We start from the raw sequence: 57671 nt of genomic DNA, 5'->3' as shown, positions 1-57671 counted from the left end.
CTCGTCATTACCATATGAACACCGGTTTCGCCAGGTGAATGATGGGTTGGAATCCGGTCTAATACCAAATCCCTATCTGAGACGATCCCTGAAAGATGTTTATGTTCATCGACAATTGGAAGATGTCGTATCCGGTGTTTTACCATCAACTTTTTTGCTTCTTCTATGCTGACATTTTCCCGGACAGTTATGACTTCTTTTTTCATTATTGATTCGACTTTCATTTTTGGACCTCCTAATACATGAAACGATTTTGAAAACGGAGCTGGTCGAATTTTTGAATGGATTCTCGATCGACACGACTGCCGATTCTTGCCATCAAACAATTGGCGGGATGGGAGCTGATTTCAGGATCATCGGTTGCATACCATTCAAGTCCGCCGGCATTCATCATTTTTTCCATGACTTTCCGATAGTCCCAAACCGATAGCCCGGTTCCTTTCAAATCCCAATGCCAGTAGTACTCTGTTGTAATGATGATGAAATCTTCCATTGAATCATCCATCATCGAAACCTTCAATAGATTTTTACCAATTTTATAATTGCGGAATTCAGGTATGATTTCAATCGCACCAAGCTCGATCAGATTCTCCATATTCCCTTGTGACCATCGTTCCATAGGGTCAGGATATACATATGTTACGTATCCAACTATCATATTTTGGTGACGCGCGATGATGATCCGCCCCTCTGGTAATCCAGCTATTTCAATCAGTGCTTTATGCTGTTCAGCCGGAGGCCGGAACGCAGTAAGATCTTCATGAAATTCATAGCTTGCAAGAGTTGTAGGCTTGATTGGACCTTCTAGAATCAATTTCCCCTTAGGTGTATTTACTGTTTTTGCGTTATAGATTTTTGTATGCTTCAAACTCGGTTTCACCACCTGTTTCATACTCTAGTTCCTATTATACATGAAATCACAAATGAGTAAGCGGTTTCAAACTAAATAATAGCAACAGTGTTAAAATTGAGAATAATCGAAAATATTGATATACTGAATCTAAATCTTAGACTTTGTAAGTTTATCATTGTTGATTTTCATTCTTCGAAAAGAGCGAAATTTGTGACACTCCTGCGGGAAAAGCGAGCCAAGCGAGACCCCACAGCGAGGAACTCGCGAGGAGGCTTGCGTTTTTAGAGCTAGAGCATGGAAGTGATGTCTAGCTCAGCGACCAATCACTTGGATCACTTCAGACTTCCTGCGGCTGCAACAGCCTCCTCGTCAGTCTTCCAGTGACCTGCGTGACTAAACGGGTCGCTTCCGCTTTTCGTGAGCCCGCGGAAAGGGAGTGAATTTTGCAGAAATCAGCAAATAAGGATAACAAAGTCAAATCTTAAATAAAGGGGAGATACAATAATGAAAGTGGAAGCGCTTCCTGTTATCAATGGCGATTATAACCTACAAGATTATGAAACTACCTATAATTCTTTTGACTGGTCAGAGGTTGAGAAGAATTTCTCCTGGTCTTCTACAGGTCGAGTCAATATGGCCTATGAAGCAATTGACCGGCATGCGGAATCCGTAAAGAAAAATCAGGTAGCCCTTTATTTTTCAGATCCAAAACGTGATGAAAAATATACGTTCAAAGAAATGAAGGATTACTCCAATAAAGCAGGTAATATCCTTAAAGATCTTGATGTAGAAAAAGGGGACCGTGTCTTCATCTTCATGCCGCGTTCACCGGAACTCTATTTCCTATTCCTCGGAGCTTTGAAAGTTGGAGCGATTGTCGGTCCATTGTTTGAAGCATTCATGGAAGGAGCAGTGACCGACCGTCTTGAGGATAGTGAGGCAAAGGTGCTTGTGACAACACCTGACCTTCTTGATCGCGTTCCTGTAGATAAATTACCAGCACTGAAGCATGTCATCCTTGTTGGAGAAAGCGTGCAAGAAGATGACACTTATGCGGATTATCATAAACGTATGGAGAGAGCGAGCAAAGACCTGCAAATCGAATGGGTTGACCGTGAAGACGGCATGATCCTGCACTATACTTCCGGTTCAACTGGAAAACCAAAAGGTGTCCTGCACGTTCATAATGCAATGCTTCAGCATTATCAAACAGGAAAATGGGTCCTTGACTTGAAAGATGATGATGTATACTGGTGTACTGCTGACCCAGGTTGGGTTACCGGTACTTCTTATGGTGTCTTTGCTCCTTGGTTGAATGGTGCATCGAACGTCATTCGTGGAGGGCGATTCAGTCCGGAAGATTGGTACTCGACGATTGAAAAATACGGTGTAACCGTTTGGTATAGTGCTCCAACTGCTTTCCGTATGCTGATGGGTGCAGGTGATGAGGTGATCAAGCAATTTGATCTCTCAAGCTTGCGGCATATCTTGAGTGTAGGAGAGCCGTTGAATCCTGAAGTTGTGCGTTGGGGCTCGAAAGTCTTTGATCTCCGCATCCATGACAACTGGTGGATGACCGAAACAGGTGCACAGTTGATCAGTAATTTCCCAGCCATGGAAATCAAACCTGGTTCAATGGGTAAACCAATTCCAGGAGTGAAGGCTGCGATCATTGATGATCAAGGAAATGAATTGCCGCCATTCAGAATGGGGAACCTGGCAATCAAAAAAGGTTGGCCGTCCATGATGAGAGCTATCTGGAACCGTCCTGAAAAATATGAATCTTATTTCACAGCAGGTGATTGGTACATTTCGGGGGATTCCGCTTACATGGATGAAGACGGATATTTCTGGTTCCAGGGTCGTATCGATGATGTCATCATGACGTCCGGGGAACGTGTCGGTCCGTTTGAAGTCGAAAGTAAGCTGGTCGAGCATCCAGCAATTGCTGAAGCAGGTGTCATCGGGAAGCCAGATCCTGTACGTGGAGAAATCATTAAAGCGTTCATTGCCCTACGTACTGGTTACGAAGCAAATGATGAGCTTAAAGAAGAGATCCGCAGCTTTGTGAAAAAAGGGTTGGCTGCACATGCAGCACCGAAGGAAATTGAATTTAAGGATAAGCTGCCAAAAACAAGAAGTGGTAAGATCATGCGCCGTGTCTTGAAGGCATGGGAACTAAATCTGCCGACAGGCGATTTATCTACAATGGAAGATTAATAGCAACAAGAAAAACCACATAGTATTGTTCGGAAAAATAACGGGCTGTCCCATTCGTAATTCTATCGGGGCAGCCTTTTTTTAGTCTTACATGCAGCAAACAAATGTAAAATTATGTTAAAGTGGTATGTAGGAGTGAATAGGGGGGATACAAATTGACTCAGATCATCGATCAGATCAAAATCGTAGAATATGAACCTAGATATGCTGCTGCCGTTGCTGAAATGTGGAACAATAGCCAGGATGGATGGGGTGGAGGAAATTCTGTACAAACGGAAGAACAAATCCTCAGAGAAGAAGCAAATTCGACAAACCTTCATCTATACCTAGCTTTGGAGGAAGAAAAGGTTGTTGGATATTGCAGTCTTGGTGAATATAAGGAGGATGAAGGTGCACTTTATATTCCACTCCTGAATGTGCGAAGTGATTATCACGGTAAAAAGATTGGAAAGAAGCTGTTACTGAAAGCTTTAGAAAGAGTTATCGAAATGAAATGGCCTCGCCTTGATTTGTATACGTGGCCGGGTAATACAAAGGCCGTGCCTTTATATAAGAAGTGCGGATTTTTCTGGGAAGAAAGGGACGATACCACACATTTAATGAATTTCATGCCTACCGTTTTACATACAGAAGCGGTTCAGGAATTTTTCAAAGATATGAAGTGGTATGAAGCCAGTACCAGACTGATTGAAGTTAAGCCAGACGGTTTAATCGAAAACGATTTCCACTATTATGAGTATTCATGGGACAAACTCGGTGGAATGCTGAAAATGGAATTTGAACGTTTTGGACGAGGGCTTCGTTCGATTGAAACAGATGATTATAAGATTTCTGTCACCGTAGAAGACTTTAACTTAGTTTTCGGTGCTGAGTATAAAGTTCGTTATCATCTTAAAAACAAGACCGGAAAGCCTTTAACTTTGTCCTTGTACGGTTGTGATAATAAGAATATCCAGTTTTCATTTGAAAAGGATCTCATCGAAGTGGAAGATGAAGAAATCATAGAGGCTCCTTTCTTTGTTGATCGGATTGAAGAAGAACAAAGTGTTTGGAGAACGCATCCTACAGTAGATACGAATGTATTGATCAACGGAAAAACAGCACGATTCCAGGTCGGCGTCGCGCCTAAATTTCCGGCGAATGTTCGGTGCCACCTACCTCAAAACTTATCGTTCATTGACCAAACGTCCAGCTTGTATGTGGATATTGAAAACAACTATAAAGAAACCATGACGTTTTCATTCGCCTTGCCAGAGAGTGAATTATTAAGTCTAGAACAAAATAATCTAGAGGTGACGATACAGCCGAAGGCGAGGTGCTCGATTCCACTTACCTATTCTCTTAAGAAACACGGGTTTTATTCTCCAGATGTTGAGATTACAGCGAGAAAAGCTGATGGTTCTCAAGTTTCTTTCACCAGAAGAATCGGTGTTGCCTTTAAGGGAATTGGCACCAGATTTTTTGGCGAGAGCGAAGAGACTTACCACATTTATAATGGTCAATATCATATGTGGCTTCAAAAATTCGATAACTGGTTGATCCCCGGAAGAGAACAAACGAAAGATCAGGATTCTGCATTCATGTTTCCGCGCCTTGGAAAACCATTCTCCGAAGAGTTTTCAAAGGTAAGAGCTGAAAATGTCGAGTTTTTTGAAGACGCTGGTTCTATAGGTTACAAAGCATCGTATTCTTCCAAGGCTTATCCGGGTGTGAAATTACATGCAGTAGCTAAATTATTCTCAGAAGGATTGATAGAACACCACTATGGAGTAGAAAATACGAATTCAAATACACTGGACGACGTTTTATTTCTCAATAATCCAATCTACCATACGCTTGAAAGAGCGGTAATCCCTTATGAAAATAGATTGATTGAAATGAAGGATTCAATCGGTTCGTATCATGAATATTGGAAAGGTGATTCCGTTTCTGAAAATTGGATGTTTTCAAGGGATGATTCCAATCCACGTGGACTTAGCTGGTCCAAGAATGTAAAAATCAACTTTGGAGGTTGGTTCGTCTATTTTGAAAACCGGCTCGGAAAGTTGAAAGCCAATGAAACAGTTAAAACTGAACCTGTATATCTTTCAATCGGCGCTTTTCGAGATTGGCAGTCTTTCAGAGAATTTTCATTACAGAAATCTCTTGATCATGGATTATTGACCGACCATCTTGAAATCAATGTTAATGGATATAATCCGTTCATTACCCAAGAGTCAATCAAGGTTAGAGTATCAGAATACAAAGCTTCTTACCTGAATGGTGCTATTGAAATTCGTTCAAGGGATCAAACGTTAGAGGAGAAAAAGGTACCTTCAGCTGAAGAAATCAAGATGAAAGACTTTGACATTTCTTTAACTGATTTACCTCAAACGGGGATATTGACAGCAAACTTGAAACTGGATGCGATCGAAACGGAAAAATCCTCCATGTATGTCATGATTGGAAGTGAAGGTGTCCGTTTTGAAACAACCGAAGTGGACGGTTTGGAAATCTTCAAATGCAGCAATGGTTTGATGGACATTTCAGTTGCTCCTGACTTCTATCCTGGGTTGTATTCTATCATTTGGAACAATCATGAATGGCTTGATTCTTCATACCCGAGAGTAAAGCCAAAGTCCTGGTGGAATCCCTGGTCTGGCGGAGTGGAGAATAGACTGAGGGATGTCAGTCAAAGGTCTTTATTAAAGGAAAAGCGCCATGCCGAATTCGTTTCAATTGTAGATTCTAAAGAAAACAAATGGGAAGGAATTAAGGTGGTGGTTCGACTTGAGGAAAATGAAACATATAAAGGTTTCGAATATCATCAATACTTCTTACTATTACCTGGGACACCCATTCTTTGTCAAACGACAGAAATCATTCAAAGCACAGGGCACTATCTCGATATGAAAAAATGGGATACCAATTGCTTCTTCAATCCTAGTACAAAAATGGAATATAGCTGGGGGAACTTCCAGAATGGCTCTGGTGACTGGCAGAAAATCTATGGTGGAAAAGGTGAGCAGCAAATGAGGGTGGCCCGGAATGGCGCAATCGGCTCAGATGAGCATGAAGGCATTATGCAGGTCATCGCGGATTTGACTGGTTCTCGAATGAATTCATATATCAATAAGGAAATCATGTTCCTCGAAATTAATACTAAGCTTAATGTAGAGGATGGGAAGAGGATGTTTACTAAACCTGTCTTCTTCCTTGGGAATCAAACGGTTATACCAGACAGTGCTTTAAAAGATTTGAAGTCCATTCGTTTCAAAAGTAAATAGACATGGTAATAAAAAATGGACCTCGCAAGTTACTAACTTTGCTAAGGTCCATTTTGTTTGCAAATTTAATTCTCGGGATCGTCCTCCGTGTCGTCTCCAGGTGGTGGAGGCGGCTTCGGTTTATCATCATCTTTTGGCGGTGGCGGGTCTTTCGGCTTATCCTCTTCAGGTGGTGGAGGATCTTCTCCAACTTTTACTGGATTGCTGTTCGACGATTCCTTTCCAGATATATCAACTGCACGTACGATATACGTAAAGTTTCCTCCTGAAATCTTGAAGCTTTTTGAATCCCCGCCTTTCACCTCACCGACGGCTGAATACGAATCACTACCATTGGCTGCACGATAGATGCGATAACCGATAACATCTTTTTCACCGGATGCATTCCAGGTCAGCGTTGAACCGCTTCGTTTTAACGAAACTGCGCCTGGCGCTTTTCCATTATCCTTCAATTCATCTTCGCCAATGATGTTTTCCCAATCGTCTTTGATAATAGTGTCTAAATTTATATCATCAAAATAATCCTTATTGATCATTACACCCTCTGAAGTGAATCCGCCAGGTGTATTTGCTAAAGCTTTAAATCTTTTGCCTTCTGAATTCACGACGTATTTCACTTGCTGGAGGCTGTCGTCTTCCTCTTTCGGTAAATACTTCACATTGAAGAGGTCTGTTTTTACTAGACCAGCTTCCTTACATAGCTTTGATGGGAGCTTCCCAGAAATTCCACAGAATGATGCTGTCGTAATTCCGCTTGGGCGCTTATGTTTTGCGGTCGTCAACAACTCAGGTTTTACATCATAAGCGGCGTTCATCAGTGCCGCCCAAACCCTTTGGCTACGAGCACCATATCCTTGAGCTACCTTTTTAGGCGTATCATAACCGAGTCTTAAGCCCATCGTTAAAGTAGGATTTGTAGCGATGAACCATGCATCATGGAAATCCTGAGTCGTTCCAGTCTTACCGGCCCAATCGACACCAGGGTGTTTCAACATGCCAGGTAGTCTGCCAGCTGTACCTCCTCTTACGACATCTCGCATCATATCTAGTGTCAGATAAGCAGTTTGTGGAGAGAAAACGTCTGTTTTCTTCGATTTATGTTCATATACGACTTCACCATCTTTAGACTTGATGGATTTGATCATATAAGCGTCCACGAACTTACCTTGATTACTGAAAGTTGTATAAGAATTAGTAGCCTCTTCGACAGTTACCCCCGTTGTCATTCCACCCAGGGAGAGGGAAGGGTAATAGCGTTCTTCTTCACTTAATGTAGTGAAGCCCATTTTATATAAATACTCGGTTGCTTTCAAACGGTCCATCTTTGCATACGTTCGCGCGGCAGGTATATTGTATGAATATTGTAATGCTTTACGTGCTGTGACAAGTCCATGATAACTACCGTCGTAGTTATTTGGAGACCAACCTTTTGCATTTGGAAAAGTGAACTTTGTGTCTGGAATGATGGATCCAGGTTGGACCAGACCCATTTCCATGGCTGGCGCATAGACAAGAATTGGTTTCATCGTCGAACCATTTGGTCGATACGATTGCGTCGCGTGATTTAAGTTTTCTTGTTCATAATCACGCCCGCCGACGAAACTGAGAATTTCCCCAGTGTCATTCTTGATCAGCATTGCACCGACATCTTCCATTTCTTTTTCTCCCGTATCAGGGTTTGTGATGTCAGGACCATATGGAACTTTATTTTTCGCTTCTTGCCATGCATCGTAAATCTTTTTATCAATTGTTATATCAATTTGATAACCGTTTTTACGTAATTCAAGATCAGCAGCTTTTTTATAGCTATCCTTTTCAGTCGGTGTTAATTCTGAATACTTCTTTCCATCTTGCTTGGCTAACTGGACTTTCATCACATCTATAGCCCTTTTCTCAATTTCCATTGTCAAATGTGGGTAATTTTCAAATGGACTCGGTGAGCTTTTTGTAAATTCTTTCGTAACATCTTCGGTCAGAGCTTTGTCATATTGCTCTTTGGTTATGTAGCCACCAGAAAGCATTCTAGATAATACTGTTTTCATTCTGTTGAGCCCTGCATCCAAATTCTCTTTTACCTTCCCATTATTTGTGAAAGGTGTATACCCGAATGGACTTTGCGGCATTCCAGCGATATAGGCGGACTGTGCCAGGCTCAGATCTTTAGCTTCCACTCCAAAGATTCCCTGGGCAGCAGCTTGGATTCCAGCAATATTATGGCCAGATGCATTACGCCCGAAAGGAACGATGTTAAGGTAGGCTTCCAGAATTTCTTCTTTTTCAAAGTATCGTTCAAGTCTCAATGCAAGGAGCATTTCTTTTGCTTTACGATCGAAAGAGACTTCCCTTGTAAGCATCTGATTCTTTACAAGCTGCTGGGTTAAAGTACTTCCACCTGTTTGCACCGCGGCACCAGTAACTTCTTGAAAAATGGCACGTGCAATTGCTTTTGGTACAATCCCTTCATGCTCTTTGAAATATTCATCTTCAGTAGCAATGACAGCATCGACTAAATACGGTGAAACTTCTTTAAGCGGAATTTCTTGTCGAACGATATCAGAACGGAGATTCCCAAGTAAGGTACCATCCGAAAAATAAATTTTACTAGTCTCTGTATAGTTGTATATCTCATTCCTCATGTTATCGTAAGTACGGATTGGCTCATCTTTCACCAGTGAAGCAAAGTAACCTGCCCCAACGCCTGTTGCAAAAAAGCCACCGGCAATCGTTATGACTAATAAAACTAATAACAGGTTCCATACCACTTTCCCGGTGATACGGCTAAATTTAAATACATTTTTATCATCTAAAACCTTCATATAATGTTTCATTTTTTCAATGAAGGTTGATAGGTGATTCATGGTCATACCCCCCTAAATTTCCAACTTTTATTATAGCACATACGCGAGATATGGAATACCTTGTTGTCGATTTATGAGGGCAACTAATTTGACAATGTCTTACGGTATGTGGTACAAAATGATTATACTTTTTTACACTTAAAGAAAGTATAAGTGCAACCATGGCTCAGCCTTTGCTAACACTTGGCTTTGCCAGATTTTCTTTACATATATGTACATAATGATGAAGCGTAGACAGGAATTAGTAGCAGATTCCTCACTGTAAGCAGAGAGCTGGTGGCCGGTGTAAACCAGTACAAAGGAAAACTGTGAATTACCTCCTTGAGCACCTTTTGTGAAAGATATAGTAGCAAAAGGCGGCAACCTAAGCCGTTATCTGAACGAAGTGGAAGCATTTTGCTTCAAGAAGGATGGTACCGCGTATTTAACGTTCCTTTCATTACGAAAGGGACGTTTTTTATATTTAAGGGACCTATTGATGGACCTTGTTGATTTAATAAAAAACGATCGTAGAAGTATAATTAGCAAGATGGAAGGGTGATGGAAAGTGGAAATAGAACATGTACTCACACCAGCACAGCAAGAAGAGGTTGAGAGACAGCTGACAATTTTAAAAAGAGGGACAGTGGAGATTGTACCTGAAGAGGATTTGAAAAAGAAGATTGAGAAATCGATTGCTACAGGTAAGCCGTTAAAGGTGAAGCTTGGACTTGATCCATCAGCACCCGATGTACATGTCGGTCATACAGTTGTGTTGCACAAACTTCGTCAATTCCAGGAATTCGGGCATGAAATCCAGTTATTGATCGGTGATTTCACGGGTCGTATTGGCGATCCAACTGGAAAATCTGAAACAAGAAAACAGCTGACAGACTATGAAATCAAAGAAAATGCGAAAACTTACGTCGAACAATTCGGCAAGATCATTGATATGGAGAAAACGGAAGTCCATTTCAACTCAAAATGGTTGTCAAAGTTGAATTTTGCGGATGTACTTGAGTTAGCTGGAAAAGTTACGGTAGCACGTATGCTTGAGCGTGACGATTTTGAAAAGCGTTATAAAGCGAATCAAGCGATTTCAATCCATGAATTTTTCTACCCATTGATGCAAGGCTATGATTCTGTAGCGCTCGAAAGTGATATCGAGCTCGGGGGGACGGATCAGAAATTCAACCTGTTGATGGGCCGCCAACTTCAAGAGGAATATGGTAAAGAGAAGCAAGTGATGATTACTGTTCCGCTGATTGAAGGGTTGGATGGTGTTCGTAAAATGTCCAAATCACTCAATAACTACATCGGAATCGATGAACATCCGAATGAAATCTTTGGAAAATCAATGTCGATACCGGATGAGCTGATGATTAAATACTTCGAACTTGCAACTCCATTAACTGTAGAAGAAGTACGGGCTATTGAACAAGGAATCCAAAGCAGAGAACTGCATCCAAGAGATATGAAAATCAAACTCGCAAAGACTTTCGTGGAAATGTACCATGGCCAAGATGAAGCAGAGCTTGCTGAAAAACACTTCAGAACCGTTTTCTCAAAAGGGGCATTACCAGATGACATCCCTGTACATGCTTGGGCTGGCGAAGATGAAATCTGGATTGTCGATATGATTGTCAATTTAGGTCTCTTGAATTCCAAAGGGGAAGCACGCCGCATGATCCAAAATGGCGGAGTCAAGATCAATCAGGAGAAAATCGATGACGTCCAACAGCAGGTTCCAGTGGAAGACGGGATGATCGTCCAAGTTGGAAAGCGGAAATTCGTGAAGATCACAAAATAATAACGCACCATTAAAGGTGAAAAAAACCCAAGGATAAGAAAATTGCTCCTTGGGTTTTTGTAACTCATTAGAAAACGCTTCAAAATGAAAAAACGTAAATTTAGAGGACAACTGTTCCGTTATTCGCTTAAATATGAGCCGATTTATCCTCGTTTTATACTGATAAGGTCTCTGGTGTCCTCTAATTTTCTGATGTAAGGCATTTTCATGCAAATAAGGTCTCCTGTGTCCACTAAATCCATGATGATAGAGTATTTTTAAATGGCTCTTTTCTAAAAGATAGTTGCTTTTGAGTCATTTTTAAAAACTCACCTTGTGCAAGGTGATTGGAGAGCAGTGCGAGACTCCTCGAAAATGAAAATCGCATTTTCTTCGTGCGATGTAACGCTGTCGAAGCTTTCCTTGTCCTGCGGGATTAGCGTGCCTACTACCTGAATAATCTCCTCGCAAGGCATGCGACGAGGAAGCTAGCTTCGACAGGACTTTCTTGTAGACGCAGGAGCACAAATGCTTCCTTGAAAAGGAGACTCCTGAGGTCGCAAGGCGACGAGTGGAACAGCCTTTTAAAAAGAAACCATAATAAAACCCCTCTGGGCAAGTTGCCAGAGGGGTTGTGCAAGCTACTATTAACGTGAGTAGAACTCGACGATAAGTGCTTCTGTGATTTCTGCAGGAAGTTCAGAACGCTCAGGGAAACGAGTGTAAGTTCCTTCAAGCTTGTTTTCATCAAAAGTAAGGTACTCAGGTACAAAGTTGTTTACTTCCAACGCTTCCTTAACGATGTCAAGGTTACGGGATTTTTCACGTAAACCGATTACTTGTCCTGGAGCTACACGGTAAGATGGGATATCTACACGCTTACCATCAACAGTAACGTGTCCGTGTCCAACCAATTGACGAGCTTGGCGACGAGTACGCGCAAGTCCTAAACGGTAAACAAGGTTATCTAAACGAGATTCAAGAAGAATCATGAAGTTTTCACCGTGGATACCACTCATATTTCCTGCTTGATCGAACATACGACGGAATTGACGTTCGTTCACACCATACATATGACGAAGCTTTTGCTTTTCTTGAAGTTGCAATCCGAATTCAGAGATTTTCTTACGCTGGTTTGGACCGTGTTGTCCTGGAGCGTACGGACGCTTTTCAAGTTCCTTTCCTGTTCCACTTAGGGAGATTCCCAAGCGACGGGATAATTTCCATTTTGGTCCTGTATAACGAGCCATTAATAGCTCCTCCTTCACTATTTTTTTGTTGTAAAAAAAACAGTGCCGGTGTGATCGTTCATGTGTTCATTATGTTTTCATACATCTTCACTTCGACAGCATGAAGCTACGTGATGCACCTTATAATTTCATTCAGCCGCAATTATAAGGAACATAATGAGAGGGCTCACATGAATTCACATGGCTGTCTTAATTTACACAAAGAACAGTGTATAACGTTTAAGCTTGAATGTCAAGAGGAGTGACTGGACAGATTGAGTCACGAGCTTATGCAAGCTTATTAAATAATGAGGATGATTTCACCTTTAAGACACTCCTGCGTGAGGAGGCTAGCGGTTCGCCCATGGAAAGGGAGTATATTACGAAGAAATCAACATCTTAAGATCATTTATATCCTATCCAAAAGTACCTCCCTTAAGCCCCTCAGAGCTTCCGCATCGGTCTAAAATAATTTAACACAAAATGACAATGGATTGTGATACGATATGAATAGAAAGCGCTTACATGTACATATAGAGAAAAGGAGTGTTCAAGAGTGAGGAAAGATAGCAAGTTCGAAACAAAAGTCATCCATTCAGGGTATTCATCTGATCAGCATCATGGAGCATTGGCACCTCCGATTTTCCCTACTTCCACATTCGTATTTCCGAATGCAGAAACCGGAGAGCAGAGGTTTGCTGGGGAACAAGAAGGTTATATCTATTCAAGACTCGGTAATCCGACGGTAAAAATGCTGGAGGAGCGTATTGCTGTTTTAGAGGGGGGAGAGAAGGGATTGGCCTTTGGCTCTGGGATGGCAGCTGTGTCTGCAGTCCTTATGGGGTTGACGAAATCAGATGACCATATCTTATGCTCCCAGGGTGTATATGGGTGTACGTTCGGGCTCCTTCAAATGCTCAAAGAGAAGTATAATGTGGAACACAATCTGATTGCGATGTCAGACCCAGATGTGATCAAAGCCCACATCCAACCCAATACGAAAATCATATTCTTAGAAACCCCGATCAATCCGACAATGGCTCTAGTTGACCTAGAAATGGTCGGAAAGATTGCGGCTAAGTATAATATCAAGGTTGTTGTCGACAATACATTCTGCACTCCGTACCTGCAAAGGCCGCTTGAACTTGGGTCTCATATCGTGATTCATAGTGCGACGAAATATATCGGCGGTCATGGTGATGTCGTAGCAGGACTCGTTGTCGGTGATAGGGAAACAGTCGATCTAATCGCAGCAACTACTCAAAAGGATATTGGGGGTATCATGTCACCTTTTGATGCATGGCTATTGCTGCGTGGATTGAAAACGCTGCCTGTCCGAATGGACCGACATTGCGATAATGCGATGTATATCGCAGAGAAATTAAAGGAACATCCTGCAGTCGAATCCGTCTATTTTCCAGGGGATCCTGAATTTATTGATTATCCGATCGCACAAAGACAAATGGATCGTTCAGGCGGCTTGATTTCTTTTAAGATAAAAGGCAATAGAAAGGACGCACAGAATTTCATCAATTCCATGAAGCTATTGAAAATCGCAGTAAGCCTTGGTGATGCAGAAACGTTGATCCAGCATCCGGCTACGATGACCCATGCAGTCGTCCCGCATGAAGCGAGAGAGCGTATGGGTATCACTGATAACTTGATCCGATTGTCTGTTGGATTAGAAGCAAAAGAAGATATTTGGGAAGATCTTGAGCAAGCATTGCAAAGTCATATCAGAAAATCAGAAACCGTATAATTGTATAAAAAACGAGGCTGCCATCCGCGTAGCCTCGTTCATGTATACGATGATTTTTAGTTTAATGCTGTTTTCGCAAACTTTGTTGCTCTTGCACTTAAAGAAAGTATAAAATACTTTCTTCAGTATAAGGGCAACTAAGGCTCGACCTACAAAAGGCTTGGTCTCGCCAAGTATTCTTTAAAAGTCGTAGATTTCCGCTCCAGGATGCTCGCTTTCCGCGGGCGTGGGGTGAGCCCACTCGTCGCCTTGCGACCTCAGGAGTCTCCTTTTCAAGGAAGCATTTGTGCTCCTGCGTCTACAAGAAAGTCCTGTCGAAGCGAGCTTCCTCGTCGCATGCCTTGCGAGGAGATTATTCAGGTAGTAGGCACGCTGATCCCGCAGGACAAGGAAAGCTTCGGCAGCGTTACATCGCACGAAGAAAATGCGATTTTCATTTTCGAGGAGTCTCGCACCCTGCTCTCCAATCAACTTGCACAAGGTGAGTTTTTGAAAATGACTCAAAAGCAACTATCTTTTAGAAAAGATCCTAGTTTAAAGATATTCTCTCAATGTTTGCACATATTGTTCAAGGTGCTTTTTGTCAATTTCATCAAAACGTGATGTGACAGGACTATCAATATCGAGAACACCAATCACTTTTTCGTCTTTGACAATCGGTACGACGATTTCGGACCTTGAAGCTGCATCGCAGGCAATGTGTCCAGGGAATTGATGAACATCATCAACAAGCATCGTCTTGTTTTCTTTTACAGCATTTCCACAAACTCCTCTTCCGACAGGAATTCGGACACAGGCAGGTAACCCCTGGAACGGTCCTAACACTAGCTCGTCATCATCCAATAGATAGAACCCGACCCAATTGACTTCGGTAAGAAATTGATTTAATAGTGCTGAGGCATTTGCAAGGTTTGCGATTTGATTTGTTTCACCTTCCAATAATGCTTTCAATTGTTTGTTCAGTAATTCATAATTATCTTCACGATTTCCCGCGTATGATTCGACGTGAAACACGAGCATTCCCTCACAATCCTAAGAAATTAGTCTTATCATATCAGAATTTGTAGAAACATTCACCTCATATGTCGAGGGATTTTCAAAGGATTTCTATAGTAAAAGAAGAAAGGTGTTAGTAATGCTCGTATATTGAGGTGATTTGCCATGAAGAAGGCGTTATCCATCACCAAAGAAAAAGTCGCAGAATCAGCCGCAGCCCTATTTAATAACAATGGTTATGCCGGGACTTCTGTTCGTGATATTGCCAAAAAAGCTGGAGTGAATGTCTCTCTCATCTCCTACTATTTTGGTGGAAAAAGAGGATTGCTTGAATTTTTGATGTCGTCATTCCTGGAAGGGTATCTTCATGTATTGCAAGACGCTTATGAAAGACTGGAAAAGGATTCTGCACGGACATGCCTGATCCGTTTGATTGAAGAGGTCATTATTTATCAACAAGGCCGATCACAGGCTGCAAGGCTTGTTCATCGTGAGATCAGCATCGATACCACACTCGTCCGTGAGATCATGACTACCTATCTCATGAAGGAAAAATTCTACTTGACTACGATCCTTGAACAAGGTGTGAAACAGAAGGAGTTCAAGCCGTGTTCGAAAAACATGGTGACGATGCAGTTGAGAAGCATGCTGTTCATGCCCTTTTTATACCCACAATATGTTAGGGAAATCTACCAGTTCTCGGTGAACGATCGCTATTTCACATCCAAATATTCAAGTGCTCTACAAGATTGGGTGAATGATTCGTTGTGTATCCAATATGATTCTGAATCGATTTCAGGAAAAGATAGAGAAAAATTAACAAATTCAAGTATCGGAGCAGGCTGATTTTGCTCCATTTATGATGAAACATTTAAATAAATTAAAGCACCGCTTCAGCCTCTTAACTAGGATGTGACAGCGGTGCTTCTTTCTGCAATTTATCTAGGCCTTGTCCCAGTTCCTTAGCTCGATGTGCATCTGAGCCATAAACAAGAGGGATATTTCTTTTCAAGGCTTCTGAAATAATCCAATCTGGGGGATAAGGTTCCCGACATAAAGGTTTATTTACACCCGAACCATTATAGTCTAACTGCAATTTTTCTTCTGAAATCAAATCGAGCGTTTCTATGATTTCCTTCTTATAGATAGCGTCGTTCGGATATTTTTTTTGAAACTTCATAACTAGACTGATATGTCCGATTCGTTTTGGTTTATATGCACCTAATTCGGCTTTAACTGATTCTTTCAATGTATCGTAATAGAGTGAGTACAAATTGAGGATGGAGCCTGTTTCTTCTAGTAGCTTACCGTAAACTTCCGGGCTGAAATCCATGCAATGATACCCGTTTTTTGTTTTTAAGAAATGGACAGACAGGATCGAATCATCTAAGTAAGGACCATAATGATCTAAAAATGAGGCGGTTTCTCTTTCGAACCCTTCAATGTAATCAATCTCTAGTCCGGTCTTAATACGGATATCATTCTTATATTCTTTTTTTAGCTGAGAAAGATCTTTAATGTAATTTTCAAGCTTATTAAGCTGCATACAGCTGTCTTGATCTGGGGTAGGGTCACTGAATCCTGATGGCAAGGGGGCATGTTCAGTGAATGTCATACCCTTGTATCCAAGTTCAATTGCACGTTCGATGTACTGATTGAACGTGTCTTTAGTGCCATGCGGGCAGTATGGTGTATGGATATGACCGTCAAAAATATTCATGATCACCCTCCTGAATTGGTACTTTTGTAAGAAAAAAGCAATTTTTTATCAAATTTTCGAAAAAATGTAGTTATAAAAGTAGCATACATGGTATTATAGGAGTTACGATGAACGCCGAATCTGAGTGAAATTTGGCGATAAACGCACAAATATGTCGATATTTATATAAGTCTAATATACATAATTGAAAAAGGGAAGAAAGGATGGTCCCTGTGATATATATTTTTATAGCACTGATCGTGTTGGTTTCAGTATTTATAACAATCGGTACATACACTCGAAAGAAAATTTATGATCAAATCGATCACCTGGAAACACAGAAAGTCAATATCATGAATAAGCCTTTGTCTGATGAGATCGCGAAAGTGAAAGCATTAGAGATGATTGGGGAAACCGAAAAGAAATTCGAGGTTTGGCGTGAAGAATGGGACGACATCGTTACCGTCCAACTTCCTAGACTTGAAGAGAATCTATTCGATGCTGAAGATGCCGCGGATAAATATCGATTCAAAAAGGCAAGAGGCATTCTGAGTGACACCAGGAAATCACTTTTCAGTATAGAAGAGAAGATAGATGAGATTTCATCTGAAATCAATGATTTCGTTGAAAGTGAAGAATTGAACCGAAAAGAAATCGGTGAGCTTAAAGAGAGTTATAAAGAATTAAGGAAGCATCTGCTCACCCATTATCGAGCACTTGGTCCATTGGTTGAGACATTTGAAAAGCGACTGGAGAATATTTCGGCAGATTTCACTAGTTATGATGAAGAGACTGAAAATGGAAATCACATTGCAGCACGTACCTACATCATTCAGCTTGATGAAAAGATTCGTCGCTTGAAATATGAATTAGAAGTCGTGCCAGAGTTGTTGTATCAACTGCAGTCTGAGATTCCTGAAACGATTAAACAGTTGAAAGACGGCCTGAAGGAAATGTCAGATCAGGGATTCCGTGTCGAGCAGCTCGGTGTTGAAAAAGAACTTGAAGTCATCGATTATGCTTATCAGATCGTCACAGAAAAAGTGAATGACGTCGATATAGAGGATGCTCAGGAAGAGATTGCTCAAATGAATAAGAAAATCGAAGAACTGTATGATCGTCTTGAAGCAGAAGTTCTAGCAAAGCAATATGTGATGACAGATGGCAAACAAGTACAAGCTGATGTCGAGGAACTTGGGACAGAAATCAACAAGATGAAAGAAGAGACGAATGTGGTTCGATTAAGTTATCAGATCGAACAAGAAAACATCGATCTCCAAGAACGCCTGGAAACATCATTTGAGAAATTGGAAAAAAGAGTCGGGGTGATTTTTCATTCTGTTGATGAAAATAACCAGTCCTATACATCACTGAAAGAGATGCTCGAAAGTGTAACAAAACAACTTGAGGATCTTCGGGAAATGACAGAGATCTATCAAGAAAAGCTGCAAAATCTTCGTAAAGATGAATTGGAAGCTGTGGAAAAAATCCATGAGTTCCGGAAAAAACTGATTGATGCTAAAAAGGAAATCCATCGTAATAATTTACCGGGCTTACCCGAGCAGTATTATGGGTCACTTCATGATGCTGAAACCAAATTACAAACCGTTTCAATGAAGCTGAATGATAAACCATTGCAAATGGCTGAAGTTCTTCATAGGTTGATTGAAGCCGAAGAAGCCATTGATGAGGTACATGCTAAAACGTATAAACTGATAGATCGAGCGATTTGGGCAGAGCGGTTGATCCAACACGGAAACCGTTATCGCAGACAGTATGTAGCAGTTGCTGTTAAGCTTTCCGAGGCTGAACAATCGTTCCGTACCTATGATTATGAAGAAGCCATGGAACATGCTGCAGAAGCCCTTCAGACTGTGGATCCTCAAATCATTAGAGATCTTGAAGACAATTATCAACAAGAGCTTGAAAAAGTATATTGAGTTTAAACGGACCTTTCCAAACATTCAAATTGGAGCGGGTCCGTTTTTTTTATATATAAGCCTTACATACACAGACACGATTATGTATTATGCTGTTATCGCAAACTTTGTTGCTCTTGCACTTAAAGAAAGTATTAAATACTTTCTTCAGTATAAGGGCAGCTAAGGCTCGACCTACAAAAGGCTTGGTCTCGCCAAGTTTTCTTTAAAAGGCGTTGATTTTCGCTCCAGGATGCCCGCTTTCCGCGGGGCGTGCGGTGAGCCCACTCGTCGCCTAGCGACCTCAGGAGTCTCCTTTTCAAGGAAACATTTGTGCTCCTGCGTCTACAAGAAAGTCCTGTCGAAGCGAGCTTCCTCGTCGCATGCCTTGCGAGGAGATTATTCAGGTAGTAGGCACGCTGATCCCGCAGGACAAGGAAAGCTTCGGCAGCGATACATCGCACGAAGAAAATGCGATTTTCATTTTCGAGGAGTCTCGCACCTTGCTCTCCAATCAACTTGCACAAGGTGGTTTTTTAAAAATGACTCAAAAGCAACAATCTTTTAGAAAAGGGCCATGTATTAAAGCTTATAAGAAAGTATTGCAATAAGACTTTATCGTATGAAAAAGAACCAGCCATTGGCTGGTTCTTATAAAGTACATTTATTTATGCTTTATTCAAGTCTGCCCTATCTGCAAGTTGTGATTTTGAGCGTCCGATGATGTATCCGATTATTGCACCGATTAAAGAAGGTGTGATCCAACCGACACCTTGTTCAAATAAAGGTAGATATGCATTCAATATGTCGGTAATAGCTGTAATGTTCACGTTCAATTCATTCAATGAATCGAATATACTGACTGCCCCGGCTCCTAGTAATCCACCGATATATACTTCGCGATAGCCACCGAATTGCCGATGAAAGAAGGAGTATACGACAAGCGCAATGGCAAGCGGATAGATTCCTATCAATACTGGTAAAGTCATGTTGATCAATTGTGTAAGTCCGACATTAGCGACAGCAGCACTGAATACACATATTATGCCGATAATCAGTTTGTACGAAACGTTCGGCATGATTCCATTGAAATACTCTCCACAAGCTGTCACCAGTCCAATTGATGTAGTTAGGCAGGCGAATGTAATCGCGACAGCTAGCAGGACGATTCCGAACTGACCGAATAACACATCCGCTGCTCCGGTAAGAATTGTTCCACCATTATCACTTTCTCCGAGAACATTCCTGCTCGTTGCTCCGATATAGGCTAGTGACAAATAGACTAACGCGAGTCCACTTACAGCAATGATTCCTGCCTTCGTTGTTGCTTTTGCAATTTCTTTCTTGTCAGAAACCCCTCTGGATTTTACAGCATTGATGACTACAATTCCGAAGACTAGTGCTGCAATCGCATCCATCGTCAAATAGCCATTGATGAAACCGTTGAATAACGGATTCGATGTATATTCACCTGATGGAGTTGAAAAACTGCCAATAGGATTAACGATGCCTTTTATTGCAATCAGTCCAATAACACCGATGAGTATCGGCGTCAAGATTTTACCAATCCGATCAACAAGCTTAGTCGGATTCAAAGCGAACCAAAATGTAATCCCGAAAAAGATGACTGTGTAGAGGAATAAAGGCATCCCATTGGGATTGACTGTTTCAGGCAAGAACGGAACAGCGCCGATTTCAAATGCAACTGTGCCTGTTCTCGGAATTCCGAAAAATGGACCAATCGCTAAATAGATTAATGTGGAAAAAATAATTGCAAAAGATGGGTGCACACGACCAGCCAGATCTCTTAATGTTCCGCCTGTCAGACCAATTGCCACAATACCCAAAAGTGGCAGACCGACACCTGTGATAAGAAAGCCCAAGATAGCCGTCCATACGTTGGTTCCTGCAGTTTGACCAAGTAAAGGAGGGAATATCATATTTCCAGCCCCGAGGAATAAAGCGAACATCATAAGTCCAATCGTAAATGTATCCTTAAAAGAAAGTGATTTTGTAGATTTCATGCTGTAAAACCTCCGTGACAATTATCGACTGAAATCATTAAGTTTTCTAAAATCGGTTAAAGCTTAACATAATCTTTACGAAAAATAGATACTTTAGTAAAAAGTTGAAAGATTGTTTTGATTTGAAATATTTGTACATCTCTTATTTACTAAAGAATGTTTAAGTTTTCTTTTAAAAATAGTATTTTGAACTGGGTTAGGAAAAGATGTTGCCATTAAAAATTTTGTCAAAACATGTCGAGTAACGGTGATTAAATCCTCATGTTTGGAATCCAATCTAGATATGATATTATTAAGTGATGCAATGATATGATTTTTAAAGGGGTAAAGGAAATAATGATTTATTTCGATAATAGTGCCACAACCAAACCTTATCCTGAAGCGATGAAGACATATATGACTGTGGCTGAGAACTATTTCGCCAATCCTTCTTCAATCCATCGTCTAGGAGGCGAAGTGGAAAAGCTGATCAGTACAGCCCGGAATCAAATCGCAGGTCTTATTCGTGTCAATCCTTCAGAGATTGTATTTACATCTGGAGGTACGGAAGCGAACAACCTGGCGATCAAAGGGATAGCACTTCGTCATCAGAAACGGGGCCAACATTTGATTACCACAGAAATTGAGCATGCTTCCTGTTATGAATCATTCAGGCAGCTTCAGCAGTTGGGATTCGATGTCACTTTTTTACCGGTGGATCGAAAAGGTTGCGTCTCTGTTCAAGATCTGCAAAACGAAATCAGGGATGATACGATTCTCGTTTCTGTCATGCATGTAAACAATGAACTTGGAACGGTTCAACCTATACAAGATATCGGCAAGTTATTGAAAGAACATCCGAAGATCTTTTTCCATGTCGATCATGTTCAAGGGATAGGGAAAGTTCCTATTCAGTATGAACAATCTAGTATTGATTTATGTTCCTTTTCGAGCCACAAATTCCACGGGCCAAAAGGTGTGGGGTTCTTATATGTCCGGAGCGGTGTGACATTATCCCCACTTCTTCACGGAGGATCACAGGAATTCAAACATCGAGCAGGGACAGAAAATATACCTGGAATCATCGCAATGGCAAAAGCGCTTCGTCTAACATTGGGAAAATCAAAAAATGAGATGGACAACCTTGTTCAATTAAAGGATTATATACGAAAACAGCTATCTGAGATAGAAGGCGTATTCCTTAACACGCCAGAGGATTATAGTGCACCTCATATTATTAATTTTTCTGTTCCTGGTATCAAGCCAGAAGTGTTGATCCATGCTTTAGAAGAAAGAGAAGTATTTGTCTCGACGAAATCTGCATGTTCTTCCAAATCGACTGACGTCAGTAGAATATTGGAAGCGACTGGACATGAATTTGAACGAGCCAGCAGTGCGATCCGTGTAAGTTTCAGCTTTGATAATACACGTAACGAAGGAGAAAGATTCATCCAAATCCTTCAAGAAGTCATTTATAACTTAAAGAAAGTAATGAGGGAATAATATGATTTACGACCACATCATCGTCAAATATGGAGAATTGTCATTAAAAGGGAAAAATAGACATCACTTTGTAAATCAATTAAGGGATACAATCAAAAGGAAGTTGAAGCCATATGAAGGTGTTACCGTGAAAAAAGCCTTCGATCGTATGGTTATTGAACTGCATGGGGCTGATCACGAACCGATTGTGGAGAAATTACAAGAAATTTTCGGGATCCAAGGTTTGACTCTTGCTGTAAAGTGCGATCTAGAATTGGAAACTATACAAAAAACAGCACTTGAGGCTTTGAGACAAGCTGGCCCTACTGTCAAGACGTTCAAAGTTTCAACAAAAAGGAATTACAAGCAATATCCACATGATTCCCAGGAATTGAACCATTTGATTGGTGGATACGTACTAAAGAATTCTGAAGACATTAAAGTGGACGTCCATCATCCAGATGTAGAAATCAAAGTGGAAATCAAACCCGAAGCGACTTATATCAGTTGTATCGACTATCCTGGTGCTGGGGGATTACCGATCGGCAGCAGTGGAAAAGTCATGTTGATGTTATCTGGCGGGATCGATAGTCCCGTAGCAGGGTACTTGACAATGAAACGTGGTATCCGTGTTGAAATGGTTCACTTCCACAGCCCTCCATTCACAAGTGATCGGGCAAGACAAAAGGTTGAGGATCTAACACAAGTTCTTACGAAATATGGCGGAACAATCAAGATGCATGTTGTGCCATTTACGGATGTGCAAAAAGCGATTAAAAAACAAATTCCAGATAACTACAGCATGACGATCATGCGACGTTACATGCTTCGTATTACAGAAAAACTTGCTGCTCAAAATGATGCGCTGGCAATAGCAACAGGTGAAAGTTTAGGACAGGTAGCCAGTCAAACCTTGTCAAGCATGAATACGATTAACGAGGTGACGAACCTTCCGATCATCAGACCATTGATTACAATGGATAAAATTGAAATCATGGAAATATCGAGGAAGATCGGCACGTATGATATCTCCATCCGTCCTTATGAGGATTGTTGTACAGTGTTCTTGCCATCTGCACCGAAAACGAAACCAAGACGAGAAAAAGCGAATCGATTTGAGCAATATATGGAAATCGATACACTAGTCGAAGAAGCTGTAAACAATACGGAAACTGTTCACTTCAAAGAGGTAACAGAAGCCCGTGACAATGCGTTCGAAGACTTATTTTAACCGATGATATTCTTATCAAGATTTACCACTTAGAAGCGAGTATGAATTCGCCTCTGCCTCCGTAACCTATGGGTACAAAGGAGGTGAATATCATGGCTCGTCAATCAAACAAATTAGTAGTACCTGGAGCTCAACAAGCTCTTAACGCTATGAAGACTGAAATTGCTTCTGAATTCGGAGTACAACTTGGTCCTGATTCTTCAGCTCGCGCTAACGGATCTGTTGGTGGTGAAATCACTAAGCGTCTAGTTGCTATGGCTCAAGGTCAACAACCTCAAAAGTAACACACACCTTCTACAACATAATACTGATGGAAAACAGGTCAGCATCTGATGCTGGCCTTTCTTGTTGTCCGGATTGTTTTTAGCGAAATCCACTTCTTATCAGGGGGAGTTGCTACCTTTACGCGAAGTGAACAGAATACATTGGAATGTGAACAGATTAACCTGTGAAGTGAACAGATTACCTTGAGAGTGAACAGAAAAACCTAAGAAGTGAACAGAATATCTCGAAAAGTGAACAGATTAATCCTCAAAGTGAACAGATTTAGCCAATATGCTCTCCTTAATCAAATCAAAAATGAAAATATTCCAAAAATTATGTATAATAGAAGATGAATTAATACATAAGGAGGCGTCAGCTTTGAACAATCAAACCTTAATAGCTCCTCAACAGTACAATGCAGCTGAAGAAATGGAAAAGTATGCGAAAGACCCTTCACGTGTCGCGATCAAGTGGCTCAACGAACAGGGTGCAGTAGATGAGATCACGTACAAAGAATTATTTAATCAAGCAAATGACCTTGCAAAAGCCTTACTTACTTTAGGGTTGAACAAAGGTGATCGTGTTCTCGTCATGATGCCGCGTCTGATTGATACGTATAAAGTTTACCTGGCTATTTTGAAAGCAGGTCTTGTTGTCATCCCTTGTTCTGAGATGCTCAGACCAAAAGATTTAAGCTATCGAATCAATCATGGTGAAGTGAAAGCGGTCCTAGCTTATGAACCATTGACTTCACTTATTGATGACATTGAAGATCCTGTTGAAAGTTTGGAATATAAAATTACGGTTGGAGGAAAAGCTGAGGGATGGTCCACGATTGAAGAAGTGGCAGGATCCTTTAACCCATCCATAGAACTTCCGACTACAAACAGCGATGATATGGCATTCCTCTCTTATACCTCTGGAACGACTGGCCAGCCTAAAGGAGTCGTTCATACACATGGATGGGCCTATGCTCATATCCGGACCGCTGCAACATCGTGGCTGAACATTAAAGAAAATGATATCGTATGGGCCACTGCTGGACCAGGATGGCAGAAATGGATTTGGAGTCCATTCGTATCTGTCCTAGGTACAGGAGCGACTGGATTTGTCTACAACGGAAAATTCGATCCGAACACATATTTAGATTTGTTGGAGAAAAATCAAATCAGCGTGCTTTGCTGTACACCAACGGAATATAGATTGATGGCGAAAGTGGATAACTTAAAGGAGTATGACCTTTCAAGCTTACGGAGTGCTGTTTCTGCCGGTGAACCGTTAAACCGGGAAGTCATCGATATTTTCCGTAACTATTTCAACGTGACTGTACGTGATGGATACGGACAGACAGAAAACACGTTGCTTGTAGGTATAGTTGAAGGAATGGAAGTACGCCCTGGTTCAATGGGAAAACCTACACCTGGCAACCATGTCGAAATCATCAACGAGGAAGGGCAACCTGCTCAGGTCGGCGAAGTTGGAGATATTGCCGTTCATCGAGATGTGCCTGCACTTTTCAAGGAATATTATAAAGATCAAGAACGGACAAAAATGGCATTCCGAGGGGATTATTATCTTACGGGTGACAAAGCGAAAAAAGATGAAGATGGGTACTTCTGGTTTGAGGGTAGAGGCGATGACATCATCATCAGTTCTGGTTATACGATTGGACCGTTTGAAGTCGAAGACGCCCTCGTCAAACATCCATCAGTCAAAGAATGCGCTGTAGTAGGAACTCCTGATGAGGTACGCGGACATGTCGTCAAAGCTTTTATCGTGTTGAAAAATCCATCAGAAGCCTCGTCCGACGACTTGATATCAGCTCTACAGGATCATGTTAAAAAGCTGACAGCACCTTACAAATATCCGCGTAAGATCGAATTCGTCGATGAACTTCCGAAGACAACTTCTGGTAAAATACGACGGATCGAATTGAGAATGAAAGAAAACAAAACAACGGTAAATTAGAACAAAGGACCGCATTAGCCGGTCCTTTTTTAGGTGGGCAAACTGCTCGTTTTGGTCGCAATACTCCGCACGAAGGAAACGCATTTTGCTTTTTCGAGGAATTAAGCCCTCATCTGCACTGAAGGATTGGCTTTGCCAACTTTATTTATGGATTTACAATCGAATCTTAGGTATGCTGAAACAAATAGGGATAGTAATCGAGGTGTGATTATGAAAACATTATGGACAAATGGCACCATCTATACAATGAAACATGAATTCGATAAAGTCGAAGCTGTTTTAGTTGAAGACGATACAATCATCGACTGCGGTGACCGTACACGCATTGAAAAGGATCATAAAATTGATCATATAGAGGATTTAGAAGGGGCAGTCATGTATCCGGGATTTGTCGATAGTCATCTACATATGATTGGGCATGGAGAAAAACTGTTACGATTTGATCTTTCGGAAGTGATGTCTGCTGAAGAAATGAAGACGACCTTAAAAGAGAAGGTCTATTCTACCTCTGTCGGTGATTGGATCATTGGCGAAGGATGGAACGAAAACAATTTCATGGATCGAAAGATATTTCATCGCTTCGAGCTTGATGAAATTGCACCACATCATCCGATGATGCTGACCCGAATCTGCCGGCATGCTTTGCTTGCCAACTCTAAGGCTTTGGAGCTTGCGGGAATAACGAAAGATACAGAGGATCCACCAGGAGGAGTCATTGTAAGGGATACAAATGGTGAACCTACCGGATATCTGCTGGATAAAGCTCAAGAATTAGTAAAGGATGCCCTTCCAAAAGTGACCGAGGATTATCTTCATCGTGCGTTGACTACGTCTGTTCAGGATCTTACGAGTCTAGGACTTGTCGGTGGACACAGTGAGGACCTCAATTATTATGGGGGATTCAAACGGACGTACGAAACTTTTAAGGAAGTCATCAATCCGGATCAACTTCAGTTCAAAGCGAATCTTTTGGTCCATCATGAAGTTGTTTCAGACATGCATGAGGAAGGTTTGAAGTTTGGCGAATCGAACGGGTTTGTCGAACTCGGTGCGATGAAGATTTTTGCTGATGGGGCTTTAGGCGGCAGGACAGCCTACTTGAGTAAACCTTATAATGATATGCCTGAAACGTATGGGGTGGCGATCCACTCATTGACAGACCTTAAAGAACACGTTAAAAAGGCGCGTCATTATCAGATGCCAGTTGCAATCCATACGATTGGCGACCTTGCGTTGGAATTTGCTCTTTATGCAGTTGAAGAGAACCCACCTCCTGCAGGTTTAAGAGATCGTTTCGTCCACGGACAGGTTGTACGGCCAGACCTCATCGAGCGTTTGAAGAAGGTTCCTGTAATCATTGATATACAGCCACATTTCGTTGCATCCGATTTCCCGTGGGTTATAGAACGTCTTGGGGAAGGCAGGATGAAATATAGTTTTGCATGGAAAACGTTATTAAAAGAAGGAATTGCATGTGCTGCTGGTTCCGATGCACCAATCGAAACTGCAGATCCTCTACTGACAATCTATGCTGCAGTCATGCGTAAAAAGCATGGGGATAAACATGAAGGATTTTATCCAGATCAAAAATTATCAGTATATGAAGCGGTTGAATTATACACGAAAGGAAGCGCATATGCTATTGGAAAAGAAAATGAAACAGGCATGATCGATAAAGCGTTCAGTGCAGATTTCACAATTTTGACTGAAGACCTGTTCCATATTGATCCAGAAGCGATTCCGAATATCAAAGTAGCGAAAACAGTTGTTAACAATAACATTGTTTATCAAGGATAAAAAACTCCCCTCGCAGGGAGTTTTTTTTACGAGACTTATAAGAAACTACGCTTGACCTTATGCCAGAAGGAATTATCCTTCAGCTTAACAGTCTTGATCCTTTTATCGGAAAGGCGAATGTTGATGGAACCGGGTTCTCGTATACTAAGGGCTTCGTTATCCATCGCTATGATCGGGAAGTTGTTTCCTTCATTTACAAGTCGGATATCGAGTGATCTTGTATCACTTAAAATGAAAGAACTCCCAAGGGTACGATAATGATTATTGTTGATTGACGCTACTTCGCTGATTTGCATACATGGAAGTTTCGGGTCCACGATCGCCCCGTCTAATGACTTGTTGTATGCTGTACTTCCAGTCGGTGTCGAGATGATCATACCATCACCTTTAAACCGTTCAAAAAATAAATCATCAATATACAAATCTAGTGACAGAGTTTTGATGATGCCGGATCGAATCGAACATTCATTCAAGCAATAAAATGAAGCATCGTTTTCCATGTTAACTTTTATAGTCGGATATCTGCGGACCTCTACCTGTTCATTCAACATTGCATCTATCATTCCTGAAAGGTCTTCGATGTCGAAGTCACAGTAGAATCCTAATTGACCGGTACTTACACCGACATAGAGTGCATCTTCACGAAATCCAGTTTGCCTGACAGCTTGAAGGAATGTTCCATCTCCCCCGATACTAGCGATGATGTTAGCATCGTCCGCTTGCTCCACCAATGTAAATCCATTATCAATGGCGAGGTTCTTCAATCGTATAATCTGTTCTTCAAATTGGCTGCCTTTCTTATAGAAAAAATGGATATTCTTTCGTTCTGACATCATAAACCTCCTATGAGTTCCTGTAATATCTAATGTTACCCGATTCTTCTTATTGTTAGGCTGTTTTCGCAAACTTTGTTGCTCTTGCACTTAAAGAAAGTATAAAATACTTTCTTCAGTATAAGGGCAACTAAGGCTCGACCTACAAAAGGCATGGTCTCGCCAAGTTTTCTTTAAAAGTCGTTGATTTCCGCTTCAGGTGCTCGCTTTCCGCGGGGCGTGCGGTTAGCCCACTTGTCGCTTTGCGACCTCAGGAGTCTCCTTTTCAAGGAAGCATTTGTGCTCCTGCGTCTACAAGAAAGTCCTGTCGAAGCCAGCTTCCTCGTCGCATGCCTTGCGAGGAGATTATTCAGGTAGTAGGCACTCTGATCCCGGAGGACAAGGAAAGCTTCGGCAGCGTTACATCGCACGAAGAAAATACGATTTTCATTTTCGAGGAGTCTCGCACCTTACTCTCCAATCAACTTGCACAAGGCGAGTTTTTTTAAATGACTCAAAAGCAACAATTTTTTAGAAAAGAGCCTATCTTTAAAAATTACATATGGTATTTTTATCTTCGTTTTTTAAAAAGTTTTTGTCAAATCATCATCATTCAAATTGAAAATATGATATTCTAACAAGGATTGGTCATTCTTACCAAATGGATAATGCTAGGAGGCTTCTTATGAACGGAAAACGTTGGGCAGCACTAGGGATTGCAGCAATACTTTTCATAGGATCCATCATCATGAATGGATTATCATCCGCTGCATCTGATAACTTGACGAATTTACAAGGCGGAGGATTTTTAGAAGATGATCCATTTGTCGAAAAGGTCGTCGAGAAAGGAAGCGATAAGCGGAACATTGTTCTCTTGAACGTCGAGGGTGTCATTCAAGACACTGGTGATGCGACATCATTCTTCCAATCACCAGGATATAATCACCAGAGGTTTCTTGATATGCTCGAGCATGCAGGAGAGGATAAAAATGTAGAAGGAATCATCATTCGGGTTAATAGTCCAGGTGGCGGCGTGGTTGAAAGCGCAGAAATCCATGATGCGATCACTACTGTGCAAAAGGAACATAAAAAACCGGTTTACATATCGATGGGGAATATGGCTGCGTCAGGGGGCTACTACATTTCAGCTCCTGCGGATAAGATCTTTGCCCATCCCTCAACATTGACAGGTTCACTAGGTGTCATTATTCAATCGATGAATTATGGAGAATTAGCTGATAAACTTGGGGTGAAATGGGAGACGATCAAGAGCGGCGCCCATAAAGATATCCTATCCCCCACACGTGAAATGACAGATGAAGAAAGGGAAATCTTACAATCCATCGTCGATAATTCCTATAATCAATTTGTCGATGTCATCGCTACAGGCCGTGACCTCTCTGAAAATAACGTAAGAAAATTAGCAGACGGTCGGGTATACGATGGACAACAAGCAAAGAAAGCAGATCTAGTCGATGAACTTGGTAATTTAGATGATACGATCAAAGCAATGAAAAAAGATCTTGGGAATTCCCATTTGAATGTCATCAAGTATGAAAATCGCCTTGGTTGGAATTCTTTCCTGAACATGACTGCACAAAAATTGTTCCAGCCTAATGGAGATCTGTTAGGGATACAAGAATTGATGAGTCAAACCAATACACCGCAAATCAAATATTTATATACGGAATAGGAGGGATTGGATTGGACCAAACATTATCAGGTGAAGGACATTTGCCAGAGCCCTCCCAGACCTTGAACTCGGGAAAAACAAACACTGTATATGCTGGTTTTTGGATCCGGTTCTGGGCGTACCTCTTAGACTTGCTTGTCATTTGGAGTCTGAACAGTCTGATTGTTAAGCCGGTATGGGTATTACTTGATTTGCCTTTATCCGATGGAGGGATGTTTTCATTAAAGGCAGTAATAGCTGCAATCATCTTCTACAGCTATTTTGTATTGATGACTCGTTTCTTCGCTCAGACATTAGGAAAAATGCTTTTTGCAATAAAAGTAGTACCAAAAGATTTGAATGAAAATATACCATGGATCACTCTGCTTTTTCGAGAAGTTATTGGTCGATTTATCAGTAAAACCATCTTCTTGATCGGATATATCATCACTGGTTTTACAAATGAAAAACAATCATTGCATGATATATTCGCAGATACCAGAGTCGTCCACACTCGAAAATAGGTATTGTTGAAGACCTGTCAGTACATAATGCTGATAGGTCTTATTTTTTTATAAAGGCAGTTTTCGCAAACTTTGTTGCTCTTGCACTTAAAGAAATATAAAATACTTTCTTCAGTATAAGGGCAACTAAGACTCGACCTACAAAAGGCTTGGTCTCGCCAAGTTTTCTTTAAAAGTCGTTGATTTCCGCTCAAGGATACTCGCTTTCCGCGGGGCGTGCGGTGAGCCGACTCGTCGTCTTGCGACATTGAATGGTCTCACCTGTCCCGCTGATCCCGCTGGAGTCTCGCACCTTGCTCTCCAATCAACTTGCACAAGGTGATTTATTAAAAATAGCTCAAAAGCAAAAATCTTTTAGAAAAGAGCCTTTACAAATGATTTTGCGAAATTCACTCTACGCTGTGGGTTTTTCCTGGCTTGCTGGTCCCGCAGGAGTGTCGCGAATTTCGCTTGGTTAAAAGAAAACAACATGTTCATTTTACAAAGTCAAATTAACAAGAGAAACAGTCTGTTCAGAGACTTCGGGGTGATCCTCATGTGGTATTGGATTATAGGAATCATACTCGTTATCAGTTTGATGATAGGTATCCTTATGATCAGCCGGGTACGGGTAACCATTAAATATGTCCATCAAGGAAACGATGATACGTGTCTCATACAAGCCCACTTTTTAAAAGGGTTATTTGATTATTCATGGGAAATTCCATTGAATAACATAGACCTCGAAAAAGATGGACTTATGCACATGAAATACGATACTGAAGCAGAAATCGGCAATAAAAAGCTTCACGATACGAAAGAGAAGACATTCGAAGCTGAATCCTTGATTGATCGAGCGCGTGAAACGAAAGCGCTTCTGGATTCTGTCTATCAACTTGGTAGCATCGTCCGTAAATTTTTGAAAAAAGTAACGATTGAAGAATATCAATGGATCAGTACAATTGGTACCGGGGATGCTGCTTCAACTGGAATTTTTGCAGGGGTGTTGTGGACGATCAAGGGTAGTGTGGCAGGCTTTCTAAGCTTTGCAACACGAATGGAAAAACCGCCTGTCCTTGAGGTTTCGCCTTCTTTTCAAGCCCCTGTTGTGCACACGAATTTATTATGTATGTTTTCTTTTCGAATCGGGCAAGCTATGCTCGCAGCATATCTGATCGTAAAAAATTGGAAGGGAAGGAAACAGCATGTCAGAACATCCAATTCAGGGCTTGATGCAGACAGCAATGGAAAATATTAAAGAAATGATTGACGTGAATACAATTATCGGTGATCCAGTGGAAACACCGGATGGAAGTGTGATTCTAACAGTTTCAAAGGTAGGTTTCGGATTTGCAGCTGGAGGAAGCCAGTTCAGTGCTTTAGGTAATTCAGGTCAATCAAGAAGAGATTCTCAAGAAGGGGAGTCCCATCCTTTTGGCGGTGGTAGCGGAGGCGGTGTTTCAATCACGCCAATCGCATTTTTGATTGTGAATTCTTCTGGTGTGAAGACAATCCATCTCGATAATAGTACACATTTGTACGAACGTCTTCTTGACTTAGCACCTCAGGTAGTAGATCGAGTTCAAAAGATGATGAACAATAGCGGCTTTCAGATGAAATCTGATTCGAATAGAAAGCAACAATCGAACAACAATAATCAGACACAGCAACAGTCTGAAAGACGCCAAAAGCAAGATTTAGATTTTTAAATCGTATATGATGAAGGGCAGCTCAAAACCAGAGCAGCCCTTTTTTAATCTGGGTGTATTGTACTCGAAAAGGCTTTATAAGACTCTTCCTCGTGATGCATGACTACATATTACTTGAAACTAAATTTCAGAAAGTTTACCATTAACGTGTTAGAATACCTTTTTAAAATAAGGAGTTGTTAATGATGGCTAATGTAACATTTAAACAAAACCCAGTAACTCTATTAGGAAATGAAGTGAAAGTAGGGGATACAGCTCCTGACTTCAAAGTATTGGCAAACGACATGTCTCCTGTAACGTTGGATGATACCAAAGGTTCTGTAAGATTAATCAGTGTCGTTCCATCTGTCGATACTGGTGTATGTGATCAGCAAACGCGCCGATTTAACGAAGAAGCGGCAAAGCTTGATAATGTAAAAGTATTGACTGTAAGTGTTGACCTGCCGATGGCTCAAAAGAGATGGTGTGCTGCTGCTGGTGTAGAAAACCTTCAAACTCTCTCAGATCACCGTGACCTTTCATTCGGAAAAGCTTATGGAGTAGCAATTGAAGAACTACGTCTTTTGACTCGTGCTGTCTTCGTGATCGACTCTAACGATAAAGTGACATATGTGGAGTATGTGAGTGAAGCGACGAATCATCCGGATTATGAGGCGGCGATTGAGGCTGCTAAGTCTGCCCAATAATTAGCAACAGTAAGAATAAGAGAAAAAAAGGGGTTAACCTCCAGAGTTTGGCCATCTGTCCGAACCCTTGGTTGGTTAACCTCTTTTTACATTTGGTTCTTTTCTAAAAGATTGTTGCTTTTGAGTCATTTTTAAAAACTCACCTTTTACAAGTTGATTGGAGAGCAAGGTGCGAGACTCCTCGAAAATGAAAATCGCATTTTCTTCGTGCGATGTAACGCTGCCGAGCTTTCCTTGTCCTGCGGGATCAGCGTGCCTACTACCTGAATAATCTCCTCGCAAGGCATGCGACGAGGAAGCTCGCTTCGACAGGACTTTCTTGTAGACGCAGGAGCACAAATGCTTCCTTGAAAAGGAGACTCCTGAGGTTGCAAGGCGACGAGTGAGCTCACCGCACGCCCCGCGGAAAGCGAGCATCCTGGAGCGGAAATCAACGACTTTTAAAGAAAACTTGGCGAGACCAAGCCTTTTGTAGGTCGAGTCTTAGTTGCCCTTATACTGAAGAAAGTATTTTATACTTTCTTTAAGTGCAAGAGCTACAAAGTTTGCGAAAACAGCCTAACATATAAACAGCCTGCGCTAACGCTTGGCTTTCCCAAGTTTTCTTTGAGGTGACATCATGTTTTCATTATTTCTTGGTAGTTTGTTACAATAGTACTAGTTGTAAGATAGGAGGAATTTTGCATGGCTGATTTTAAAAAAGTCGAATCATTTTATAGATTATTACACGAAACAGCAACGATCCTTTCTGAGAAAGAACAGACTACATATCTTGATGGTCTGATCATGACTGGAGAAAACCTGGTACAGGGTGGTATGCCTGATAGGTTTGATGAGCAAACGAAGAATGATCTCATCTACAAATATGAATCGATTACATTAGATGAATTATCCAAGGAAGAAATCCGTAAAGGATACCAATTGGCGATCTTGCAAGGAATGCAAAAGGGTGTGCAGTCCCAACATGCGATGACACCTGATGCCGTTGCCCTCTTCGTTGGCTACCTAGTCGAAAAGGCTATGTACAAAAAAGAAAGAATTACACTTTTGGACCCAGCAATCGGGACTGGAAATCTTGTATCAGCATTCCTAAACCAAACAAAAAAGAAAGTCTTCAGCTATGGTTCTGAGGTTGATGAAACGTTGATCAAGCTTGCTTATATCAATCTGAATGCGCAGGAGCATGATATTCAGCTTTATCATCAGGACAGCTTACAATCTTTGATGATCGATCCAGTTGATCTTGTCATCACAGATCTGCCAGTCGGATATTATCCAAACGACGAGATGGCATCCAAATACCGCTTGAAGACTGATGAGGGTCACTCATTTGCCCATCACTTGATGATTGAACAAGCGCTTAACCATACAAAAGAAGGAGGATTCCTCTTCTTCTTGATCCCAAACTTCTTATTTGCAGGCGATGAAGCCCAGAAGTTGAACAAGTACCTTAAAGAACATGCAGTCATCCACGGGCTTCTCCAATTACCGTTGACGATGTTTAAAAAGGAAGAACAAGCGAAAAGTATCTTTTTCATCCAGAAAAGAGGTCAAGGTGTAGCGGCACCTAAGGAAGCATTGATGGCAGAGCTTCCAAGCTTTTCTGATCCAAAGGCATTGCAATCGATCATGACAAAAATCGAGGCCTGGTTTAAGACTTCATTTACTGGTTAACTTAAACATACAAGGTTTTATTAAATACTGATGGTGATTTAAGGCTAAGTTTGATTGAAGCGAAATTTGCGACACTCTTGCCTGAACAGCGAACCAGGAGAGACCCCGCAGCCATGTTTTCAGTTAACGGACACCAGAGCCGTTATTTGTAGGTAAAATCGGTATTTCTGAATGTTAACGGACACCACAGCCGTTATTTGTGAAAAAAGCAGCTGATTTTCTATGATATTTGCAAAATAAGGTCCCTGGTGTCCGTTAAGTTTGTAAATTTCGATCATTTTGGCAAAATAAGGTCTCCTGTGTCCGTTAACGGGTTCGTGCAACTTGGTTTCAGCGAGGAGAGTGTGCGGAGTATCCGCTTTTCGTTTGCCCGCGGATAGGTAGTGAATTTCGCGAAAATCAACAATAACCTTCAACAAATCGAAAAGAGAGAATGAAATCGGATTCAAATCTGAAAATAACGAATATTAATGGAAAACGTTTTCCTTCCTTGCAGGAAACCATCCACCGGTGGTTTAATGGTAATTGGTTTTTGGGAATGAACTTGAACAACGAAGGAGTTGTCTATATATGAGAAAGGTACTCGCCATTAATGCCGGAAGTTCATCACTGAAATTTCAATTATTGAAAATGCCTGAGGAAGAAGTAGTTACAAAAGGGCTTGTCGAACGTATCGGGATTCCTGATAGTATTTTTACAATTGAAGTGAAGGGTGAAAAGGTAAAAGAAGTGTCAGATATCGATAACCATGCAGTTGCGGTTAAGATGCTGTTAGATAAACTTATGTCTCATAAAATCATCGATTCTTACGATGAAATTGAAGGGATTGGACACCGAGTCGTACATGGAGGTGAAAAATTCAATGATTCTGTGTTGATCACAGAAGAAATCATCAAGGAAATTGAAGAGGTGTCCGACTTAGCACCGCTTCATAATCCTGCCAACATCGTGGGTATTCGGGCATTTAAAGAAATCCTGCCCGATGTGCCTTCTGTAGCGGTGTTTGATACTGCGTTCCATCAAACGATGCCAGAGCAATCCTATTTGTATAGCCTTCCTTATGATTACTATAAGGAATATGGTATCCGTAAATATGGTTTTCATGGGACGAGCCATAAATATGTTTCTCAACGTTGTGCCGAATTATTAGGAAGACCGATTGAACAGTTACGGTTGATTTCTTGTCACCTTGGAAATGGTGCAAGTATCGCTGCGATAGAAGGTGGGAAATCAATCGATACTTCTATGGGCTTCACACCGCTTGCTGGTGTAACGATGGGAACCCGTTCAGGGAACATTGACCCTGCACTCATCCCATACATCATGGAGAAAACAGGCAAAACAGCTGAAGAAGTGATGAATGTCCTCAATAAAGAAAGTGGACTGCTGGGAGTATCCGGTTTTTCCAGTGATTTAAGAGATATTGAACAGGAAGCTGCAGCTGGGAACGAAAGAGCTGAACTGGCGCTTGAGGTTTTCGGAGGAAGAATTCATAAATATATCGGCTCTTACGCTTCAAAGATGCATGGAATCGATGCAATCATTTTCACAGCAGGAATCGGTGAAAACAGTGATGTCATCCGCGAGCGAGTCCTTAAAGGCCTTGAGTTCATGGGTGTTTACTGGGATCCAGCTTTAAACAAGGTTCGTGGGAAGGAAGCATTCTTGAACTATCCGCACTCCCCAGTAAAAGTGCTGATCATCCCTACGAACGAAGAAGTGATGATTGCAAGGGACACTGTACGACTCTCCCAATAGAATATTTTTAGATAAAGAACTTCACTGTGTTAGTGGAGTTCTTTTTTTTACAGCTCTAATGAGCAGGGGCTCCCACAAGTACTTGACTCAATCGTTTTCTTCATACGTATTATTGTCTTCGGTCTAATTTTGGTATAATGAATGAAAAGTTCTTAGTGGAGGTGTTCGGTATGGAATGGTCGCAGAACGAGAAGCAAGTTTGGTCTTCAATCGAAAAATGGGAGCAAGAATATTTTACATATGTTCCAACTGACTTCAACAGGACTTACGAAAAAACCTTTGAAGATGCTTTTAACAGGATTAGTCCTAAAATTCGTGACAAAGTCCTTCAAACCATTGATAACCTGCTTTTTCATTTGCATTCCATCATCTTGAACTCACAATTTCAGCAAGATACGAAGCAAAGGGTATTATTAGCAGCACAATCGATGAACAAAGATGTTGAAGTTTGGGAAGATGTACAGGATTGCAAAATCGAACAACTTCGATACATAGCTCAACATCAAGTAGCGAAACATAGACTGCTTTCTTTTGCTCAGGGAGGCCTTTCTGGAGCTGGAGGTATTTTATTTTTAGGAATCGATATCCCGGCAAGCATCGCTGCACACTTGAGATCGATTCAAGTACTTGCTCTTTCATACGGTTATTCAATCAACCAACCTTATGAAACAATGCTGTCCTTGAAGTTATTCCATGCTGCCACTTTACCTAAACAGCATCAGCAAGAAGCCTGGGAGCAGCTGATGAGTGAGGTATTGGATCAGGAAATCAATCCCTATTTCTTTGAGTCGGATGAACTGGTCGCTGACAGCCAATGGATGCGACATCTGGTTGGTTTGGTTGGTAAAGGAATGATCCTGTTCATGTTAAGAAAACGCTTGATTCAGGGTATTCCGCTAATGGGGATGGTATATGGCGCAACAGCAAATTACCAGCTTTCAAGGCAGATCACAGACTTTGCGAATCAGTTTTATCAGAAACGTTGGTTATTAGAGAAACATAACTAAGGGTGATATGTGATGAGTGTAGATGAACATAAACAGGAAGCACCAGATCATGTGCGTGTGATGGTCATTACCGTAAGTGATACCAGAACAGAAGAAACGGATAAGAGCGGGAAGTATATTTTAAATGCTCTTGAGGAGTATGGCCACGTAATTTCCTCTTATAAAATCGTAAAAGATGAGTCAATGGTTCTTCATGAGGTATTGAAGAGCGGAACAAGTGATTCCGAAACGGATGTTATCATCATGAATGGAGGTACCGGTATAGCGAAGCGGGATATTTCTGTTGAGGTTGTCTCAGAACTTCTTGATAAAGAAATTCCTGGTTTCGGTGAACTCTTCAGGATGTTGAGTTACACAGAGGATATCGGTTCAGCAGCAATCTTAAGCAGGGCCATTGCCGGGGTCTCGAATAACACGGCGATCTTTTCAGTACCGGGTTCAAGTGGTGCAGTAAAGCTTGCTATGAATAAATTGATTCTTCCTGAAATAAATCATGTGGTTCGTGAAATAAGGAAAGATTTAGGGAGAGGATGACTCGATCAGGGTCATTCTTTTGACTTTATACTGTTAAAAGACTTTGTTGATTTTAAGAGAAATTGACAACACTCCTGCGGGAAGGCAGCGAGCCGGGCGAGACTCATCGTGGACACGAAAATGATTTCATTTTTGTGTTGAGATCCTGTGAGGAGGCTCTCGGGTCGCCCGCGGAATATGTCTATTAGCAAGTGCAAGCCTGTTTAAAAATGACTTTTTTTCGTGATACGATTATCAGCCCGATACCAAATCCAGAGATCATTGATGATAGAAGCCAATTCAGATATCTCAGAATTCAGCTCACAAGAACGTTCAAAGTCTTCTTCCCGGTAAAGTTGGCTTTGTCTATCGTTGATTTCATTTTCGAGTTCCTTGATCCTATCAGGAATTTTACCCCGGATCGTCTCCCATTCAGCTAAGATCAATTCTTGCGTTACTTTAGAATAGTTTTCCCAAGAGTGCTCAAGCAATGGTAATCTGATTCCTAAACGTTCATCTATAGTAAATGTATAAGTCATTAGTCATTCCCCCTGCATACACACATTGTACATAATATGGTGATATTCGGCTATCCTCAACAAATGACTTTCCCTCATATTGGTTCAAATAACAACTGAGTGCCTTTCACATACTATACACGAAGTCCGTATGAGAAGGAGGCGACTCAACATGGATAAACGACCGGGTAAAAACCGACAGTACCAATTTGAAACCGATGGCGAAATGGAAGTTCAACAACAGATCATGCAATCCTATCAAAGTGGTGTCATCGACCAGACAAGCCCCCAAAACGTTGAAAAACAACATAAAGAAGATGAAAACCAATTGAGATGAATCTTATAAAGGTTGACCTATATGGTGTCTGACTCTTTTCGTCAGGCACTAACATATGGTTTCTAAGCTCTTTATGAAAACATTCGAAAACCATACGTTAATTATTAATTTGTGTTATGATGGCAACGTATGGAAAAGGCGTGAAAAATGCGCTTATTACAGTCATTCAAACGATATTTCCCCTTTTTCTTTTTGGCATTTGGTGTTATCTTTAAATGGCAGTCATCTTGAACTGGATTCAAGCGTTATTTTATTGAAGATTTGTTGATTTAGGAGGTCGCAAAAAATGCGTATTGGTGTACCAAGAGAAATTAAAAATAATGAAAACCGTGTGGCAATGACACCTGCTGGAGTAGTCAATCTGACAACATCCGGGCATGAGGTTTTCATTGAAAAAGATGCAGGACTTGGATCAGGTTTTACAAATGAACAGTACCTCGAAGCTGGAGCAGTGATCGTAGATACTGCAACAGAAGCTTGGAGTATGGAAATGGTGATGAAGGTTAAAGAACCATTACAGGAAGAATACCAATATTTCCGCGAAGGACTTATTTTATTTACATATTTACATTTAGCTGCTGAACCTGAATTGACAAAAGCGCTGATTGAAAATAAAGTGGTTGGTATTGCGTATGAAACGGTACAGCTTCCAAACCGGAGTCTCCCATTGTTGACACCAATGAGTGAGGTAGCTGGAAGAATGGCTACACAAATCGGTGCCTCTTTTCTGGAAAAACCTCATGGGGGAATGGGGATCCTGCTTGGGGGAGTCCCTGGAGTGCGCAGAGGAAAGGTAACGGTCATTGGTGGAGGAGTTGCAGGGACGAATGCAGCAAAGATTGCTGTAGGTCTAGGTGCTAGTGTAACTGTCATCGACTTGAATCCAGAGCGTCTTCGCCAGTTGGATGATATTTTCGGCTCTGATATCAATACCTTGATGTCTAACCCATTGAACATCGCCGAGGCAGTAGTGGATTCAGATCTTGTCATTGGTGCTGTGCTGATTCCTGGTGCTAAAGCGCCTAAACTGGTTACAGAAGAAATGATCCAGTCAATGAGAAAGGGATCGGTTCTTGTAGATGTGGCAATCGACCAGGGCGGTATTTTTGAAACAACAGATCGCATTACAACACATGATAATCCAACGTATGAAAAACACGGAGTTGTCCATTATGCTGTTGCAAACATGCCAGGTGCGGTTCCGCGTACTTCTACAATTGCATTGACGAACGTCACAGTCCCATATGCATTACAAATTGCAGATAAGGGCTATGTGAAAGCATGCAGTGATAATGAAGCGCTCCTTAAAGGAATTAACACACTCGACGGTTATGTTACTTATGAGGCAGTATCACAAGCACACGGATTGGAATATAACGATGTAAGAGAAATGCTCACAAATAAAAGATAGATCGAAATGACCTGAGACTGGCACTGTTGTGTCAGTCTTTTTGAGTTTACCTTTCATTAATTTTGTTATCTGTTTGGTTGCAAAATTCACTTCCTTTCTGTGGGCGCCCCGCGAGCCTCTTTACTTGCACAGGATCTCAACACAAAAATGAAGTCATTTTCGTGTCTACGATGAGAATTCTTAGAAGCTTTCCTTCTGCTGACTTCGACGTTCACCATAGGTGTGGTGGTATTTAGTCGAAGTTCATTATTATAGTCGAAGATCCTTTTAAAACAGCGGGGTCTCGCCAGGCTCGATTTTCCCGCAGGAGTGTTGCGAATTTCGCTCAATACCATCCTCTATAAGAAATCAAACATTTACAATGCCAAATCCTTTTAATTCGAATTCGGATGTGTAAAATGAAGGGTGAAACGGGTACAAAATTGATAGGATCCTTGTCTTTTGGTTTCTGTTAGAAGGAAACGGAAAGACTGAAGGAGAAGGAATTAAACAGATACTAAAATATGAAAGAGGAGAGATCTTGAATGAAAGTAACGTATTATGGACATTCAGTAGTCGCTATTGAAACAAACGGAAAATCGATTTGGATTGATCCTTTCATTACAGGCAATGATCAATGTCATATCACAGCGGATGAGGTAAAAGCTGATGTGATCTTACTTACTCATGGTCACAACGATCATGTAGGAGATACAGTAGATATTGCAAAGCGGAACAATGCTTTGGTCGTAGCGCCATTTGAATTGGCGAATTATCTAGGTACAAAAGATGTGGAAACCCATCCGATGCATATCGGCGGGGCCTATCAATTTGATTTCGGAAAAGTGAAGTTAACGCAAGCTTTTCATGGTTCAAGCTATGCCGAAGAGGATGGTACGGTCATTTATACAGGAATGCCAGCAGGAATCCTCTTTACTGCAGAAGATAAAACAGTTTACCATGCCGGTGATACAGCACTGTTTTCAGATATGAAATTAATTGGTGATCAGAACTACATCAATCTAGCTTTCTTGCCAATCGGGGACAATTTCACGATGGGACCAGAAGATGCTTCCATTGCTGCAAGCTGGTTGAAGGCGAATTATGTCGTACCGGTTCATTACAATACGTTCCCTGTGATTGAACAAGATCCTGAAGCGTTTGTAAATGAGTTGGAAGGTAAAAAAGGACAAGTACTTAAATCAGGAGAATCCATCGAACTTTAATACACGTCTTCTTCTTTCTTAAAAGGGGGCTGCATAGGTTAAATATAAGGACATCCCTCATGTAAAGGAAGGAGAACGATTAATGAAGAATAGGCTGATTTTATCGTTGTTGAGTGCCCTTGCACTTGTTTACTTTGCTGTGCCTTATCTACCTGAGATCGGGACAGGATTAGGCGGATGGTTTTCTGGGGTTTGGTTATTCTTTGCTTTGCTCGTAATCGGCGGAAATTTTTCTGCATTGCTGTTCCAAAAATATCCGCAGGAATCAAAACAAACGATAACACTAAGGCGCCCGATAAAAGAACGTAAGAGAATCAGGCAGCATTGATGTAAAGGAATCCCCTTAGTATAATAGGAAAGACTTAGCAATTTGCAGAGATCGGTTTTTAGAAAGATTGGTGAAATGATGTCAACAAAACATGAACAAATATTAGAGTATATTGAAACACTGGAAATCGGCAGTAAAATTTCTGTCAGACAAATTGCAAAAGCTCTTTCTGTTAGTGAGGGTACTGCCTACAGGGCAATAAAAGATGCAGAAAACCAGGGGACGGTCAGCACGATAGAGCGTGTCGGCACGATCCGTATTGAAAAAAAACGAAAAGAAAATATCGAGAAGCTGACCTATGCAGAAGTCGTCAATGTTGTCGATGGACAAGTTCTTGGCGGGAAAAAGGGTCTGCATAAGACGCTGAACAAATTCGTCATCGGTGCGATGAAGCTTGAGGCGATGATGCGTTATGTAGACCCTGACAGCTTGCTGATCGTTGGAAACCGTACAAAAGCTCATGCGCTTGGTTTGAAAGCGGGAGCGGCTGTCCTGATTACAGGTGGCTTTGATACTGATGAAACGGTTATGAAACTGGCGGATGAATTAGAACTTCCCGTCATTTCAACGAGTTATGACACATTTACGGTAGCGACGATGATCAATCGTGCTATTTATGACCAATTAATCAAAAAGGAGATCGTCCTCGTCAGTGACATTACCATTCCGGTTGAACAGACCAATTATCTGGTCAATGATGAGAAGGTTACGAAATGGTATGAGTTAAATAAAGAAACAAACCACAGCCGATATCCTGTAGTGGATAAGAAGAATCGGATCGTGGGTATCGTGACTTCCAAAGATATCATTGGTAAGAACAACGATTTGCCGATTGAAAAGGTGATGACAAAAAATCCGATCACTGTCAGTGCGACGACATCTGTTGCAAACGCAGCCCATATGATGATTTGGGAAGGCATCGAGCTTTTGCCGGTTGTGGATTCCCAACAAACGCTGCAAGGGATCATCAGCAGGCAGGATGTGTTGAAGGCGTTGCAAATGATTCAAAAACAACCGCAGATCGGGGAAACATTTGATGACTTGATTACAAGTAATGTCCGTGATAATGAAAATGAACAAGATGTGTTTTTTACCTGTGAAGTCACTCCACAAATGACGAATTATTTAGGGACATTATCTTATGGCGTGATGACAACATTGGTTTCCGAGGTTGGGAGCCGGGCTTTGCGAAAGAAGAAGAAGGGTGACCTTGTTGTAGAAAATATCACTTTGTACTTCTTAAAGCCTGTACAAATCGATAGTAAGATTACGATCCGGCCAAAGATCCTTGAACTAAGCAGACGATACGGGAAAGTCGACGTCGAAATCTACCATGAAGGGGAAGTAGTTGGAAAAGCTCTCATGATGGCACAACTTATCGAACGCCACCTTTAATGAACCTCACTATTTTATAATCAAAGAGTAAATATGAATAAAATGAGGCTGTCCAATAGGTGTAAAACACCTATTGGACAGCCTCCAAATAATCGATTAATTGGATTGTTCTCTTTCCTCTACAGCAAGAGGAAGGAAGTACTTATATGCTTTATATCCCATGAATGCATTGATCAAACCTAAAACCAAAAACACACCGCCGATGACCAGATCATATGTAGATTCATTGATGAACAAACGGTTTAGTCCGAATATTCCTATGAAAACACCAAGAGCGATGTTTGCCTTCGATTTTGTCCATTTCTTCTCATAAGGAGCCTTTACGCGGAACTCTTTGATTTTATAGAATATATAAAGGCTGATTGATAAAACGATAATGATGATGAATACAGGCATGATAATCCTCCAATACAGTTGAATCATTCGAGTACCATTGTATAGAAAAAAGGATATAAAATCTATACTTTGTAGTTATCTAAAGTGAACATTAGGTTACAGTTAAAGGAGTCCGTAATGAAAGAACAAATCATACAGAAGATCAAAGAATATGAAAAAATCATCATCCACCGTCATGTGCGTCCAGATCCGGATGCTCTTGGTTCACAAGGTGGATTATCTGAAGTTCTAAAATCTACCTTCCCAGACAAATCGATATCTGTCGTAGGCGAAGAAGAAGAATCCCTGAAATTCATGATTGAAATGGACACTATTCCAGATAGCGTTTATGAAGGTGCACTCGTCATCATTTGTGACACTGCGAATCAAGCGCGGATAAGTGATCAACGATACTCTTCCGGAGATTTCATCATTAAAATCGATCACCACCCAAATGAAGATCGGTATGGCGATCTGATCTGGGTCGATACAGATGCAAGCAGTGTAAGTGAAATGATTTATGAGTTTTACTTATATGGTAAGGAGAAACACCAGTTCAAGATATCTGATGAAGGTGCTGGACTGCTTTATGCAGGAATCGTAGGAGATACGGGGCGTTTCTTGTTCCCGAATACGACTGAGAAAACGATGAAATATGCCGGGGAATTAAGGAATTATGAATTCGATATCTCTGCAGTCTACGATGAGATGTATAAAGTGAAATTGAGTTTAGCACGATTAAATGGTCATGTCTTATCCAATTTTAAATATATCGATCCTGGTGTAGGTTACATGTACTTGACGCGAGAAGTGATGGAGAAATTCAATACGACCCCGAATGAATCATCTTTACTTGTTAATTCATTCTCAAATGTTGAGGGGCTTATGACCTGGGTGTTCTTTGTGGAGGAACCTGATCAATTTCGTGTTAGACTTCGCTCAAAGGGCCCCATCGTCAACACGATTGCAGCCAAATATAATGGCGGAGGGCATCCAATGGCTTCGGGAGCTACCGTCTACACAATCGAAGAAACTGAACAGATCATCCAGGATCTCGTTGAAGCTTGTCGTGCATTTAAATCAAAATAGGCTTTATTCCCTTTTTCCGAAATTCACTCCCTTTTCGCGGGCAAACGAAAAGCGGAAGCAACCCGATTAGTCACGAAGGTTACTTGATGACTGACGAGGAGACTATACTCAAATACTCGGTTCTGAGTAGGCGTACACATCGAACAGCAGAAAGTTTGATATGATTCCAATTGGTTGGTCGGGTGAACTGGACAACACTTGCTGCAATCACTTACTTCTGGAAAGTTATACGATCCCTTAACGGACACAGGAGACCTTATTTGACCAAAACAGTAGGGTTTTAATAACCTAACGGACACCAGGTACCTTATTTGGTAAATATTATAGAAAATCAGCTGTTTTGTTCACAAATAACGGCTGTGGTGTCCGTTAAAATTCAAAAACAGCGAATTTGTCCCAAATAACGGCTCTGATGTCCGTTAACCGGAAGCTTGGCTGTTAGTTTCACTTGGCTCGCTTATCCCGCAGGAGGGTAGCGAAATTAGTTTTAATAAGATTTTCTTTCTCACATTAATTGTAATCACCCCTCACACAAAAAATAATAGCCCCAGTTCCTTTATTGAAAAAGGTGGGGCTATGTTTTCATTACATTATGATTGTTGTTGTTTGGCTGGGATGAACCAGGAACCAATTTCTGTCACGTCCTCTACAAATTCGATATTGAGCTCTGTCGCTTGCTTTTTGATCAGTTCTGCAACTTCTTTCGTTTCAGCAAATGCTGAATATCCGTTTTTCAACTTTTCGACTTTCGCTTTCGCCATTTCTTTTCGATTGATGATCATACACAATCCCCCTAAACACGTTTATTCCTATTTATATTGTATACGATGTGCATGTACTTTGCTAATGATGAAACTCAAATGTCTCACAATTGTCAAAAAACAAGCCTATTTTACCTGTTCGATTTTCAAATATAAACGTAATGTTGTATAAAGATGCATTTGATAGACTTTTACATTATACTCTTCTTTTCCAATCAGAAAGTTTTTGTTTTCAAGCGTCCGGATCAATAAATTAGCGTTTTGACCGACTGATTCAATATCTTTTGTCAACACGTCATGGAGCTCTGTTTTCACCGCATTTTCAAGCTCGATTAAATGTAGTCCTTTCAATCCTGCTTGTTCCCGGTTTAAAAAACTGACTTTGATTTCTTGAATCCGAAGCTTTTTTTCATTTTCTTTATTTTTTTCTTCATAATCTTGCTTGAAATGTTTAAATTCATCGTTCAAGCCTCTAATCTCTTCATCCCTTCGATCGATCTCAGTCATGTAAAAATCCTGCAATCCCCCGTAACTCAAAAGAAAAAAGAACCATCCAATGATAAAACCGATCACAATGCCGGCAAAAAAACGTTGGTAACCTTTACGACGATGGAGGGGAGGAATTCTCATCTTCTAATCCTCCTGTGTAATCCATTGAATAATCACTCCGCCTGAATTTGCTCCAAGAAGAGCGGAGACGATATAGAGGATTTGCTTGATGACTTCTATCCAAGCTTCACTTTCAAACCCTCTTTCAAAATTATCAATTGTATCGAAAGTCCCGCCGATTGCAGCGACGATCGCCCATATTTTCAAGCTTTTGGATAATTGTGTCATAGAAAGAAACGGTGGTTTTCCTGTCAACATCATTCCGATCGCCCCGACCAAGCACCCACCTAATATGATTCCAAAGGCTATACAGTAATAAATGATAGTCGTTGAAACAAACTCTCTAACCAAGCAGACCCCACCTTTAACTTGTGAATCTGATATACCCTCTCAATTTATAAGTATGGACAACCACAAATAAGTATGCTTCATTTCATGTTGTTACTGTCTTGTATATAATGAAAATAGGAAAAGGAAGAAGGGAGTGACTTAAATGGGATTTGTTCATTTGCATGTACATAGTGAATACTCATTGTTAGAAAGTGCATGCAGGATCGACAGGTTGACTGACCGTGCAAAAGAATATTCGATGCCTGCGTTAGCACTTACTGATCGAAATGTCATGTATGGCATACTCCCGTTCTATAAATCTTGTAAGGAAAAAGGAATAAAACCGATTCTTGGCCTGGAAGTCGATATTCATTATGCTGCCGACGAGAATTCATCTCCAGCCAAGCTTCTGTTATATGCAAAAGATGATATCGGTTATCGTCAATTGATCAAAATAAGTTCCATGCTCCAGACATATAAGGGGAAAGAGCAGTCAGCACTTGGACTGTCTGATATCCATAGGTTCAGGGATGGGCTTCTTGCTATATCAACCGGGGTGAACGGGATTATCCAGCGCTTTCTCCAGACTGACATGCAGATCGCTGAACAGATGTGCAACAAAATGAAGAAGTCCTTCGCTGATGATTTTTATTTAGGGATAGAAGATCACGGAATTGGAAGGGAAAAAGAGCTCAATCTGAATGTCAATCAACTTTCAAAGCGAACTGATACTCCGATTGTTGCAACGAATAATATTCATTACATAAACCAGGTCGATGCGAATGCGTTTGAGGCATTGCGCGCCATAAAGCTTGGTACGAAATTGACCGATGGAGAGCATGAACGATATCCGACGAATGAGCACTATTTCAAATCCAGCTCGGAGATGGAAGCACATTTTGCTCATATCCAGGAAGCGATTCAAAACACAGAAGAGATTGCTTCCAAATGTAATGTTACCCTGGAATTTGGGAATCCGATCCTACCGCATTATCCATTGCCTTCAGATGAGACAAGCAGTTCCTATTTGAGAAAACTTTGTGAAGATGGTGTCAGAGAACGGTATGGTACCAATCTATCTTCTGAAGTGAACAACCGCCTGGATTACGAATTGAACATTATTGAGGAAATGGGTTTCAATGATTATTTCTTGATCGTATGGGATTTCATGAAGTTTGCCAGGGAAAATGGAATTATGACAGGACCTGGACGGGGTTCGGCAGCGGGCTCACTTGTGTCTTACGTGTTATATATTACCCAAGTCGACCCGATCGACCAGGAACTCCTTTTTGAGCGTTTTTTGAATCCCGAACGAGTGACAATGCCTGATATTGACATTGACTTTCCTGATACACGTAGAGACGAAGTCATCGAATATGTTTCGAATAAATATGGGAAAGAGCGCGTGGCGCAGATCATTACGTTCGGTACCTTGGCTGCAAAAGCAGCTGTAAGGGATGTCGGGCGTGTATTGAATCTCGATAATCGCCTCGTCGATAAGGTTGCTAAACAAATCCCTTCAAGACCGGGAATTACATTGGAAAAAGCGGTCAACGAGTCTCCATTGCTTAAAAAGACGCTTGATCAATCTGAAGAAGCTCGGACTTTATGGAATATCTCAAAGACGATTGAAGGACTTCCGAGACACTCATCAACACATGCAGCAGGAATCATCATCAGCAGAGATCCTCTCAATGAGGTGGTGCCCACACAGACAGGAAGCGAATTCCTCGATCTAACACAATATACGATGGATGGTTTGGAAGAAATCGGACTCCTTAAAATGGACTTTCTAGGTCTTCGTAATTTGACTTTGTTAGAAAATATCAGAACCTCGATTAAGAGAAGTATTGGAGAGGAAGTGTTACTCCATGACCTTCCGTTTGATGACGACAGGACATATCAGCTATTAAGCAAAGGTGATACAACAGGAATTTTCCAGTTGGAATCTGACGGAATGAGGAAGGTTTTACGAAAGCTGAAGCCAACAGAATTTGAGGACATCGTCGCAGTCAATGCTTTATATAGACCAGGTCCGATGGAAAACATCCCTGCCTACATCGAGCGTAAGCATAAAAAGACTAAGGTAAACTACCCGCATCCTGATCTGGAGCAGATTTTAGGCAAAACTTACGGAGTCATTGTTTATCAGGAACAAATCATGCAGATTGCTTCGACTATGGCAGGATTTTCTCTAGGTGAAGCTGATTTGTTAAGAAGGGCAGTAAGTAAGAAAAAAGCAGAAGTGCTCCATGAACAGAGGAAGCATTTCGTAACTGGGGCGATTCGTAAAGGGTATGACGCAGATACCGCAAATGACATTTACGATTTGATCGTCAGGTTTGCTAATTATGGGTTCAACCGTTCCCATGCTGTGGCGTACAGTGTTATCGCTTATCAATTGGCTTATTTGAAAGCGAATTATCCGTTGCACTTCCTTGCTGAACTGTTGAGTAGTTCTGTTGGAAATCATGGGAAAACAGCAGCTTATCTAAGTGAGGCACGCCAAAAAGGGATCCAGGTATATCCGCCTTCAATCAATGCAAGTGATGCAGGCTTCAAGGTCGAGGACAATGGCTTACGGATGGGTTTCCTTGTTATTAAAAATGTGGGTATCAGAGCAATCGAAGCGATATTGAATGAACGGCATAAAGGACCTTACCTAGATATTTTCGACTTGTGTAAAAGGGTATCTCTGAAAACAATGAATAAACGATCGTTGGAATCACTGATCCTTGCGGGGTGTTTCGATGGGTTTTCAACCAATCGGGCTCAGCTACTGGCAAACCTGGATGCTGCCATCGATTATGGTGCAAAAATCCAAAAGGCGAAGGATGAAGGTCAAATCGATCTATTCGAAAATGATCAAAGTTCTGATAAACCTGTGATGGAAGACGTTCCACCGTTTCAAGATAAGGAAACCCTGCAGTTCGAGTTTGAAGTGCTAGGCTTTTATTTGACTGGACATCCTTTAGAAGAGTTTAATCAGGTCCTCGACGTTTACAAACGCAGTAAAATTGGCGACATTGATAACAAGGAGCAGCAGATTCGATTAGGTGTCTTGATCACAAAAGCAAAATTGATCAAAACCAAAAAAGGAGATTGGATGGCGTTTGTCCAGTTGAGTGACGAAACAGGAGAAATCGAAGGGATCGTTTTCCCGAAAGCTTATCAGCAAAATGCTGATTTATATCAAGAGGGAAGACTTCTTCTAGTCGAAGGGAAAGTAGAACCGTCTGATGGGTTGAAGATCATCATTGACAAAGCAGCTGATCTTCAAACACTCTCGAAATCAAATGATAAGAAAACTCAGAGTCTATTCCTTAAGGTTGAACCATCCCAACAAGAACAAGGGGTACTCCATGATATTAAAAAAATCGTACTCCAATATCCGGGAAACACCGATGTTATTTTGTATTACGGACAGGACAGAAAAACTGTAAAATTATCCAAGGAGTTCAGTGTTGACCCTATTCGGGAATGTGTTGTAAAGTTTGAAGCGTTGCTTGGAACGAAAAATGTTGTTTTAAAATAACCCGTTAATTCTTTACAGCTTGACCAGGTTTGTTATAATGAATAGGTCAATAGGTGGTCTGACCACTTCGGTTTATATGATTATACAAATGTTTAGCAGTGTAAAAACAACTTTGTTCTGTTTATTTTTCACTTAAAGAAAGAATAAAATACTTTCTTCAGTATAAGAGAAACTAAGGCTCAGCCTGCACCAAGGCTTGGCTTTACCAAGTTTTCTTTAAGGCGCATTTTATGCTTCAATAGACGTAGCTATTATTTAAAAATAAGGCTTTGTTATACTTAATTGTTAATATCGGGAGTTACAAATTTCGCTTCAATCAAACTTAGTCAGAAATCACCAGTATTATTTAACAAAGCTAAAGAATAAGGGAGATGAACTTATGTCTGTTTCTCGAGAAGAAGCACTGCATATGCACAGAATCAACCAAGGTAAACTAGAATCCAAAGCAAAAGTACCAGTGAGAAATGCGACTGATTTGAGTCTTGCTTATTCTCCTGGTGTCGCAGAACCTTGCAAGGATATTTATGAAGATAAAAACAGAGTCTATGAATATACGATGAAAGGGAATACTGTTGCTGTGGTTTCTGATGGAACAGCAGTATTGGGACTCGGCAATATCGGTCCCGAAGCAGCACTCCCTGTCATGGAAGGTAAGGCTGTTCTATTCAAAAGCTTCGCTGGGGTAGACGCTTTCCCGATTTGTCTTAATACGAATGATGTCGATCAGATTGTACAGACAGTCAAATTGCTTGAACCGACTTTCGGTGGGGTCAATCTGGAAGATATCGCTGCGCCAAACTGTTTCATAATTGAAGAACGTTTGAAAAAAGAAACGAACATTCCGATTTTCCATGATGATCAACACGGTACCGCAATCGTAACGCTGGCTGGGTTGGTGAATGCCCTTAAATTGACTGGAAAGTCGATGTCTTCAATCAAAGTCGTAGTAAATGGTGCTGGTTCTGCTGGAATCGCCATCATCAAGCTTCTGAATAGATTCGGTGTCAAAGACATCATCATGTGCGACTCTAAAGGTGCGATTTATGAAGGACGTCCTTATGGGATGAACCGGGTCAAAGCAGAGGTTGCTCACTTTACGAACCGACAGCAAGTAGAAGGATCGTTAGAAGAAGCGGTCAAAGGAATGGACGTCTTTATCGGTGTATCTGTTGAAGGTGCATTGACGCCTGACATGGTGAAAACCATGAACGATGATCCGATCATCTTTGCTATGGCGAACCCGGTCCCTGAAATCATGCCGGGTGAAGCGAAGGAAGCCGGTGCAAAAGTGATTGGAACAGGCCGCTCTGACTTTGCCAACCAGGTAAATAACGTTCTTGCTTTCCCTGGGATTTTCCGTGGAGCCCTTGATACCCGTGCTACACATATCAACGAAGAAATGAAGATCGCAGCCGTTTATGCCATTGCTGATCTTATTCAACCGACTGAGTTAGCAGATGATTATGTCATTCCGGCACCTTTCGATCCGAGAGTTGCCCCTGCGGTGGCGGCTTCAGTGGCAAAAGCCGCAATGGAAACAGGTGTTGCCCGAATCGAGGTCGATCCTGAGGAAATTGCAGCAAAGACCCGCCGTTTAGCTCTGATCGATGAAAAATAAACCAGCCTCTGTAAAGTAGGTGCCTTATTAATGACCAAACCTCGTGAAAAGATGTTCGTAGAGATTTTAAATAAGCTGAAAACGATCATGTTTGATGACCGGCTTCAACCAGGGGACAAGCTGCCTTCAGAAAGAGAATTGTCAGAAAGGCTCAACGTTGGGAGATCCTCTGTCCGTGAAGCATTGAGGGCGATGGAATTATTAGGGTTGATTGAAACACGTAGAGGTGAAGGGACATTTATTAAAGAACCAAGGAAGCATCGCCTTGTCGAGGTGCTTGCTTCCTTTATCTTGAATGATAAGACAGCAAGGAAGGAACTCGCAGAAACAAGAAACCTCATCGAGAAAAATGCAATCGTACTTGCTGCTGAGCGAAGGACGAATGAACAAGTTTTGAAATTACAGGCTCAGCTTGAACGTATGGAGAAATACGATACAAAAGAAGTCCCTTCTCCCATGGATTGGGACTTCTTCAAAATTATTTTTGATGCAGCGCAAAATTTTTTGCTGTACCGGCTATGGGTAGAATTAAATGAATACGATGATACAGGTTCTACTCGGGATCACACCTATTGTTTAACCGACTACCGGTACATTACTTCGTTGATCCAGGCCGGGGTGGAAGAAACGCAGTTAGCTTCCATTCAAAGATTTCAGCAGTGATAAATAAGAATACTTAGTTCTTGTACCATAGCCACCCAGCGCGTTTTGATATTACTTCACGCTAGAACGGCTGTAATGGTGCTTGTGATTTTTTACATTTAAAGAAAGTATGCAAATACTTTCTTCAATATAAGTGCTACTAAGGCTCAGCCATCGCCAAAGGCTTGGCTTTGTCAAGTTTTCTTTATATAGCGTTTTATGGAGGTGCAACAACTTGTTAAAAGACTTGTTTGCCAAAAAAAGAAAATATGCAACGATCCCATCTGATCGAGTAAAGCAAGATGTTCCTGAAGGATTGATGACCAAATGTCCGGTTTGTAAATCCATTATGACGACAAAGGAACTTAATAAAGCTCATAAAGTGTGTGTATCATGTGATCATCATTTCCGGATGACTGCAAAAGAACGCATCAACCTGATCATTGATCAAGGTACGTTTAAAGAAATCAATCAAGAAATGCAAACAGAAAACCCGTTGAACTTTCCGAACTATTTGGAAACGATTGAAAAAGACCAGAAGAAAACAGGAATCAATGAAGCGGTTGTGACCGGAAAAGGGGACATAGATGGTCATTCCATCGTTTTCGCGGTGATGGACGCACACTTCAGGATGGGAAGCATGGGTTCAGTTGTAGGTGAAAAAATTACAAGGGCAATTGAAGTAGCTACTGATGAGCAAAAGCCTTTCATTATTTTTACCGCATCTGGTGGAGCTAGAATGCAAGAAGGTGTCCTAAGCCTAATGCAAATGGCAAAAACAAGTGTTGCATTGAAACGTCATCATGAAGAAGGGTTATTATTTATTTCTGTTATGACTCACCCTACTACAGGGGGCGTTTCTGCAAGTTTTGCATCTGTAGGGGATTATAATTTCGCTGAACCCCAAGCATTGATAGGATTCGCCGGCCGTAGGATCATTGAGCAGACAATCAGGCAAGAGCTGCCGGAGGATTTCCAAACAGCTGAATTTCTAATGAAACACGGTCAGTTGGATGCCGTAATACATCGAACAAAAATGAAAGCGACACTTGCAAATGTATTAGATATTCACGAAGGAGGTGAAGAGTGATGGTAGGAGAATTAGAGTTTGAACGTCCAGCAAAGGAATTGCGGAGTAAAATAGCTGAACTGAAGAGGTTCATGGATGAAAAAGGCATTGATCTCAGTGATGAACTTCAACGATTGGAAGAACGGCTGGAGAAAGTGGAGAAGGAAATATATGGTAACATGACCCCTTGGGATCGCGTCCAGTTGGCACGTCATCCGGAAAGACCGACAACATTAGATTACATCACCACTCTCTTCACGGATTTTCTTGAGCTTCATGGTGATCGGTTATACGGTGATGATGAAGCAATTGTAGGAGGGATTGCGAAATTCCATGGTAATCCTGTGACTGTAATTGGTCATCAGCGTGGAAAGGATACGAAAGAGAACCTTCGCAGGAATTTTGGAATGCCTCATCCGGAGGGATATCGAAAAGCATTACGTTTGATGAAACAGGCAGAGAAATTTAACCGTCCGATTGTTTGTCTTCTTGATACAAAAGGTGCATACCCAGGTATGTCAGCAGAGGAACGAGGACAAAGTGAAGCGATTGCCCGCAACCTTGTGGAAATGGCAGGATTGAAGGTGCCTGTCGTTTGCATCGTTATTGGTGAAGGTGCTAGCGGTGGAGCGCTTGCGATTGGGGTAGGAAATCATGTGCACATGCTCGAAAACTCATGGTACTCTGTGATTTCACCTGAAGGAGCAGCAGCTTTATTGTGGAAAGATTCCACCCAAGCCAAAAGGGCTGCTGACGCGATGAAAATCACGGCACCTGACCTGCTTGACATGGGTATCATCGATGAAATGATTCCTGAGGTTGAAGGAGGAGCTCATCGAGATCTAGACACACAGGCTTCACACATAGAAGAAGTACTTAAAGCGTCACTCGATGAATTATCCAACATGACCAGTGAGGAACTAGTCGCTCATCGTTATGAAAAATACAAAAAAATCGGACAATATACCTTTGAAAGCGATTCCATCAGCGTAAAATAAAGAAAGTGCTTTTCCTGTAACGGGGAAGCACTTTTTCTGTTGGATGCTTGTCTATTGTCTTCCATTTTGGAACATGATATTTTAAGAACACAACAAACACAACTATTGGTCGAGGTGAAAGATATGAAGCGGATTGGAGTATTGACAAGCGGAGGAGACAGCCCAGGTATGAATGCAGCTGTACGAGCTGTTGTACGGGAAGCAATATATCAAAAAATAGAAGTGTATGGGATTTATCATGGTTATGCCGGATTGATCGAAGGCAATATCGAAAAGATGGAGCTTGGCTCTGTTGGTGATATCATTCATAGAGGCGGAACGATGCTTTATTCCGCAAGATGTGAAGAATTCAAGACGCACGAAGGGCAAATGAAAGGTGTCAAACAACTTGAGAAATTCGGGATTGATGGTCTTGTCGTTATCGGTGGTGACGGCTCCTATCGTGGTGCCCAAAAATTGACGGAGCATGGTTTCCCGACAATTACATTACCAGGAACGATCGATAATGATATCCCAGGGACGGATTATACGATCGGTTTTGATACTGCGTTGAACACTGCTATTGATGCGATTGATAAAATTCGTGATACCGCTACGTCCCATGAGAGGACTTATGTCATCGAGGTAATGGGACGTAACGCTGGAGATATCGCTCTTTGGTCAGGACTTGCTGGTGGAGCTGAATCAATTTTGATTCCTGAGGAAGACTTTAAAATGGAAGAGATCACTGACAGGTTACGCCGAGGACATGACCGTGGGAAAAAGCATAGCATCATTGTCGTTGCAGAGGGTGTAGGCAGTGGTGTCGATATTGCCAATCAAATCAAGGAAGCTACGAACTATGAGACTAGAGTCACCGTTTTAGGTCATATCCAACGGGGAGGTTCTCCAACTGCCTTCGATCGTGTGTTAGCCAGCAGGCTTGGAGCTAAAGCGGTCCAGATGCTAATTGACGGGGAAGCTGGAAAAGCAGTTGGGATTCAAAAGAATAAAATCGTTGCACATGACATAAATGATGTTCTGTCTCAATCCCACAAAATCGATAACGAGATGTACCAGCTCTCTCAAGAGCTTTCGATATAAAGGTTTCCGGAAAAAGATTTGCCCTTTCTTACATTTAAAGAAAGTATAAATACTTTCTTCAATATAAGGGCAACTAAGGCTCGGCCTGCGCTAAAGCTTGGCTGTGCCAAGTTTTCCTTAGAACCTTATAGAAGAGTTAATTTCAAGGAGGAACATGATGAGAAATACCAAGATTGTTTGTACCATAGGACCAGCAAGTGAAACGATAGAAACATTGACATCACTGATCAATGCAGGGATGAACGTAGCACGACTGAATTTTTCACATGGGGATTTTGACGAACACGGTGCTCGTATCAAAAATATCCGTCAGGCAGCTGAAAAGACTGGTAAAACAGTAGCAATTCTACTTGATACAAAAGGACCGGAAATTCGAACGGGCACATTGGAAAATGGAGAAGTTGATTTGAAAGCTGGACAAGACCTTATCGTATCCATGGAAGAGGTTTCTGGAGATGATACGAAGATTTCAGTCACTTATCCAGGCTTAGTGGATGATGTCAAGGTTGGTTCAACGATTCTGCTTGATGATGGTCTTATTGAACTTGAAGTCACAAAAGTAGAAAACAACCAGCTCCAAACGCGTGTATTGAACAGCGGTACATTGAAAAACAAAAAAGGTGTCAATGTCCCGAACGTTTCCGTCAATCTACCTGGTATCACAGATAAGGATGCACGTGATATCGAGTTTGGAATCCGTCAAGGAGTCGATTTCATCGCGGCATCTTTCGTACGACGGGCATCGGACGTATTAGAAATCCGTGAAATCCTTGAACGTCATAATGCCGAGCATATCCAGATCATCCCAAAAATCGAAAACCAAGAAGGCGTCGATAATATCAACGAAATTCTTGAAGTTTCTGATGGTTTGATGGTAGCTCGTGGAGATCTAGGTGTTGAAATCCCTGCAGAGGAAGTCCCTCTCGTCCAAAAAGAGCTGATTCGTAAGTGCAACGATAAAGGGAAGCCTGTTATTACAGCAACTCAAATGCTTGACTCCATGCAGCGAAATCCGCGTCCTACACGTGCTGAAGCGAGTGACGTCGCGAATGCGATCTTTGATGGAACAGATGCGATCATGCTATCAGGTGAAACAGCTGCAGGCCTTTATCCGATTGAATCTGTTCAAACGATGCATAAGATTGCAATGAAAGCAGAAACTGCGATGAATCATGCAGATATTCTTCATTCTAGAAGCAAATCAAGCAAGTTGACTATTACGGATGCGATCAGTCAATCTGTTTCTCACACAGCCTACAATCTGAATATCTCTGCGATCATTGCTCCGACTGAAAGTGGCCATACTGCACGTATGATTTCAAAATACCGTCCTGAAGCTGCGATCATTGCGGTGACGAGCTCAGAAGTGGTATGCCGAAGAATGTCCCTCGTATGGGGAATTACACCTCAGCTTAGCGAGGAAGCGAGATCGACAGACGAACTATTGGAAATTGCAGTCAACGCTTCACTCAAATCCGGCATTGTCAATCACGGGGACCTTGTCCTTATCACAGCAGGTGTTCCTGTTGGAGAAACAGGGACAACCAATTTGATGAAGGTCCATGTAGTTGGAGATGTCATTGCAAAAGGGCAAGGGATCGGACAAAGTTCTGTTGCAGGGAAGGTTGTAGTCGCAAACAATGCAGAAGATGCATCTGCAAAAATCAATGATGGGGATATCCTTGTCACAATCGGTACGGATCGTGAAATGATGCCGGCATTGAAAAAAGCTGCTGCAATCATAACCGAAGAAGGTGGATTGACAAGCCATGCGGCTGTAGTTGGATTAAGTCTTGGAGTTCCTGTCATCGTAGGAGTCGAGAACGCAACTAAAATGCTAAAGGATGGCCAGGATATAACAGTGGATGGCTCACGCGGTGTAGTCTACAGCGGTAAGACAAGTGTGCTATAAGTCGTAATTTCCGATATAATGGAAGTAACACCGTTCTGAAGGGGCGAGCCTATGTTTCGAATTCTCATATTATTGCTCATCATCGTACCTGCAATGGAAATAGGTATTTTGATCTGGTCTGGAAATACAATTGGGGTACCGATTACGATCCTACTCATTATCGCGACAGGTATCATTGGTGCATGGCTGGCCAAAAAAGAAGGCATGCAAACGCTGAGATTGGCACAAATCCAATTGCAGAATGCGCAAATACCGAATGACGTCATTTTAGATGGCATCTGTATCCTGGTAGGGGGCTCCTTGTTGTTGACCCCGGGTTTCATTACGGATACTGTAGGATTTTTATTGTTGATCCCTTATACCCGAACGTTCGTTAAAATCGGGATGAGACGATTCATTCAAAAGAAAATTGACTCAGGTCAATTTACCTTCACTATCCGGCGATAACTAAAAAAACTGGGCTGACTAAATGTGAAGTCAGTCCAGTTTTTTAAATTACGCTGTTTTCGCAAACTTTGATGCTCTTGCACTTAAAGAAAGTATAAAATACTTTCTTCAGTATAAGGGCAACTAAGGCTCGACCTACAAAAGGCTTGGTCTCGCCAAGTTTTCTTTAAAAGTGGTTGATTTCCGCTCCAGGATGCTCGCTTTCCGCGGGGCGTGCGGTGAGCCCACTCGTCGCCTTGCGACCTCAGGAGTCTCCTTTTCAAGGAAGCATTTGTGCTCCTACGTCTACAAGAAAGTCCTGTCGAAGCGAGCTTCCTCGTCGCATGCCTTGCGAGGAGATTATTCAGGTAGTAGGCACGCTGA

53 protein-coding genes and 1 other annotated feature (1 of these 54 running past the window's edge) are annotated in these 57671 nt (G+C 41.4%); of the genes, 38 read left to right on the top strand and 15 right to left on the bottom strand.

Annotation, left to right across the window (positions count from 1 at the left end; translation table 11 throughout):
• Positions 1-224, bottom strand: the beginning of a protein-coding gene (locus ACTWQL_RS00265) for an acetoin utilization AcuB family protein (protein WP_443140454.1). Its footprint begins 406 nt before the window's first position; the window shows 224 of its 630 coding nt (coding positions 1-224); it begins with the start codon at positions 222-224; its stop codon lies beyond the left edge, outside the window.
• Positions 225-235: 11 nt separating this feature from the next.
• Positions 236-868 (bottom strand): GNAT family N-acetyltransferase, encoded by a 633-nt coding sequence (locus ACTWQL_RS00260; protein ID WP_443140453.1) that lies wholly within the window; start codon positions 866-868, stop codon positions 236-238.
• Positions 869-1357: 489 nt separating this feature from the next.
• On the opposite strand from ACTWQL_RS00260, the gene acsA reads away from it, so the two are divergent.
• Together acsA and ACTWQL_RS00250 are read left to right on the top strand one after the other, a co-directional pair.
• On the top strand, positions 1358-3073 hold the full coding sequence (gene acsA, locus ACTWQL_RS00255) for an acetate--CoA ligase (protein WP_443140452.1): 1716 nt from the start codon (positions 1358-1360) through the stop codon (positions 3071-3073).
• Between the two features lie 155 nt (positions 3074-3228).
• Positions 3229-6339, top strand: coding sequence for a GNAT family N-acetyltransferase (locus tag ACTWQL_RS00250; protein WP_443140451.1), 3111 nt, complete (start codon positions 3229-3231; stop codon positions 6337-6339).
• 65 nt (positions 6340-6404) lie between these two features.
• On the opposite strand, the gene ACTWQL_RS00245 is transcribed toward ACTWQL_RS00250, so the two are convergent.
• The gene (locus ACTWQL_RS00245) at positions 6405-9197 is read right to left on the bottom strand and encodes a transglycosylase domain-containing protein (RefSeq protein ID WP_443140450.1); all 2793 of its coding nucleotides are present in this window, start codon (positions 9195-9197) and stop codon (positions 6405-6407) included.
• Positions 9198-9419: 222 nt separating this feature from the next.
• Positions 9420-9635 (top strand) — a binding site (T-box leader).
• 109 nt (positions 9636-9744) lie between these two features.
• Between ACTWQL_RS00245 and tyrS the strand changes: the two genes are divergently transcribed.
• Positions 9745-10986: a tyrosine--tRNA ligase gene (tyrS, locus tag ACTWQL_RS00240; protein ID WP_443140449.1), complete on the top strand. Its 1242-nt coding sequence runs from the start codon at positions 9745-9747 to the stop codon at positions 10984-10986.
• Positions 10987-11294: 308 nt separating this feature from the next.
• Here the strand turns inward: tyrS and ACTWQL_RS00235 are convergent, their stop codons facing one another.
• Entirely contained in the window at positions 11295-11441 is a 147-nt protein-coding gene (locus ACTWQL_RS00235) for a hypothetical protein (protein WP_443140448.1), read from the bottom strand.
• A gap of 171 nt (positions 11442-11612) precedes the next feature.
• Positions 11613-12215 carry a 30S ribosomal protein S4 gene (rpsD, locus tag ACTWQL_RS00230; protein ID WP_443140447.1) on the bottom strand — a complete coding sequence of 201 codons (603 nt, stop codon included), beginning with the start codon at positions 12213-12215 and terminating at the stop codon, positions 11613-11615.
• Between the two features lie 535 nt (positions 12216-12750).
• Between rpsD and megL the strand changes: the two genes are divergently transcribed.
• A complete protein-coding gene (gene megL / locus ACTWQL_RS00225) occupies positions 12751-13953 on the top strand; it encodes a methionine gamma-lyase (protein ID WP_443140446.1) in 1203 nt (400 codons plus the stop codon).
• 336 nt (positions 13954-14289) lie between these two features.
• A complete protein-coding gene (locus tag ACTWQL_RS00220) occupies positions 14290-14556 on the top strand; it encodes a hypothetical protein (RefSeq protein WP_443140445.1) in 267 nt (88 codons plus the stop codon).
• Here the strand turns inward: ACTWQL_RS00220 and ACTWQL_RS00215 are convergent.
• Entirely contained in the window at positions 14488-14967 is a 480-nt protein-coding gene (locus ACTWQL_RS00215; protein ID WP_443141427.1) for a GAF domain-containing protein, read from the bottom strand. The two genes, ACTWQL_RS00220 and ACTWQL_RS00215, sit on opposite strands and share 69 nt — an antisense overlap.
• A gap of 147 nt (positions 14968-15114) precedes the next feature.
• Here ACTWQL_RS00215 and refZ point away from each other — a divergent pair, with 147 nt between their 5' ends.
• Positions 15115-15795, top strand: coding sequence for a forespore capture DNA-binding protein RefZ (gene refZ / locus ACTWQL_RS00210; protein WP_443140444.1), 681 nt, complete (start codon positions 15115-15117; stop codon positions 15793-15795).
• A 55-nt stretch (positions 15796-15850) separates the two neighbouring features.
• On the opposite strand, the gene hisJ is transcribed toward refZ, so the two are convergent.
• Positions 15851-16669 carry a histidinol-phosphatase HisJ gene (gene hisJ, locus ACTWQL_RS00205; protein WP_443140443.1) on the bottom strand — a complete coding sequence of 273 codons (819 nt, stop codon included), beginning with the start codon at positions 16667-16669 and terminating at the stop codon, positions 15851-15853.
• A 212-nt stretch (positions 16670-16881) separates the two neighbouring features.
• On the opposite strand from hisJ, the gene ezrA reads away from it, so the two are divergent.
• Together ezrA and ACTWQL_RS00195 are read left to right on the top strand one after the other, a co-directional pair.
• Entirely contained in the window at positions 16882-18588 is a 1707-nt protein-coding gene (gene ezrA, locus ACTWQL_RS00200; RefSeq protein ID WP_443140442.1) for a septation ring formation regulator EzrA, read from the top strand.
• Between the two features lie 362 nt (positions 18589-18950).
• A complete protein-coding gene (locus ACTWQL_RS00195; protein WP_443140441.1) occupies positions 18951-19178 on the top strand; it encodes a hypothetical protein in 228 nt (75 codons plus the stop codon).
• A 57-nt stretch (positions 19179-19235) separates the two neighbouring features.
• Here ACTWQL_RS00195 and brnQ read toward each other — a convergent pair whose 3' ends face one another.
• A complete protein-coding gene (gene brnQ, locus ACTWQL_RS00190) occupies positions 19236-20591 on the bottom strand; it encodes a branched-chain amino acid transport system II carrier protein (RefSeq protein WP_443140440.1) in 1356 nt (451 codons plus the stop codon).
• A 336-nt stretch (positions 20592-20927) separates the two neighbouring features.
• On the opposite strand from brnQ, the gene ACTWQL_RS00185 reads away from it, so the two are divergent.
• From ACTWQL_RS00185 to ACTWQL_RS00165, 5 genes are all read left to right on the top strand, one after another.
• Entirely contained in the window at positions 20928-22073 is a 1146-nt protein-coding gene (locus ACTWQL_RS00185; RefSeq protein ID WP_443140439.1) for a cysteine desulfurase family protein, read from the top strand.
• 1 nt (position 22074) lies between these two features.
• Entirely contained in the window at positions 22075-23283 is a 1209-nt protein-coding gene (gene thiI, locus ACTWQL_RS00180) for a tRNA uracil 4-sulfurtransferase ThiI (RefSeq protein WP_443140438.1), read from the top strand.
• A gap of 92 nt (positions 23284-23375) precedes the next feature.
• Positions 23376-23567, top strand: a complete 192-nt coding sequence (locus ACTWQL_RS00175; protein WP_221566401.1) for an alpha/beta-type small acid-soluble spore protein — start codon at positions 23376-23378, stop codon at positions 23565-23567.
• A gap of 358 nt (positions 23568-23925) precedes the next feature.
• Positions 23926-25515: an acyl-CoA synthetase MbcS gene (mbcS, locus tag ACTWQL_RS00170; RefSeq protein ID WP_443140437.1), complete on the top strand. Its 1590-nt coding sequence runs from the start codon at positions 23926-23928 to the stop codon at positions 25513-25515.
• A 210-nt stretch (positions 25516-25725) separates the two neighbouring features.
• Positions 25726-27312 carry an amidohydrolase gene (locus tag ACTWQL_RS00165; protein ID WP_443140436.1) on the top strand — a complete coding sequence of 529 codons (1587 nt, stop codon included), beginning with the start codon at positions 25726-25728 and terminating at the stop codon, positions 27310-27312.
• Between the two features lie 35 nt (positions 27313-27347).
• Here ACTWQL_RS00165 and ACTWQL_RS00160 read toward each other — a convergent pair whose 3' ends face one another.
• Positions 27348-28148 carry an NAD kinase gene (locus ACTWQL_RS00160; RefSeq protein ID WP_443140435.1) on the bottom strand — a complete coding sequence of 267 codons (801 nt, stop codon included), beginning with the start codon at positions 28146-28148 and terminating at the stop codon, positions 27348-27350.
• 326 nt (positions 28149-28474) lie between these two features.
• On the opposite strand from ACTWQL_RS00160, the gene ACTWQL_RS00155 reads away from it, so the two are divergent.
• The 7 genes from ACTWQL_RS00155 to tpx all read left to right on the top strand — a co-directional run bounded on the left by ACTWQL_RS00155 (position 28475) and on the right by tpx (position 32694).
• The gene (locus ACTWQL_RS00155) at positions 28475-28633 is read left to right on the top strand and encodes a hypothetical protein (protein ID WP_443140434.1); all 159 of its coding nucleotides are present in this window, start codon (positions 28475-28477) and stop codon (positions 28631-28633) included.
• 176 nt (positions 28634-28809) lie between these two features.
• Positions 28810-29817, top strand: coding sequence for a signal peptide peptidase SppA (sppA, locus tag ACTWQL_RS00150; protein WP_443140433.1), 1008 nt, complete (start codon positions 28810-28812; stop codon positions 29815-29817).
• Positions 29818-29828: 11 nt separating this feature from the next.
• Positions 29829-30320 carry an RDD family protein gene (locus ACTWQL_RS00145; protein WP_443140432.1) on the top strand — a complete coding sequence of 164 codons (492 nt, stop codon included), beginning with the start codon at positions 29829-29831 and terminating at the stop codon, positions 30318-30320.
• A gap of 251 nt (positions 30321-30571) precedes the next feature.
• Positions 30572-30778: a hypothetical protein gene (locus ACTWQL_RS00140; RefSeq protein ID WP_443140431.1), complete on the top strand. Its 207-nt coding sequence runs from the start codon at positions 30572-30574 to the stop codon at positions 30776-30778.
• 77 nt (positions 30779-30855) lie between these two features.
• Positions 30856-31557, top strand: a complete 702-nt coding sequence (locus tag ACTWQL_RS00135; RefSeq protein WP_443140430.1) for a DUF2953 domain-containing protein — start codon at positions 30856-30858, stop codon at positions 31555-31557.
• Positions 31505-32008, top strand: coding sequence for a GerW family sporulation protein (ytfJ, locus tag ACTWQL_RS00130; RefSeq protein WP_443140429.1), 504 nt, complete (start codon positions 31505-31507; stop codon positions 32006-32008). The genes ACTWQL_RS00135 and ytfJ overlap by 53 nt, the downstream gene beginning before the upstream one ends.
• Positions 32009-32193: 185 nt before the next feature.
• Positions 32194-32694, top strand: coding sequence for a thiol peroxidase (tpx, locus tag ACTWQL_RS00125; protein WP_221566394.1), 501 nt, complete (start codon positions 32194-32196; stop codon positions 32692-32694).
• Between the two features lie 75 nt (positions 32695-32769).
• On the opposite strand, the gene ACTWQL_RS00120 is transcribed toward tpx, so the two are convergent.
• On the bottom strand, positions 32770-32976 hold the full coding sequence (locus ACTWQL_RS00120; RefSeq protein ID WP_443140428.1) for a hypothetical protein: 207 nt from the start codon (positions 32974-32976) through the stop codon (positions 32770-32772).
• A gap of 402 nt (positions 32977-33378) precedes the next feature.
• Between ACTWQL_RS00120 and ACTWQL_RS00115 the strand changes: the two genes are divergently transcribed.
• The 4 genes from ACTWQL_RS00115 (at position 33379) to ACTWQL_RS00100 (ending at position 37667) form a co-directional block, all read left to right on the top strand.
• Positions 33379-34368 (top strand): class I SAM-dependent methyltransferase, encoded by a 990-nt coding sequence (locus tag ACTWQL_RS00115; RefSeq protein ID WP_443140427.1) that lies wholly within the window; start codon positions 33379-33381, stop codon positions 34366-34368.
• A gap of 570 nt (positions 34369-34938) precedes the next feature.
• The gene (locus tag ACTWQL_RS00110) at positions 34939-36126 is read left to right on the top strand and encodes an acetate kinase (RefSeq protein WP_443140426.1); all 1188 of its coding nucleotides are present in this window, start codon (positions 34939-34941) and stop codon (positions 36124-36126) included.
• A gap of 170 nt (positions 36127-36296) precedes the next feature.
• Positions 36297-37133, top strand: a complete 837-nt coding sequence (locus ACTWQL_RS00105) for an EcsC family protein (RefSeq protein WP_443140425.1) — start codon at positions 36297-36299, stop codon at positions 37131-37133.
• A gap of 12 nt (positions 37134-37145) precedes the next feature.
• A complete protein-coding gene (locus ACTWQL_RS00100) occupies positions 37146-37667 on the top strand; it encodes a MogA/MoaB family molybdenum cofactor biosynthesis protein (RefSeq protein WP_443140424.1) in 522 nt (173 codons plus the stop codon).
• A gap of 203 nt (positions 37668-37870) precedes the next feature.
• On the opposite strand, the gene ACTWQL_RS00095 is transcribed toward ACTWQL_RS00100, so the two are convergent.
• A complete protein-coding gene (locus tag ACTWQL_RS00095; RefSeq protein ID WP_443140423.1) occupies positions 37871-38185 on the bottom strand; it encodes a hypothetical protein in 315 nt (104 codons plus the stop codon).
• Positions 38186-38336: 151 nt separating this feature from the next.
• Here ACTWQL_RS00095 and ACTWQL_RS00090 point away from each other — a divergent pair, with 151 nt between their 5' ends.
• The 5 genes from ACTWQL_RS00090 to ACTWQL_RS00070 all read left to right on the top strand — a co-directional run bounded on the left by ACTWQL_RS00090 (position 38337) and on the right by ACTWQL_RS00070 (position 42840).
• Positions 38337-38501, top strand: a complete 165-nt coding sequence (locus ACTWQL_RS00090) for a hypothetical protein (RefSeq protein WP_443140422.1) — start codon at positions 38337-38339, stop codon at positions 38499-38501.
• A 286-nt stretch (positions 38502-38787) separates the two neighbouring features.
• Positions 38788-39912 (top strand): alanine dehydrogenase, encoded by a 1125-nt coding sequence (gene ald, locus ACTWQL_RS00085; RefSeq protein ID WP_443140421.1) that lies wholly within the window; start codon positions 38788-38790, stop codon positions 39910-39912.
• Between the two features lie 524 nt (positions 39913-40436).
• A complete protein-coding gene (locus ACTWQL_RS00080) occupies positions 40437-41117 on the top strand; it encodes a metal-dependent hydrolase (protein ID WP_443140420.1) in 681 nt (226 codons plus the stop codon).
• Positions 41118-41199: 82 nt separating this feature from the next.
• Complete coding sequence (locus tag ACTWQL_RS00075) at positions 41200-41445, top strand: hypothetical protein (RefSeq protein WP_443140419.1); 246 nt, start codon at positions 41200-41202, stop codon at positions 41443-41445.
• Positions 41446-41523: 78 nt separating this feature from the next.
• Positions 41524-42840 carry a DRTGG domain-containing protein gene (locus tag ACTWQL_RS00070; protein WP_443140418.1) on the top strand — a complete coding sequence of 439 codons (1317 nt, stop codon included), beginning with the start codon at positions 41524-41526 and terminating at the stop codon, positions 42838-42840.
• 96 nt (positions 42841-42936) lie between these two features.
• Here ACTWQL_RS00070 and ACTWQL_RS00065 read toward each other — a convergent pair whose 3' ends face one another.
• Positions 42937-43236, bottom strand: a complete 300-nt coding sequence (locus ACTWQL_RS00065; protein WP_443140417.1) for a YtpI family protein — start codon at positions 43234-43236, stop codon at positions 42937-42939.
• A gap of 117 nt (positions 43237-43353) precedes the next feature.
• On the opposite strand from ACTWQL_RS00065, the gene ACTWQL_RS00060 reads away from it, so the two are divergent.
• Positions 43354-44304 carry a DHH family phosphoesterase gene (locus ACTWQL_RS00060; RefSeq protein WP_443140416.1) on the top strand — a complete coding sequence of 317 codons (951 nt, stop codon included), beginning with the start codon at positions 43354-43356 and terminating at the stop codon, positions 44302-44304.
• Between the two features lie 590 nt (positions 44305-44894).
• On the opposite strand, the gene ACTWQL_RS00055 is transcribed toward ACTWQL_RS00060, so the two are convergent.
• The 3 genes from ACTWQL_RS00055 to ACTWQL_RS00045 form a co-directional block, all read right to left on the bottom strand.
• The gene (locus ACTWQL_RS00055) at positions 44895-45086 is read right to left on the bottom strand and encodes a hypothetical protein (RefSeq protein ID WP_221566382.1); all 192 of its coding nucleotides are present in this window, start codon (positions 45084-45086) and stop codon (positions 44895-44897) included.
• Between the two features lie 105 nt (positions 45087-45191).
• Entirely contained in the window at positions 45192-45695 is a 504-nt protein-coding gene (gene ytrI / locus ACTWQL_RS00050; RefSeq protein WP_443140415.1) for a sporulation membrane protein YtrI, read from the bottom strand.
• 3 nt (positions 45696-45698) lie between these two features.
• Positions 45699-46025: a YtrH family sporulation protein gene (locus tag ACTWQL_RS00045; protein ID WP_260412276.1), complete on the bottom strand. Its 327-nt coding sequence runs from the start codon at positions 46023-46025 to the stop codon at positions 45699-45701.
• Positions 46026-46167: 142 nt separating this feature from the next.
• Between ACTWQL_RS00045 and ACTWQL_RS00040 the strand changes: the two genes are divergently transcribed.
• The 8 genes from ACTWQL_RS00040 (at position 46168) to ACTWQL_RS00005 (ending at position 57308) form a co-directional block, all read left to right on the top strand.
• Positions 46168-49539: a DNA polymerase III subunit alpha gene (locus ACTWQL_RS00040; protein ID WP_443140414.1), complete on the top strand. Its 3372-nt coding sequence runs from the start codon at positions 46168-46170 to the stop codon at positions 49537-49539.
• Between the two features lie 379 nt (positions 49540-49918).
• Positions 49919-51157, top strand: coding sequence for an NAD(P)-dependent malic enzyme (locus ACTWQL_RS00035; protein WP_443140413.1), 1239 nt, complete (start codon positions 49919-49921; stop codon positions 51155-51157).
• A 30-nt stretch (positions 51158-51187) separates the two neighbouring features.
• The gene (locus ACTWQL_RS00030) at positions 51188-51820 is read left to right on the top strand and encodes a FadR/GntR family transcriptional regulator (RefSeq protein ID WP_443140412.1); all 633 of its coding nucleotides are present in this window, start codon (positions 51188-51190) and stop codon (positions 51818-51820) included.
• 214 nt (positions 51821-52034) lie between these two features.
• On the top strand, positions 52035-52889 hold the full coding sequence (gene accD / locus ACTWQL_RS00025; protein WP_443140411.1) for an acetyl-CoA carboxylase, carboxyltransferase subunit beta: 855 nt from the start codon (positions 52035-52037) through the stop codon (positions 52887-52889).
• Positions 52889-53866, top strand: coding sequence for an acetyl-CoA carboxylase carboxyl transferase subunit alpha (gene accA / locus ACTWQL_RS00020; RefSeq protein ID WP_443140410.1), 978 nt, complete (start codon positions 52889-52891; stop codon positions 53864-53866). Before accD ends, accA begins: the two co-directional genes overlap by 1 nt.
• A gap of 123 nt (positions 53867-53989) precedes the next feature.
• Entirely contained in the window at positions 53990-54949 is a 960-nt protein-coding gene (gene pfkA / locus ACTWQL_RS00015) for a 6-phosphofructokinase (RefSeq protein WP_443141426.1), read from the top strand.
• 157 nt (positions 54950-55106) lie between these two features.
• The gene (gene pyk / locus ACTWQL_RS00010) at positions 55107-56861 is read left to right on the top strand and encodes a pyruvate kinase (RefSeq protein ID WP_443140409.1); all 1755 of its coding nucleotides are present in this window, start codon (positions 55107-55109) and stop codon (positions 56859-56861) included.
• Positions 56862-56912: 51 nt separating this feature from the next.
• A complete protein-coding gene (locus ACTWQL_RS00005) occupies positions 56913-57308 on the top strand; it encodes an FxsA family protein (protein WP_443140408.1) in 396 nt (131 codons plus the stop codon).
• The last annotated feature ends 363 nt before the right edge of the window (positions 57309-57671 follow it).

The organism is Pseudalkalibacillus sp. R45, from assembly GCF_052246725.1.
In the GTDB taxonomy this organism is placed as follows: Bacteria; Bacillota; Bacilli; order Bacillales; family Fictibacillaceae; genus Pseudalkalibacillus.
The sequence above is the reverse complement of the archived record's forward strand: the minus strand, read 5'-3'. Positions and strand labels throughout refer to the sequence as shown.

Coding starts and splice junctions, on each gene's coding strand:
- ACTWQL_RS00235 (WP_443140448.1), bottom strand. CDS start 11,441: ATGCCTTGCGAGGAGATTATTCAGGTAGTAGGCACGCTAATCCCGCAG.
- sppA (WP_443140433.1), top strand. CDS start 28,810: ATGAACGGAAAACGTTGGGCAGCACTAGGGATTGCAGCAATACTTTTC.
- ACTWQL_RS00070 (WP_443140418.1), top strand. CDS start 41,524: ATGTCAACAAAACATGAACAAATATTAGAGTATATTGAAACACTGGAA.
- ACTWQL_RS00245 (WP_443140450.1), bottom strand. CDS start 9,197: ATGAATCACCTATCAACCTTCATTGAAAAAATGAAACATTATATGAAG.
- ACTWQL_RS00090 (WP_443140422.1), top strand. CDS start 38,337: ATGGATAAACGACCGGGTAAAAACCGACAGTACCAATTTGAAACCGAT.
- ACTWQL_RS00175 (WP_221566401.1), top strand. CDS start 23,376: ATGGCTCGTCAATCAAACAAATTAGTAGTACCTGGAGCTCAACAAGCT.
- ACTWQL_RS00135 (WP_443140430.1), top strand. CDS start 30,856: ATGTGGTATTGGATTATAGGAATCATACTCGTTATCAGTTTGATGATA.
- ytfJ (WP_443140429.1), top strand. CDS start 31,505: ATGTCAGAACATCCAATTCAGGGCTTGATGCAGACAGCAATGGAAAAT.
- ytrI (WP_443140415.1), bottom strand. CDS start 45,695: ATGAGAATTCCTCCCCTCCATCGTCGTAAAGGTTACCAACGTTTTTTT.
- ald (WP_443140421.1), top strand. CDS start 38,788: ATGCGTATTGGTGTACCAAGAGAAATTAAAAATAATGAAAACCGTGTG.
- ACTWQL_RS00080 (WP_443140420.1), top strand. CDS start 40,437: ATGAAAGTAACGTATTATGGACATTCAGTAGTCGCTATTGAAACAAAC.
- ACTWQL_RS00185 (WP_443140439.1), top strand. CDS start 20,928: ATGATTTATTTCGATAATAGTGCCACAACCAAACCTTATCCTGAAGCG.
- tpx (WP_221566394.1), top strand. CDS start 32,194: ATGGCTAATGTAACATTTAAACAAAACCCAGTAACTCTATTAGGAAAT.
- ACTWQL_RS00160 (WP_443140435.1), bottom strand. CDS start 28,148: ATGATGTCAGAACGAAAGAATATCCATTTTTTCTATAAGAAAGGCAGC.
- ACTWQL_RS00055 (WP_221566382.1), bottom strand. CDS start 45,086: ATGATCATCAATCGAAAAGAAATGGCGAAAGCGAAAGTCGAAAAGTTG.
- ACTWQL_RS00110 (WP_443140426.1), top strand. CDS start 34,939: ATGAGAAAGGTACTCGCCATTAATGCCGGAAGTTCATCACTGAAATTT.
- rpsD (WP_443140447.1), bottom strand. CDS start 12,215: ATGGCTCGTTATACAGGACCAAAATGGAAATTATCCCGTCGCTTGGGA.
- ACTWQL_RS00060 (WP_443140416.1), top strand. CDS start 43,354: ATGAAAGAACAAATCATACAGAAGATCAAAGAATATGAAAAAATCATC.
- ACTWQL_RS00155 (WP_443140434.1), top strand. CDS start 28,475: ATGCCTTGCGAGGAGATTATTCAGGTAGTAGGCACTCTGATCCCGGAG.
- ACTWQL_RS00095 (WP_443140423.1), bottom strand. CDS start 38,185: ATGACTTATACATTTACTATAGATGAACGTTTAGGAATCAGATTACCA.
- hisJ (WP_443140443.1), bottom strand. CDS start 16,669: ATGAATATTTTTGACGGTCATATCCATACACCATACTGCCCGCATGGC.
- ACTWQL_RS00035 (WP_443140413.1), top strand. CDS start 49,919: ATGTCTGTTTCTCGAGAAGAAGCACTGCATATGCACAGAATCAACCAA.
- ACTWQL_RS00115 (WP_443140427.1), top strand. CDS start 33,379: ATGGCTGATTTTAAAAAAGTCGAATCATTTTATAGATTATTACACGAA.
- thiI (WP_443140438.1), top strand. CDS start 22,075: ATGATTTACGACCACATCATCGTCAAATATGGAGAATTGTCATTAAAA.
- ACTWQL_RS00195 (WP_443140441.1), top strand. CDS start 18,951: ATGCCTTGCGAGGAGATTATTCAGGTAGTAGGCACGCTGATCCCGCAG.
- brnQ (WP_443140440.1), bottom strand. CDS start 20,591: ATGAAATCTACAAAATCACTTTCTTTTAAGGATACATTTACGATTGGA.
- ACTWQL_RS00065 (WP_443140417.1), bottom strand. CDS start 43,236: ATGCCTGTATTCATCATCATTATCGTTTTATCAATCAGCCTTTATATA.
- pyk (WP_443140409.1), top strand. CDS start 55,107: ATGAGAAATACCAAGATTGTTTGTACCATAGGACCAGCAAGTGAAACG.
- ACTWQL_RS00075 (WP_443140419.1), top strand. CDS start 41,200: ATGAAGAATAGGCTGATTTTATCGTTGTTGAGTGCCCTTGCACTTGTT.
- ACTWQL_RS00105 (WP_443140425.1), top strand. CDS start 36,297: ATGGAATGGTCGCAGAACGAGAAGCAAGTTTGGTCTTCAATCGAAAAA.
- ACTWQL_RS00165 (WP_443140436.1), top strand. CDS start 25,726: ATGAAAACATTATGGACAAATGGCACCATCTATACAATGAAACATGAA.
- ACTWQL_RS00140 (WP_443140431.1), top strand. CDS start 30,572: ATGGTCTCACCTGTCCCGCTGATCCCGCTGGAGTCTCGCACCTTGCTC.
- pfkA (WP_443141426.1), top strand. CDS start 53,990: ATGAAGCGGATTGGAGTATTGACAAGCGGAGGAGACAGCCCAGGTATG.
- acsA (WP_443140452.1), top strand. CDS start 1,358: ATGAAAGTGGAAGCGCTTCCTGTTATCAATGGCGATTATAACCTACAA.
- ACTWQL_RS00040 (WP_443140414.1), top strand. CDS start 46,168: ATGGGATTTGTTCATTTGCATGTACATAGTGAATACTCATTGTTAGAA.
- accA (WP_443140410.1), top strand. CDS start 52,889: ATGGTAGGAGAATTAGAGTTTGAACGTCCAGCAAAGGAATTGCGGAGT.
- ACTWQL_RS00030 (WP_443140412.1), top strand. CDS start 51,188: ATGACCAAACCTCGTGAAAAGATGTTCGTAGAGATTTTAAATAAGCTG.
- ACTWQL_RS00100 (WP_443140424.1), top strand. CDS start 37,146: ATGAGTGTAGATGAACATAAACAGGAAGCACCAGATCATGTGCGTGTG.
- refZ (WP_443140444.1), top strand. CDS start 15,115: ATGAAGAAGGCGTTATCCATCACCAAAGAAAAAGTCGCAGAATCAGCC.
- ACTWQL_RS00005 (WP_443140408.1), top strand. CDS start 56,913: ATGTTTCGAATTCTCATATTATTGCTCATCATCGTACCTGCAATGGAA.
- ACTWQL_RS00220 (WP_443140445.1), top strand. CDS start 14,290: ATGCCTTGCGAGGAGATTATTCAGGTAGTAGGCACGCTGATCCCGCAG.